Consider the following 54,700-nt stretch of genomic DNA (forward strand, 5'->3'; position numbering starts at 1 on the left):
CAACGGCACCAGTTTCGGGCCACGACGAGGAACTGACGCACCAGCAGTAGAAGTCACACACCAACTAACGATCAACTACTGGCGCAGGACACTAGTGGACCGAGAAGCCGCCGTCGACGAAGATCGCCTGGCCGGTGATGTAGCCGGCTGAGCGGCCGGCCAGGAACACCGCCGCTCCGGCGAAGTCGTCGGGCAGGCCGTTGCGTCCGGCCAGGGTGCGTGCGGCGAGCGCGGCCACCTTCTCCGGGTCGGACGACAACCGCGTGTTGAGCGGGGTCGGGACGAAGCCCGGGACCAGGGTGTTGCAGGTGACGCCGTACGGCGACCACTCCTCGGCCTGAGAGCGGGCCAGCGACTCCAGGGCACCCTTGGAGACCCCGTACGCGCCGCTTCGGACGAACGCCCGGTGCGCCTGCTGGGAGGTGATGTGGATGATCCGGCCGAAGCCCCGCTCCGCCATGCCGGGCCCGAAGCGCTGACCGAGGAGGAAGGGCGCGTCCAGGTTCACGGCCATCGTGGCGTCCCACACGTCCTCGCCCAGCTCGCTCATCGGCGGACGCAGATTGATCCCGGCGCTGTTGACGAGGATGTCGGGCTCGCCGAACGCCTCGACCGCCTGCTCCGTCGCCGCGCGCACGCCGGCTCTGGTGCTCAGGTCGCCGCTCACCCGGGCCGCCCGGCAGCCCTCCGCCGCCAGTTCGTCGACCGTGGCCGTCAGTTCCGCCTCCTTGCGGGCGACGATCACCACGCTCGCTCCCGCCCGTGCGAGGGCCCTGGCGATGGCCTTGCCGATCCCGGAGCTGCCGCCCGTGACCACGGCGACCCGGCCGTCCAGCGAGAACAGTTCGGAGAGGTAGCTGTTGGAGATCATTCCCGCACCCTAGAGGGCGAGTTGACGGGGCCGGCGCGCGGGGACCGCTGACGCCGTTGCCAGCCACACGCTGCGCGGGCCGGGTGCGTTGCGCCCGCGATGTCGGCGTGCGGTGAGTGACGAGGGGCGTAGTGACCGGTGTCGATGGTGGTCATGCACACGAGGTCGGCTTGGCAGCGGGTGCTCGGTGAGGAGGACGTCGGCCTCAAGGAGGGTTGCGCCGCGTCCACCAGGGGTGTTGTCGGGGTCCGGGAGCGGCCAAGGCAGAGTCGAGCGGCTGTCCTGTCTCAGCGAAGTTAGTCGTGCTCGTGCCGGTGACCTGCGTGGACTGGGATTGGATGAGACGCGTGGACTGGGTGCGTTGAGACAAAACGGCAGGTCTCGGGGTGTGACGGGTTTGCGGCGCCTATCCCGACGTTCTGATGGCGTGGTTGATCGCGGAGGCGACGTCCTCAGCGATGTGGGTGGGCTGGTAGGAGTCCTGGGTCCAGGCACGTCCGTCCGTCACCCACACGCTTCGAAGACCGAGCGTGTGGGCGCCCGCGATGTCGGCGCTGGGTGAATCGCCGATGACCCACGAGCCCGGGAGGGGGACACTGACGGCATCGGCTGCCGCTTGGAAGATCTCCGGTTCTGGTTTCTTGTGGCCGACTGCTTCGGAGACGACCCAGCCGTGGACGAGTTGGTCGAGTCCGGTTTTTCGGATCTTCGCTTCCTGCTGGGTGGTGCGCCCATTGGTGACGATGGCGCAAGTCCAGCCGTCCGCGGTGGCGTTGCCCAGCGCCTCGCGGGCCGAGTGAGCCAGGACGACGCGGTCAGCGGCGCCGTTGTCGAGAAGGGCGCGGATTGCGGCGGTTGGCACGACGTCGCCGTATCGGTCGGTGAGGGCTGCGGCGACTTCGTGACGCGCGGTGTAGCCGCTTGCGTCGATCGCCATCACCCTTGTGAGGTCGGTTGCGGGGAGGTTGTGCTCGGCAAGAAAGTGGGCGACGGCGGCGCGGAAGGCCGCATCCCGGTCGACAAGGGTGTTGTCGAGGTCCAGCAGCAACAACGGCATGACCGGGAGTAGATCATGGAACCTGGGGCGAGGCAGGTCAGTTTCCGGCTGGCATCGGCACGAGGTCGGCGAAGCGGATGTTGTGAATCGTCAAGGACGGACTTCTGCAGAGCTACTCAGCAGGGGTAGTAGGGGTGGAACGGGCTCCACCGTGTTTCGGCGTCGGCTTCAGAGGGCTGGCGTGGTGGCGGGTGCCCTGGTGCGAGAGCGCAACGCTGGCGCCGTTGCGTGATGCCGCTGGCCGACACCTGATGCCCAGCCGCTGTCATCTCGGCAGCCTTGGCCCGCTCGCGCTGGGGCCAGCGAGTGCCGCTTCGGGTCGAACTCCGGCCGCGGCTTGGCCCCTTCCGGAGCGTCTGGCGGCAGACCGTGCAGAACCTCCAGGATGTGCCTCCCTTACGAGCGGGCCTGTTCGGCGGCAGCTGCGGGGAACTCCGCGATCCGGGAGGTCTGCGGCACCCCGCTCTTGCCAGTCACCAGGCAACTCCGCTGGCCAAGTGCACGATTGTGCGAGGTCCCAGCAACTCGACCGTCATGTCCTCGGCGATCAGCACCTGAAGCCAGAGGACGTGGAACAACACCGGCAGCGTCGACAGCCGGTCCCCTGCCGCATCCGCCCCCGCCATCAGTGGCCCCGGGTTTGAGAAGACCTCCCGGAGCCTGGCCGCGGCCGGGTCGTGCAGACATCGGGGGTGCCGGTAGCGCGACAGCCACCGGATATTCGCCAGCAGCACCGCGTCCGGTATCCCCAGCCGGTCGAACCTCCACCCAGCCTGGGCACAGACCAGGCGCGTCACCTCGAATGCTTCGGCGTCCTTCGGCTCGATCCGCTCGTCCGCACGGACATCGACGACCACGGCGGAGCCGTCCGCGCGGCGGATGAAGTAGTCCGGGGCGTGCCGACGCTCCCGCTCGCCGTCATGCCAGTGCAGCCAGAACGGCTGCGAGCTGATCCCCACCACGCTCGGGTCGAAGTCCATGAGCAGCAGCCGGTCCCGCTCCAGCCACGACTCGAAGCCGACGTGCCGCCCGGTCGTCGCCGCCCAGTACCAGCCCGGGAAATGACGCTCACCGCGCGACCAGCGGAACGAACGTACCGGGTCGACATTCTAGAACCGGCCCGTCACGCAGTCCCGCAGCGGACACCGTCGACGCCCGTGTACCGCGTCGACGTACGACAACTCGATGCACGGCCCCGCCTGATCCACCCCAGCCGGTACAGCCATCCAGCACCATCAGCGCCCTCAGCGGCGCGACTAGGTTCGCTGAGACAGAAGCCCGAACGACTCGGTTCGTTGAGAGAACGACTCGATGACTGAGACAGGACACCTGGGTGCGCGGTGGGGGGTTGTCATGCGACAGGTTCCGATATATCGTTGAAGCATCGCGACAGATCAACGATGGAATGGAGTGATTGCCATGCGTTCCCATGGACAGGACTTCGGATTCGAGCGTGGGCACGGACGCCGTGGTGGGGACCACCCCCGCGGTCGAGGTGACGCCGAGGCGCTGCGCGCCGCTTTCGGGCCCTTCGGGCCGGGGCATGGTGGTCCCGGGCCGTTCGGACCCTTCGGTGGTGGCCCCTGGGGCGGGCGCGGGCGAGGCGGACCGAGGGGGAGGGCGCGGCGCGGTGATGTGCGCGCGTCGATCCTGGCCCTCCTCAAGGACCGGCCCATGCACGGCTACGAGATGATCCAGGAGATCGCTGAGCGCAGCGGCGGGGCGTGGAAGCCCAGCCCCGGCTCGGTGTACCCCACCCTCCAACTGCTGGAGGACGAGGGGCTGATCGCCAGCGCGACCGAGGGCGGCAAGAAGCTGTTCTCGCTCACCGAGGCCGGGCGCACCGCCGCCGACGACGGGCCCGAGGCTCCTTGGGAGGAGGCCGGGCGCGGGGTCGACTGGGAGGCGCTGAGCGAGATCCGGCAGGCCGGCTTCGGTCTGATGGAGGCGTTCGGCCAGGTCTGGAAGACCGGCGACAAGGACCAGCGCGACAAGGCGCTGGCGGTGATCAACGAGGCCCGCAAGAAGCTGTATCTGATCCTCGCCGACGAGGACTGACAGCGGGCGGTGAGTAACACCTGAGAGCGCCCCGCGGTGGTTTCCGCGGGGCGCTTTCGTGTGGCTGCGCGGGCTCGGGAGTTACTTCACCAGGGCGCCCAGCTTGCGGAGTGACTCGCTGAGGGCTGCCGTGGCGGAGTCCTTCAGCTTGCCCGCCATCAGGGAGACGGCCGCGCCGGTGAAGCGGCCGTCGACGCGGACCGTGGTGGTGTCTCCGTCGGGGGTGAGGGTGTAGCGGGTGGCGAGGTCCACGGCCATCGGGCCCTTGCCCTGGATGGCCAGGGTGCGGGCGGGTTCCAGTTCGGCGATGGTCCACTGGACCTCCGCGGGGAAGCCCATGAGCTTCAGGTTCTCCTGGAAGGTGCCGCCCACTTCGAGGGTCGCCGGGCCACCCTTGGGAAAGCCGGTGTGGGTCGTGTTCCACTCGCCGTAAGCGGACCAGTCGACGAGCCGGGCCCAGACCTGTTCGGCGGGTGCCTCGATGCGTGCCTCCGCGCTGACATCGGCCATGCGACAACCCCTTCGTCTCGGACGGTGGTGTCGCGGAACGTAGCCGTGGGGTTGGGAACATTCAATACTGATGAACCGTCAGGAAGTGTGGCACCAGGCCTTCCGGAACAGGTCGGCGGGGAGCGCGTCCTCGGGCACGTACACCCGGTACACATGTCTGCCGTCGATTGCCGGCAGGGCCACCAGCCAGCACCCGCTCTCCATGCGGTGGGGGCGAGCGCGGGTGCGATGTGGTTGCGTACGGGGCGCATGACAAGGCGGCGCACGCCCCTTACGTGAGGACGGCGGATCTCATCCGTAGGGAGGAGACGTGGCTCGTCCTTACACAACCCGCGTCGGACGCGAAGATGCTTCCTTTCGTGGATGACTCGGGCTGGTGGGGCTGATGGGGTAGAGGACGTGCGATCCCGTATCCCCCGGCAGTCCGCCGTAGCCCACGGTCCGAACCATGTGGAGATCGAGAGCAGGCTCACCGATGAGCTGGCCTCGGTGGTCGCCGGTGCGCGCAGACGGGCCCTGCGGGACGGGGACCGACAGATCGACACGGCCCATCTGCTGCACACGCTGCTGGAGTCCGACCCCGAGGTCCGCGCCGTTTTCGAGAGTCCGCAGGTCGCCCGGTTGCTCGGCTATCTCGTGCAGCGCAGCATCGGCTACGGGCTGCGCTGGCAGATCGGCATCGAGGACATCGGTGCCGTACCGGGAGCCCCGGGCACGCCCGGCTGGTCGCCGGTGGCGGCTCGGGCGATGGCGCAGGCGTACGACCGTGCCGTGCGGCGCGGTGAGCGGCTGGCCCATGGCGTCGACCTGCTCGCGGTGCTGGTCGCGGCCGCCGGGTCGCGGGCCGTGGAGGTGATGGGCGAGGTGGGTGTCGACGTGGGGGCGGTGGCTCGGCGGATCGCCTGGGCGGGTGAGGGCGAGGGGGACGTGGTGGAAGGGGGCCGTCGGGAGGCCTCGGCCTGACGTCCAGCCGTTGAGACAGGTGTCATCGGGGATGACGCTCCTGTCGTCGGCTGTCATCATGTGCCGGTGCATACGTCTCAGGGGAGTCAGACGCAGCGCGGGCGGGGCGCCGGGCTGTGGCTCGCGCTCGGGTCCGCGGTCGCCTTCGGTGGATCCGGTACGGCGGCCAAGCCGCTCATCGAGGCGGGGCTCGACCCGCTCCACGTGGTGTGGCTGCGGGTCGTGGGCGCCGCGCTGGTGATGTTGCCGCTGGCCGTGCGCCACCGGGATCTGGTGCGCCGGCGTCCCGCGCTGCTGGTCGGGTTCGGGCTGCTGGCCGTGGCCGGTGTGCAGGCCTTCTACTTCGCCTCGATCTCGCGCATCCCTGTCGGCGTCGCCCTCCTCGTGGAGTACCTCGGGCCGGCCCTCGTCCTCGGCTGGGTGCGGTTCGTGCAGCGGAGGCCGGTGACGCGGGCCGCGGCGGCCGGGGTCGTCCTCGCGGTCGGAGGCCTCGCCTGTGTCGTCGAGATCTGGTCGGGGTTGAGCTTCGACCCGCTGGGATTGCTGCTGGCGCTCGGGGCGGCCTGTTGTCAGGCCGGGTACTTCGTGCTGTCCGACCAAGGCAGTGACGCGGGGGCGGAGGCGCCGGACCCGCTCGGGGTCATCGCCTACGGGCTGCTCGTGGGCGCGGTGGTGCTCACGGTGGTGGCCCGGCCGTGGGGGATGGACTGGGCGGTGCTCGGGGGCGTCGCGTGGATGGACGGGACGGCTGTCCCGGCGTGGCTGCTGCTCGGGTGGGTCGTGCTGATCGCCACGGTGATCGCGTACGTCACCGGGGTGGTGGCCGTGCGGCGGTTGTCCCCGCAGGTGGCGGGGGTGGTGGCGTGTCTTGAGGCGGTCGTCGCGACTGTGCTCGCGTGGGTGTTGCTGGGGGAGCGGCTCTCGGCGCCGCAGATCGTGGGTGGGGTGGTGGTGTTGGCCGGGGCGTTCGTCGCGCAGCGGTCCACGCCTTCGAAGGGGGCGCGGCGGCAGGTTGTGGCCGGTGGGGGAGGGGTCGAGGCGGAGTTGTCGGTGAGGAGTGGCCGGTGACGCCGTTGGGATCTGCGGTCTGCGGTCTGCGGTCTGCGGTCTGCGGTCTGCGGTCTGCGGGCGGTGTGTGGTTGCTCGCGCAGTTCCCCGCGCCCCTTGAGGGGCGCGGTCGGTCGGCCGGTGACCACATGCCCCGTTGGCCCGGTTGGCGTCGGATCGCTGCGGCGTCGCCGGGGCCGCCCCCAGGCTGGACGTGGGGCGGTTCGCCGGGCACGCCGTTGACCGCGAGTCGGCCGAAGCCGTAAGCCGTGCAAGGGCGAGCCGGCGCTGCCGTTCCGTGTCGTCGCGTGGGGCGTCCCAGGGGTTGATCAGCGCGTCAGAGTCTTGAGGTACTCGGGGAGGTCGGTGCCGGGGGCCAGGACGGGGTCCGGGATCGGGGTGTCGTAGCCCTTGCGGAGGGGGACGACGCCGGCCCAGTGGGGGAGGGCGAGGTCCTCGGGCTCGTCGTTGACGCCGCCGGTGCGGGCCTTGGCGGAGACCTCCGTCAGGTCCAGGCGGATCACGGCGGTGGCCGCGAACTCCTTGGGGTTGGCGGGCCGGGAGTCCCGCGAGCGGCCCGGGACGGCGTGGTCGACGAGGGCGTCCAGGGCGATGCGCCGCTCCTCCGGGTCGGTGACCTGGTGGGCGATGCCGTGCACCACCACGGAGCGGTAGTTGATCGAGTGGTGGAAGCCGGAACGGGCCAGGATCAGGGCGTCCACGTGTGTGACTGTCAGGCACACCGGAAGGCCCGGGTCGGCCTGGCCCGTCATCCGCAGCGGGCGCGACCCGGTCGAACCGTGTACGTAGAGCGTCTCGCCGACCCGCCCGTACAGGGTGGGCAGGACCACCGGGGCGCCGTCACGGACGAAGCCGAGATGGCAGACGTACCCCTCGTCGAGTATCGAGTGCACCAGTTCCTTGTCGTACGAGGCCCGCTGTGGGGCCCGGGTGGGGACGGTGCGGTCGGTCGCGGTGTACGTGGCGGACTGCGGTGTCGTCGGCTGAGGCCCCGTCATTGCGCTCTCCATTGCACTAGTGCATAATCTGCTTTGTGCTAGGAGAATACATGATCACCGGGCGGCGCGCAGCGGAGATTGCGGCCGACGTCGAACAGGCGGTGGGGGCGGGCGACTTGGAGCCCGGCCAACTGCTGCCGCCCATGCGGGAGTTGGCGGAGCGGCTCGGGGTGAATCCGAACACCGTCGCGGCCGCCTACCGCACGCTGCGCGAGCGCGGGGTCATCGAGACCGCCGGGCGGCGAGGGAGCCGTGTGCGGCCTCGGCCGGCCACCACAGGGCGCGAGTACATCCGGGTGGAGGTGCCGGAGGGCGTGCGGGACCTCGCCGACGGCAATCCCGACACGACGTTGCTGCCGCGCCTCGCGGAGGTCTTCGCGGCGGCCGCCGAACAGGGTGACCGCGAGCCGGTGCTGTACGGATCGGGGGCCGTGGAGCCCGAGTTGACGCGCATCGCGCGGGCCGATCTGGACGCGGACGGGGTGCCGGACGGGCCGGTCACCGTCACCTCCGGGTCACTCGACGCCATCGAGCGGGTTCTCGCGGTCCACCTCAAGCCCGGGGACGCCGTCGCCGTGGAGGACCCGGGGTGGGGCAGTGTGCTCGACCTCGTGCCGGCGCTCGGGCTGCGGGTCGTCCCGGTCGGCGTCGACGACGAAGGGCCGCTCGCCGGCGACGTACGCAAGGCCCTGGAGGCCGGGGCGCGGGCCCTGATCGTCACCGACCGGGCGCAGAACCCGACCGGTGCGGCCGTGAGCGCCGCACGCGCGCGTGCCCTGCGGTCCGTGCTGAGGGGGCATCCGCAGACCCTGCTCATCGAGGACGATCACGGCTACCGGATCGTCGACCAGCCCCTCCATCCGCTGGCCGGTGTCACCCGCAGCTGGGCCTTCGTGCGGTCGGTCGCCAAGGCGTACGGCCCGGACCTGCGGCTCGCCGTGCTCACCGGGGACGCGGCCACCGTCGACCGGGTGCGGGGGCGGCAGCGCTTGGGGCCGGGCTGGGTGAGCCGGCTGGTGCAGCGGGCCGTCGTACGGCTGTGGTCGGGAGGCTCGGTGGACGCGTCGGCCGTGGCGGCGTCGTACGGGCGGCGGCGGGACGCGCTGATCGGAGCGCTCGCGGAGCGCGGGGTCGAGGCGCACGGGGTCAGCGGGATGAACGTGTGGATCCGGGTGCCCGACGAGACCGGTGCGGTCGCCCGGCTGCTGCACGCCGGCTGGGCCGTCGCGCCCGGCGCCCGCTTCCGGATGAACGCCCCGCAGGGAATCCGGATCACGGTCTCCAGGCTCACGGAGGAGGAGATCGCACGGGTGGCGGACGCGGTGGCGTCGGCGGTCGGGCCGGCGGCCGGCGGGGGGTATGTGTGACGTCGATCGAGTGGGCGGTCAGGTGCGCGGCTTGGCCTGTGTCAGGGCCGCGCCCGCCAGGACGATCGCCGCGCCGACCGGGGTCGACCACGTCAGGGGCTCGTCGAGGAGCGCGACACCGGCGGCCGTGGCGATGACCGGGATGAAGTAGGTGACCATCTGGGCGGTCGTCGGGCCGACCTCGGAGACGATGCCGTACTGGACGAGCATGGCGACGCCCGTGCCGAGGGTGCCCAGCGCGACCACCGCCAGCAGGGGCAGGACCGGGAAGCCGCTCGGCAGGGTGGTGAACAGCGGGGTGACGAAGGCCAGTTGGGCGGTGGCGAGCAGGAGTTGGGCGCCGGTGAGGGAGAGGTGCGACGTGGTGGTGCCGGCCAGGGTGCGGCGGATGTAGATCCAGCCGATCGGGTAGCTGAGGGAGGCGAGCAGGGCCATCGCGGTGCCTCTCGCGTCCAGGCCGCTGAAGCCCTGCCAGACGCCGAGCACGGTGAGCACGCCGAGGAAGCCGAGGCCGAGACCGGCGACCCGGACCCGCGTCGGACGGTCCTCGGACAGGGCGACCATTGAGAGGGCCATGCCCCACAGGGGCGAGGTCGCGTTGCAGATGCCCGCCAGTGTGGACGGGATCGTCAGTTCCGCGTAGGCGAAGAGCGAGAACGGCAGCGCGTTCAGGAAGAAGGCCGCCACCGCGAGATGCCCCCAGGTGCGGACGCCGCGCGGCAGTCGCTCCCGCTTGACCGCCATCGCCGCCGCGAGGACCAGCGTGCCGAACAGCAGTCGGCCGAAGGTGACTTGGAACGGCGCGTACGCCTCCGTACCCACCTTGATGAGGAGGAAGCTGAAGCCCCAGATGAGGGAGAGGAAAGCGAAGCGCAGCCGCCAGTCGAAGGTGGCGCGCCGGCGTTCGGGGGCGTGGGCGGAGGCTCGGGTGGGCGTGACGGTGGTCATGCCCACAACGATGGTGCCCGGCAATCTTGTAGCACAAGCGAGATTTGATGAGCTGAATCTCGTAGCATCGCTTACATGTTGAACCTGGAGCGCCTGCGCACCCTCGACGCCCTCGCCCGGCACGGCTCGGTCAGCGGGGCGGCCGACGGGCTGCATGTGACGACCTCGGCCGTCTCGCAGCAGATGGCCAAGCTGGAGCGGGAGGTGGGGCAGCGGCTCCTGGCCAAGAACGGGCGGGGCGTCCGCCTCACCGACGCGGGGCGGCTGCTCGCCGAGCATGCCGCGCGGATCCTGTCGCAGGTCGAACTGGCGCAGGCCGATCTGGAGGCGCAGCGGGGGCAGGTCGTCGGAGAGCTGCGGCTGGCCGCGTTCCCGACGGCCGTCCGAGGGCTGTTTCCCGCCGTCTTCCGCGCCCTGCGCGACGACCATCCGGCGCTGCGCGTGCGCTCGCGGGAGCTGGAACCCGAGCTCGCGATCAACGCGGTGATCCGGGGCGACGTCGACCTGGCCGTCGTCCTCGACTGGTACAACAAGCCGCTGCCCGTGCCCGAGGGGCTCGCCAGGGCCGCGATCCTCGACGACCCGGTGGAGGTGGCGCTGCCCGAGGACCACCCGCTCGCCGGCCGGGACGAGATCGCCCTGGAGGAACTGGCCGACGAACCGTGGGTCGCCTGGCCGGAGGGCGAGTTCTGCCACGAATGGCTGCTCTACACACTGCGCGCCAACGGCATCGAGCCCCACATCGCCCACCGGGCCGGCGAACACCACACCCAACTCGCCCTGGTGGCCGCCGGGTTGGGCGTCTGCATCGCGCCGCGGCTCGGCCGCGACCCGATGCCGGCCGGTATGCGGACCGTGCCGGTACGCCGTCGCGTCCACCGCAGCGTCTACGCGGTGTGGCGCGCGGACGCCGACCGGCGACCGTCGATCAGGGCGGCGGTGGAGGCGCTGAGGGCGGCAGGGGTCGCGTGCGGAGCGGGCTGATCTGTGGTGGTGGGGGTGCGGGACTGGGTGAGTGGGAAGAGCTGAACTACAGCGAACCCAGCTTGCGGAAGTCCCAGGACGCGATCGCCTCCGGTGTCAGGCGCAGCCAGGCGTGCCTTCCGTCGTGGGGCATCTCGTCGATGCCGAAGTTCTTGCGGGCGAACAGCCGCTCCACCTCGACGAGTTCGGGATTCGGCTCGCCCGTGCGCGGCACCTCGCCCACGAACTCGACGGCCCCGGACAGCTCGACGCCGCGCAGTTCCCCGTACTCCTCGCCCTCGTCCACCACCACGGCGACACGCGGATCGCGGCGCAGCGCGGCCCAGCGCCTGCTGCGGGTGATCGAGTACAGCCAGAGCGAGGTGCCGTCCCAGACGAACCAGAGCGGGCTGACGTGCGGCGCTCCGTCGGACGAAACCGTCGCGACCCGGCAGGTCCGCTGAGCGCCCAAGAACTCGTCCAGTTCGGCGGGCTCCATCATGATCTTCCGGCCTCGGCGCTGAGTGACGGTCATGGAATCCCCTCCGCTGAGTGGCGTCAGAAGAGCATCGGTCGTCTTCCGTCCATGTGCAAGGGACGTTACGCTCGCCCGCCCGATCGCCGACCACCAGGGGACGCCATGCCGTCGTACGCGAGTGAGTCGAAGAGGCAGCGGGAGCTGAGCGCGCTCCTCGATCCCGCCACCACCGTCCTGCTCACCGTCGAGTGCCAGCGCGGTGTCGTCGGCCCGGACGGCGCGCTGCCCGAGCTTGCCCGGGAGGCCCGGTCGTCGGGGGCACTCGCCAACGTGGCCCGACTGGTCGCGGCGGCCCACGAGAGCGGGGTGCAGGTCCTGCACGCCATCGCCGAGCGGCGGCCCGACGGGCGGGGCGCCAACCGCAACGCCCGCCTGTTCCGCGCTGCCGAACGGCTGCCCGTACAGCAGCTGACGGGCACGACGGCCGTCCGTGTCGCGCCGCCCATCGAGGTCGCCGAGGAGGACCTGATCGTACGGCGGCTGCATGGGCTGTCCCCGCTGGCCGGCACCGATGTGGACGCGCTGCTGCGCAATCTGGGGTGCCGCACGCTGATCGTCACCGGTGTCTCCGCCAATGTGGCCGTGCCGAACGCGGTGTTCGACGCGGTGAACCTCGGCTACGCGGTCGTCGTGCCCGGGGACGCCATCGCGGGGGTGCCTGCCGACTACACCCCCGCGATGATCCGCCACACCCTCGCCCTGGTCGCCACGGTCGCGACCACGGACGAGGTGCTGGCCTGTCTCGGACGGCCGGAACGGCGGGTTTCGGGTACCTGACGACCTCAGGCCAGCATGATCGACTCGCCGGAGACGCTGACCTCCTTGGTCGGCAGCGGCTTGGTCGCCGGGCCGCTCTTCACGCTGCCGTCGGCGATCGAGAAGTTGCTGTTGTGACAGGGGCAGTTGATCACGCCGTCGGAGATCGACTTCACGGCACACCCCTGGTGGGTGCACGCGGAGGAGAACGCCTTGTAGGTGCCCGCCTCCGGCTGGGTGATGACGACGCCCTCGCTCTCGAAGATCTTGCCGCCGCCCTCGGGGATGTCCGAGGTCTTGGCGATCTCGGTGCCGCCGGAGGTGTCGCCGCCCCCTGTGGTGCTGCTGCCGGCCTCGGCGGTCGGGTCACTGCTCGCGCTGCCGCCCGCGCCGGCGCCGGACGAGACCGAGGTGGAGGAGTCGTCCTCCGATCCGCACGCGGTCAGCGCGACGGCGAGGCCCGCCACGCCGGCTGCCGCCATGACGGTGCGACGGCCCGGAATCGAAGCGGGTTTGGTCGTTTCGCTGGTCATGCTGACGGTTCCTTCCGAGATGGCTTCGCACTTTCGCCCATGGATACGGCGGGCCCGTGCTTGAACGTTCAGACAGGGTGCACATCTTGGCCTGTCCGGGATCACGGTGGCGTCAAATGCAGCTGTCTGAATGCTGTCGTTCCACGGCGCCTTCGGAGAGGCCGGCTTCGCGGGCTTCACGCCAGTGACCTGGCCCCGGCGGCACTACCACGCTGCCGGGTCCGTGTTGCCGGGCGGACGCTCGCCAGGTCGGATACGCCGTTGATCTGTTCGTTGTCCGCCGCATAGGTTCCCCCACATGACGAACGTACGGATCGGTGTGATGTACGACCGCGACTGGGCCCCGGAGGGGTTGCCCGAGTTCGCGCGGCGGGCCGAGGCGCTCGGTGCGGATGACCTGTGGGTGGTGGAGGATCTCGGCTGGAACGGCGGCGTGTCGGCGGCGGCCGTGGCCCTGGGCGCGACACACCGCCTGCGGGTGGGCATCGGTATCACCCCGGCGCCGCTGCGCAGCCCGGCCCTGCTGGCGATGGAACTGGCCACGCTGGCCCGGGTGTTCCCCGGGCGGCTGGTGGCCGGCATCGGGCACGGCGTGCGGGAGTGGATGGTCCAGGTCGGTGCCGCGCCCCGCTCCCCGCTGGCCCTGCTGGAGGAGACGATCACTTCCGTGCGCGCGCTGTTGAGCGGTGAGCGCGTCGAGGTGGTGGGGCGTGAAGTGCGGCTGGACGGGGTCAAGTTGGTGCATCCGCCGACCGAGGTCCCGCCGGTCGTCGCGGGCGTGGTGCGCCCCCGCTCCCTCGAACTGTCCGGCCGGGTCGCCGACGGCACGCTGGTCGCCGAGGGCCATGGTCCGCGCGACCTGCGACACATCCGTGAGCTGACCGCCAAGGGCGGCGCCACTGCCGACCACACCCTGACCGTCTTCGCCTTCGCCTGCGTCGGCGACGACCCCGACGAGGTGGCCGGCACCCTCCACCCCCATACCGAGGGTCATGGCGCTTGGCTGGGCCGCCCCCAGGAGGAGGTCTTCACTGTGTCCGGCGACGCCGCCCGAGCCACCGACGGCATTCGTGAACTCGCGGCGGCCGGCGCGGACACGGTCGTCCTGCGCTTCGTGGGCGAGGATCCGCTCGGGCAGCTGGAGGCCGTGCTCGGAGCAGCAGGACGGTGACATCCGGGCCTGGCGTCGAGGACGGCTGCCTCGACGCCGGGCGGGACGTGGTCGGCGTCTACGTTCTCCCGGGGCCGGGGCCGGGGCCGGGGCCGGGGCCGGGGCCGGGGGTGGGGCGGGGGAGGTAGCGGCTCCACCATGACCTGAGCCGCCCCGATCACCGGGTCGCCCAGTGCCCCGGTGGACGCCACCGCGTCGGGGTGACGCCAGGGCGACGCTCGCCTTGGGTGTTCGTTTACCGCTCGCTGCTCGCTGCTCGCTGCTCGCTGCTCGCTGCTCGCTGCTCGCTGCTCGCTGCCCGCCGGGCGTGGGGCTGGTCAATGCAGCCGGATCACCGCGTACGTCTCTCCGTCCCTGGGCGGCCGGGTCCAGGAGCGGGTGACGAAGGTGTGCAGCCGCCCGTGCACGATGGCATGACGCGGCAGATGGGCACCGAATTCGCCGGCCACCGCTTCCAGCAGCGACCGTTCCGCCTCGGCGCCGTCCTGCAAATCGCCGAAGAACAGGCTCGGGTCCAGCGCTCGCGGTATCTCCCCGCTCTGCCGGACCTCTCCGTCCGCGTACGTGAACGCGTACTGCTCGACACCGTCTCGCGCCACCGAAAGGTGGAAGTACGGTTCGCCGTGCCATGCCCTCAGGCCGCTCCACACCACCACCGCGCGGGTGCCCGCACTGGCGGCCATGGCCGGGGAGACGAATCGCCGCCGGTCGAACGAGGCGGGATCGCCGTCGAAGGCGAAGCTCCAGTCGGTGCCGGCCCGGCCGATCGCCATGAGAGCCCTGTCGTCGTAGGACGAGAACTCTCTCTGGTCCTGCGTCGACCTGTGGCGCGCCTCCCACGGGGTCAGGGGCTCGTTCAGCAGGGAGCCGTCCCCGTCCTTATCGCCGTCCCCGTCCCCGTCCGCGAGGCGGCCGGGCAGCTCCTCCGGCTCCACCCCCTCCACCAGGACGAACCGGTACGACGTGCGGTTGTTGCCCGGGTCGGGATCCGCCAGCCACGCCAGGTCGCCCGGGTCGAGCCCGGCCGTCGGCCCCGGTGCCTCACCCGCTTGCCCGCCCCTTGGCGTGGAGAGCAGCTCGCGGCCCCGCTCCGGGGTCAGCAGCGGCCCGAGCAGAGGGTCGGCCACCCACCCCAGCGGCGCCAGGTGGGCCGGTCCCAGCGGCGCCCACAAAGGCACGGCGGTCCTCAGCGTTCGCCACGCCTCGTCGGTGTCTCCCCACCGTGCCAGCTCCCGCGCCCGCTCGACCGCCTCCCCGAACGGTCCGGCCGCCGTGTACCGGTACGTGCCGCTCCTCACCTGATCCAGCGTTGCGTAAGCCAGTGCCACCAGGTCCTCGTCGGCACCCCGCAGATGGAACGTCAGTGTGGAGTCGTCCCGGTACGAGTGCGCCGCGTGCTCGGCGACCAGCGACGGCAGCAGATCGGGCGCGTACGTCGGGTCCGTCACCAAGTCCTCGAAGTACACCCCGGAGGTCTGTCCGAGCAGGCGGCGTATCTGGTCGCCCAGCCCGGCGGCCCGCGGCCTGCCGTACTCCTTGGCACCGTCCAGCACCTTCACGGCCCGCTCCCAGCCGCCGCGCAGCGTCTCCAGCCGGGCCTCCTCCACCTGGACGTCCAGATGTCGCGTCGTGTCGTTGACGAACATCGGCTCTCCGTCGCTCCCGCCCGCCCGCAGGCTGTGGAACTCCCGGTACATCTCCCGCATGAACTCGAGGAAGCTGTCGTGCCGCTCGGGTGGCTCGGCCCGCCAGCTCGCCCAGGTGTACACGGCCCACTCGCCGTCCTCGTCGACGTCGTCGGGGTCCATGAGGACGTGGGTGATGTCGGACTCGACGTCGAGCTGCAGTCCGCGCCGCCAGAGGTCCGCCTCCCGCCGCTCCTCGGGCCCGGCGTCCTCGTCCAGGTACTCCTCGAAGAGGCTCGCGAGTCCCGACTCGTCGTTGTGCCAGCGCGCGTCCTCGGTCCCCGCCAGCAGCCACACGAACCCGCCCGCGTGCCGCCATCCGTCGCTGACCTTGAGGAACTCCCGGTACGACGGGGGCATCCGGCGGCCCAGGCGCTCCTCCATGGCCGCGATCCGCTCCTCGGACGCGGGCGGGAAACCCAGCCACCGGGCCCGCTGGGCGGTCTCGTCGTCCTCGCCCCGTGTCTCGCCGTCCGGCAGGGAATCCGCCCATTCCCCGCTCCACCGGAGCAGGAAGGGCTGCCAGTCGAATGCCGTGGTGTCCGTCATACGCCCGATGCTGCCACCCGCCACTGACAGGCCCCGCTGCTCGCCGCGGATGGGCTCGTCGCCCGGCAGCGCCCCGGATGGCCGCGGTCCCGCACCCGTACGGGACGCGTGGTCCACCACCGCTCCGGGAATCCACGGGCGATGAGTCTCGCCCTGGTAGTCAGTCTCTATCCCCAATCCCCCACCGGGGTCGACCGCACTCGAGGAGAGCACCATGGCCGCTACCTACACGTTCGACGTCTTCTCCAGTCTCGACGGCTTCGGTGCCGCCGGGGGCGACTGGACCGGTTACTGGGGCAAGCAGGGCCCCGAGCTCCTCGACCACCGTCTCGCCCTGTACCGCGAGGAGCAGCGGATGGTCTTCGGGGCCAACACATACCGGGCGTTCGCGCGGATGCTGGCATCGAGCACCGAGGGGTCCGACGTGCGTGACCCATGGGTCACACGGATGAGGAGCCTGCCGGCGACGGTCGTGTCGACCACCCTGGAAGGACCTCTCGACTGGCCGGATGCGAACGTCGAGAGCGGCGACGCCGTGGATGTCGTCGCTCGGCTCAAGGAGGAGTCCGAGGTGCCGCTGCGCTCGCACGGCAGCCTGTCGATGAACCGGGCGCTGATGGCCGCCGGTCTGGTCGACCGCGTCCAGGTGACGCTCTTCCCTGTGATCACCGGTCGGACCGGGCTGGACCCGATCTTCCAGGGTGCGGCCGACTTCGACCTCGAGCTGATCGAGCACCGGACGCTCGACGGCCACATCCAAGAGCTCATCTACCGGCCCACCCTGCATTTCTGAGTCCACACCGGAACCTCGAGGAGGTCCTCGTCGGTGATCACCCTCGGTTACTATGCTCCCTTCGTGCCGGAGGGGCGGAGGGTCGGAGGGAAATGCTGAGAGAGGTCGCCGCGACCCGCTACATCACGCCGCTGCGGGAGGGCGGGTCCCTGCCGGGGCTCGTCGAGGGCGACGACCTCGGCACGTACGTCCTGAAGTTCACCGGCGCGGGTCAGGGGCGCAAGACCCTCGTCGCGGAGGTCGTCTGCGGTGGGCTGGCCCGGCGGCTCGGACTGCGCGTCCCCGGTCTCGTGACCCTCGACCTCGACCCCGTCCTGGGGCTGGGTGAGCCCGACGAGCAGGTGCAGGAGCTGATCAAGTCAAGCGGCGGCCCCAACCTCGGTATGGACTTCCTGACCCGCGCGATCGGCTTCGACCCGCTCGCCTTCGAGGTCGACCCCGGGGAAGCAGGGCGGATCGTCTGGTTCGACGCGCTGATCAACAACGTGGACCGCTCCTGGCGCAACCCGAACCTGCTGATGTGGCACGGCGAGCTGTGGCTCATCGACCACGGCGCCACCATGATCTGGCACCACCACTGGCCCGGCGCCCGCACCTCCGCCGCCAAGCCGTACGACGCCGCCGACCACGCCCTCGCCCGCTTCGGCCCCGATGTCGCCGCGGCCGCCGCCGACCTCGCGCCCCTGGTCACCGAGGAACTGCTGGCCGAGGTCACCGCCGAGATCCCGGACGCCTGGCTGACGGACGAGCCCGGCTTCGAGACACCGGAGGCGCTGCGCCGGGCGTACGCGGAGCCGTTGCTCGCACGGGCCGCCGGAATTCACGAACGCATCGAGGGGATCAGGTGAGCGACCGTTTCCTGGGGACCGGTGCGACCGGGCAGGACGTCTACGAGTACGCGCTGCTGCGGGTCGTACCCCGGATCGAGCGTGGCGAGTGCTTCAACGCCGGCGTCCTCGTGTACAGCCGCTCCCGCGCCCTCGTGGCGGCCCGCACGTACCTCGACGAGGCCAAGCTGCTCGCCCTGGACCCCGGGGCGGACGTGGCGGGCGTACGCGCCGCGCTGCGCGCCGTGGAAGGCGTGTGCGCCGGGGGAGAGGCGGCCGGGCAGGCCGCCCGCGACGACGCCGGGCGGCGGTTCAGATGGCTTGTCGCGCCCCGTTCCACGGTCGTCCAGGCGGGACCCGTGCACACTGGGCTCACCACCGATCCGGCGGCGGAGGCCGAGCGGCTGCTCGATCTGCTCGTGAAGTGACGGACCGGCGTGTCACGGACCGTGTGTGGCATGCCCCGTGAGTGGCCGACGTAAGGGATCACACCTGGTGGAGCGTTGACACCGGGTGCCAGGACTTCTAGCGTCACGTGTGCTGAAGGTACTAAGCGGTCGCTCACCGAACGGGGGCGCCGCAGGAGCCGCATCCAAGGGCGAGGAGAACCAGCAATGTCCACCACTGAGCAGCGTGTCGCCGTGGTCACGGGTGGCGCGCGCGGCATCGGCGCCGCGACCGCCGTACGACTGGCCGCCGAGGGGCGTGCCGTCGCGGTGATCGACCTCGACGAGGCCGCGTGCAAGGACACCGTGGAGAAGATCACCGCCGCGGGCGGCAAGGCGCTCGCGGTCGGCTGCGACGTCTCCGACGAGGCCCAGGTCGAGGCCGCCGTCACCCGGATCGCCGAGGAACTGGGCGCCCCGACGATCCTGGTGAACAACGCGGGCGTGCTCCGCGACAACCTGCTGTTCAAGATGAGCGCGTCCGACTGGGACACGGTCATGAACGTGCACCTGCGCGGCGCCTTCCTGATGGCCAAGGCCGTCCAGAAGTACATGGTGGAGGCCAAGTTCGGCCGGATCGTGAACCTGTCCTCGTCGTCCGCGCTCGGCAACCGCGGCCAGGTCAACTACTCCGCCGCGAAGGCCGGTCTGCAGGGTTTCACCAAGACCCTGGCCATCGAGCTCGGCAAGTTCGGCGTCACCGCCAACGCCGTAGCGCCCGGCTTCATCGTCACCGACATGACCGCCGCCACCGCCGCCCGGGTCGGCATGGGCTTCGAGGAGTTCCAGGCCGCGGCCGCCACCCAGATCCCGGTCCAGCGCGTCGGCAAGCCGGAGGACATCGCGGGCGCCATCGCCTACTTCACTGGCGAAGACGCCGGATTCGTCTCCGGCCAGGTGCTCTACGTCGCCGGCGGACCGCTCAACTAAGGGATCCAGAACATGACTTCGGTGGAACTCCCCGAGCTTTCGGGCAAGGTCGCCCTGATCACCGGCGCCAGCCGCGGCATCGGCTACGGCATCGCCGAGGCCCTCGTCGCGCGCGGCGACCGGGTGTGCATCACGGGCCGGGGCGAGGACGCCCTCAAGGAGGCCGTCGAGCAGCTCGGCGCCGACCGCGTCATCGGTGTCGCGGGCAAGGCCCACGACGAGGCCCACCAGGCACTCGCCGTCGAGCGCACGATGGAGGCCTTCGGGCGCGTCGACTTCCTGGTCAACAACGCCGGTACGAACCCGGTGTTCGGCCCGATCTCCGACCTCGACCTGAACGTGGCCCGCAAGGTGTTCGAGACGAACGTCGTCTCGGCCCTCGGCTTCGCCCAGAAGACCTGGCACGCCTGGCAGAAGGACAACGGCGGCGCGATCGTCAACATCGCCTCCGTCGCCGGTGTCTCCGCGTCGCCGTTCATCGGCGCGTACGGCATCAGCAAGGCCGCCATGATCAACCTGACCCTCCAGCTGGCGCACGAGTACGCGCCCAAGGTGCGGGCCAACGCGATCGCGCCCGCCGTGGTGAAGACCAAGTTCGCCCAGGCCCTGTACGAGGGCCGCGAGGCCGAGGCAGCCGCTTCCTACCCGCTCGGCCGGCTCGGTGTGCCCTCCGACATTGGTGGCGCCGCCGCCTTCCTCACCTCCGAGCAGTCCGACTGGATCACCGGTCAGACCCTCGTGGTCGACGGCGGCATCTTCCTCAACGCCGGGGTCGGCTGACACAGTACGGCGGGCGTCGGTGCACGATTCACCGAATGTTTCCGGCGCCCGTCCGCACCCCTCACGGGGGCTCGACAACGCCGTCACAAGCGGACTGATCGCGGACTCTGCCAGCCGGGCGGCAGCGGCCCGGGGGGCCTGCGGTATCGTTCGGCCACTCTTGGTACGGCATTTCGAGGAGCATGCACGTGTTCAACCGGAACCGATACTTGCCGCCACTCGCGGTGATCGCGTCCATATCCATGGTGACCGGGTGTGGTGTGTTCTCCTCGGACGCCTCCGAAGACGCGGACCCCATCGTCGTGGGGACCACCAGTACGCCGAGCACCCTGGACCCGGCGGCGGCCTGGGACAGCTCCTGGGAGCTGATGCGGAACGTCTTCCAGCCGCTGCTGAACTACGCGCCCGGCGCGTCCGAGCCCGAGCCGGACGCCGCCGAGAGCTGCGAGTTCACCGACAGTTCCAGCACGGTCTACAGCTGCACGCTGCGCGAAGGCCTGAAGTTCTCCAACGGGCACACGCTGGACGCCAAGGCCGTCAAGTACTCGTTCGACCGGATCAAGAAGATCAACGTCAACGGAGGCCCCGCGGGCCTGCTGACCACCCTCTCCCGGGTGCAGACGAAGGGCGACCGTGAGGTCGTCTTCCACCTCAGCCAGCCCGACGCGACCTTCCCCCTGGTGCTCACCACGCCCGCCATGTCGATCGTGGACCCCGAGGACTACCCGGCGGACAAGCTCCGTGAGGGCACCGAGATCACCGGCTCGGGACCGTACAACCTCGCCTCCTACGACGAGGGCGAGAAGGCCGAGCTGGTCAAGAACGAGAACTACGAAGGCCTCGCTGACCTCAAGAACTCCGCCATCACCATCCAGTACTTCCAGCAGTCGGACGAGATGGTCACGGCCCTCAAGAACAAGGACATCTCGGTCATCTATCGCGGTCTCGGTGCCGCGGACATCGTGGACATCCAGGCCAAGCACGACGAGGAGGGACTCCAGATCGTGGAGAACCCCACCTCCGAGATCAGCTACCTGGTGTTCAACCCGAAGGACACCTGGGCCAAGAACCCGGCGGTCCGCAAGGCCGTCGCCCAGGTCCTCGACCGCCCGGCACTCGCCCACAACATCTACAAGGACACCGTCGAACCCCTGTACTCCATGATCCCCAGGGGTCTGGTGGGCCACACGACGGGCTTCTTCGACGACTACGGCAACCCCAGCGCGACCAAGGCGAAGGCCATCCTCACCGAGGCCGGCATCACCGAAACGGTTCCTCTCACCCTCTGGTACACGACCGACCGCTACGGCTCCCAGACGAAGCCGGCCTTCGAGGAGCTGAAGCGGCAGCTGGAGGGGTCCGGGCTGTTCAAGGTCACGCTGAAGAGCCGCCCCTGGAAGACCTATTCGGAGGGCTACCAGAAGGGCGAGTACCCGGTCTTCGGACGTGGTTGGAACCCCGACTTCAACGACGCCGACAACTTCATCGCCCCCTTCGTGGGCGAGCAGAACGCGCTCGGCACCCCGTACGACGCCCCCGAGATCACGGACAAGCTGCTCCCGGAGTCGCGCGCGGAGAGCGACCGGGGCGCCGTCGCCGAGCAGTTCGAGGAGGCCCAGCAGATCCTCGTGGACGACGCCCGGCTGATCCCGCTGTGGCAGGGCAAGTCCTACACGGCCGCCAACGAGGAGATCGCCGGCCTGGAGAACGTGATCGACCCGGCGACCATGATGATCATGTGGAACCTGTCCTGGAAGACCAGCTGGTAGTTCCGGCCGCCCGCCCCGATTGTCAGTGGGCGCCTGTAGGTTCTGTGCTCTGACGACGGCCGCGCCTGGCGCGGCCGTCCATGGCCGCATGTTCCGTGGCCGTGAAGTGAGCGCACACCGGAGGAAGTTGACGTGACCGACATCGCCATGCTGCCCGAGTCCTGGCGCGGGGTCCTGGGTGAGGAGCTGCAGCAGCCCTACTTCAAGGAACTCACCGAGTTCGTCGAGGAGGAGCGTGCCAGGGGTCCCGTCTATCCTCCGCGCGAGGAGGTCTTCGCCGCCCTCGACGCCACACCCTACGAGAGCGTGAAGGTCCTGATCCTCGGTCAGGACCCGTACCACGGCGAGGGCCAGGGCCACGGCCTGTGCTTCTCCGTGCGGCCGGGCGTGAAGACCCCGCCCTCCCTTCGGAACATCTACAAGGAGATGCAGGCCGAGCTGGGCACCCCCATCCCGGACAACGGCTATCTGATGCCATGGGCCCGGCAGGGCGTGCTGCTGCTCAACGCGGTCCTCACCGTCCGCTCCGGTGAGGCCAACTCGCACAAGGGCAAGGGCTGGGAGAAGTTCACCGACGCCGTGATCCGCGCCGTCGCCGAGCGCCCCGACCCGGCCGTCTTCGTGCTGTGGGGCAACTACGCGCAGAAGAAGCTCCCGCTGATCGACGAGGAGCGCCACGTGGTGGTCAAGGGCGCCCACCCCTCGCCGCTGTCCGCCAAGAAGTTCTTCGGCTCCCAGCCGTTCACGCAGATCAACGAGGCCGTCGCCCAGCAGGGCCACGAGCCGATCGACTGGACGATCCCCGACCTGGGCTGACCCGCCACCCGCCCCCCTTCCTCCGTCGGCCGGCTCGTCCGGCCGCTCGCCGTACGGCCGCCGGGGCGCCCCCGCGGCCGTACGGAGCCGCCTGACCGGGATTGCCGGTGCCTGCCGTTAGCGTCGGGAGGGACAGGCCGGGCAGGGGGGCGACGAATGCGGAGGACACGGTGGTGGAGCGACAGGAGCAGGCGGCGCCGGACGCCATGATGACCCGGATCGGGCAGGCGGTCATGCTGCACCACGGCGGTGACCGCGAGGAGGCCCGGGACCGTCTCCTGAAGCTGTGGGCGGAGATCGGTGAGGACGGCGACCCGCTCCACCGCTGCACGCTGGCGCACTACATGGCCGACACCCAGGACGACCCGGACGTCGAACTGGCCTGGGACCTCAGGGCGTTGTCGGCGGCCGACGAACTGTCCGACGGCCGGGTGGCGCGGCGCCACGACGAGGTCGCGGTGCGCGCCTTCTACCCCTCGCTCCACCTCAACCTCGCGGCCGACTACGCCAAGCTCGGCCGCCACGACGCGGCCCGCAGCCATCTGCGGCTGGCCCGGGTCGCGATGGCCACGCTGGGGGACGACGGTCACGGCGATGGCATCCGGGCCGCCGTGGCGCGACTGGAGGCCCGGCTCGACGAGGCGGGCCCTGCCGCCGGAGGGGAGACGCCGGGGCCGCCGAGACAGCGGCCCTGAGCGGCTACGGCGACCTGCGGCGCGGAAGGAGCGCGGGGAACCGCGCGACCAGCCACGACGGCGCCGCAGACGGTTCACGGCACCACACGGCACCACCGGCACAGCGCCTGGCGCCGGATCGCGTGCCCGCGCCGGATACGTGCTCGCGGCGAATCGCATGCCTGCGGCGCCTCGCATGCCTGCGGCGAATCGCATGCTCGCGGCCGGCCGCGGTAGATCTCAACGGCCGTACACGTCCTTGCAGATGACCGCCTGTGGGGTGTCCTTGCCCCAGCCGCCGTACTTGTGACCGAGTGCGCACACGTCGGAGTTCTTGGGCGGCTCCGTCGGGATGTCCTTGGGGAGGGGCGGCACCTCGACGTGGGGCCGGGAGCCGGGCGGCGGCACGTGCCGCTCACGGGGACCCTGCCGCTCGTCCTGGGGCGGCGGGGGCGCGGCGGGCGTGGGGGTGGTGGTGGCGGGGGGTGGCGGGGCTGGCTTCTGGGTCTTCGACGCGCTCGGCGTGGGCTTCCGGGGCGGGCCGATCAGCTCCAGCGCCTCCCGCGCCGGCGCCTGCACGATCTGCGTCTCGGTGGTGCCGTCCGGGCGGGGCTCGGACGGCCGGGACGGGACGGGGGGCACCTGGGGCGAGGGCGGGTGTTGCGGGGTCACGCAGCCGGTGAGAGCCGAGACGGCCACGGCGACCAGGAGCGTTGCGGTGGTGGTCGGTCGATGCACGCGCGCAACTCTGCTGTGTCCGGGCCGCTTTGGGGAGGAGACCGGTGCAGGATGCCCCCACACGGGTGACGCCCGGGACCGCCTGCGACGCCGCCCGGCCGGCCTGCGGCCCTCGGCACGCGGGCGCGGTACGTCGTTCGCCGTCTCCGCTCAGTACCCGGTGGCCCCGTCGATCCGCTCCCGGATGAGGTCCGCGTGCCCGTTGTGCCGCGCGTACTCCTCGATCATGTGGGTGTAGATCCACCGCAGGCTCGGCGCCCGGCCCGCCCGTCGGTGCACGGCCTTGCCGATGTCGTCCAGGGCGAAGCCCGCCGCGTTGCGCCGGGCGACCGCGATCTCCTCCTGCCAGGTGCCGTACGCCTCCTCCCAGGTGTCCGACTCGGTCAGATGGAACTCCCCGTCCGGGTCCTCCTCGCTGAAGTAGATCGGTCCCTGGTCGTCGTTTACCAGCACCTTGCGGAACCAGATGCGCTCGACCTCCGCCATGTGCCGGACGAGCCCCAGCAGGGACAGCTCCGAGGGCGGGACCGACGCGGTCCGCAACTGGGCGTCGTCCAGGCCCTGGCACTTGATCGCGAGGGTCTCGCGGTGGTGGTCGAGCCAGCCTTCGAGCATGGTCCGTTCGTCGGCGGTGACGGAGGGTTCGGTGCGCTGGGTGGTCATGCCGGCCATCCTCGCAGTCCCCGTATGCTGCCGACGAGGCATTTTCGACGGCACACCGTGGACGGGAGACCCCCTGTGAAGGTCGGCTGCATCGGACTCGGCGACATCGCGCAGAAGGCCTATCTGCCGGTGCTCGGCACCCGACCGGGGCTCGAACTCCATCTGCAGACGCGGACACCCGCCACCCTCACCCGCGTCGCCGACAGCCTCCATCTCCCCCAGGGACAGCGGCACACCGATCTCGACGCGCTGCTCGCCCAGGACCTCGACGCCGCCTTCGTACACGCCCCCACCGGGGCCCACCCCAAGATCGTCCAGCGGCTCCTGGAGGCGGGTGTGCCGACGTACGTCGACAAGCCGCTCGCGTACGAACTCGCCGAGTCCGAACGGCTCGTACGGCTCGCGGAGGAGCGGAACGTCGGCCTCGCCGTGGGCTTCAACCGGCGGTACGCGCCCGGGTACGCCCAGTGCGCCGACCATCCGCGCGAGCTGATCCTGATGCAGAAGAACCGCATCGGCCTGCCCGAGCTGCCGCGCACGATGATCCTCGACGACTTCATCCATGTCGTGGACACCTTGCGGTTCCTGGTGCCGGGTGAGGTCGAGGACATGACCGTGCGGGCCCGGACCGAGGGCGGGCTGCTGCACCACGTCGTCCTGCAGCTCTCCGGGGCCGGTTTCACCGCGCTCGGTGTCATGAACCGGCTCAGCGGCTCGGCGGAGGAGATCCTGGAGGTCTCCGGGCAGGACACCAAGCGGCAGGTGGTGAACCTCGCCGAGATCGTGGACCACAAGGGGCAGCCGTCGGTGCGGCGGCGCGGCGACTGGGTGCCGGTGGCCCGTCAGCGCGGCATCGAGCAGGCGGTGCTGGCCTTCCTCGACGCCGTGCGCGCGGGCAAGGTGCTCAGCGCGCGGGACGCGCTGGCGACTCATGAGATGTGCGAGCGGGTGGTGCGGGCGGTGGAGGACCGCTCCGCCGCCTGAGCCGCACGGCCCCCACACCCTCGAACGCGCCCCACGCCAGCAGCACCAGCAGGGCCGTGTGCACCGGCCAGTCGCCGAAGCGCGCGTACGGCGTCGTACCGCTCGCCAGCGGCACGTCGTAGACCGCCGTCGTGCTCTCGTCCGTACCGAGCCAGGAGCCGACACGCTCGCCGTCCGGGCCGTACACCGCCGAGACACCGGTGAGCGTCGCGTGGGCCATGGGGCGGCCGGTCTCGGCGGCGCGCAGCGCGGCCAGCGACGCGTGCTGCTCGGGCGCCCAGCTCTCCTGGAACGTCGAGGTCGCCGACTGCGCGAGCAGCAACTCGGCACCGTCCTCGACGAGATGACGGCTCATGTCCGGGAACGCGGACTCGAAACAGACCATCGGGCCGATTCGCAGCCCCTCGCCGGAGTCGAAGACGACCTGCTCGGTGCCGCGCCTGCGGTCCTCGCCGGCCGCTTCCCCGACCGAGGTGGCCCAGCCGAGGAGCGAACGCATCGGGATGTACTCGCCGAAGGGGACGAGGCGCATCTTGTCGTAGCGGTCGCCGGTGGGACCGTCGGGGCCGACGAGCACGGAACTCTTGTAGATGCCGGGGCGGTCGGAGCGGCGGGCGTCGACGTTCACCAGGATGTTCGTCTTCGTCTCGCGGGCCAGCGTGGCGATCCGGTCGGCGAGGTCGGGCCGGTCGGCCAGGTCGTGGCCGACGCTGCTCTCGCCCCACACGATCAGGTCGAGGTCCTGCCCGGCCAGCCGTCGGGTGAGTGCCTCCTCACGGGCGAACCGGTTGTCGGGGCCGTCGGTGACACCGGGCTGTACGACGGCGATCCGCGCCTCGCCCCGCACCCCGGGTCGCGGCGACCACAGCGACACCGCCGAGGTCGCGATGGCCGCCGCGACGAGACCGGCGAGCGCCGGTGCCCGGGACCGGCGTACCGAGACCAGCACGGTGACCGCGACATTGACGGCCACCACGAGGAAGCTGATCAGCCAGACCCCGCCGACCGAGGCCAGTCGCAACGCGGGTTCCACCTGCCACTGACTGGACCCCAGCAGGCCCCATGGCCCGCCGAGGCCCTGCCAGGAGCGGACGAGTTCGATCGCCAGCCAGCCCGACGGCACGACCAGCAGCGCGGCGGCGACCCGGGCGGGGGAGGGCGTACCGGACAGGAACCGGCGCACCAGCCATGCCCAGGGCGCCCACAGCGCGCCCAGCAGCCCGGCTATCACGAAGGTGAACACATGCAAATTCGGCAGCAGCCAGTGGTGCATGGCCAGCATGAACGCGAAGCCGCCGAGCCAGCCGTCGTACACCGCCCGGCGGCCGGTCGGGGCCGTGCGGACCAGCAGCATCCACGGCATCAGCGCCACGTACGCGAACCACCACAGGCCCGGCGCCGGGAACGCGAGCACGGGCAGAGCACCGGCCACGACGACGGCCACCCGCCGCCGCCACGGGGAGCCGACCCAGTCCGGCGTCCTCATACAGCGCCTCCTCCCCAGCGGTGCGTCTCTCCAGTGTGCGCGCCGGGGACGATCTCCGACAGGGGGCGTGGGAGGGGCGGGGTGGTGCGCGGGCCGGGGGAGGCACGGAGTGCTCGGCGCCGGGCAGCCGGGGTCGGTCGAAAAGCGCTCAGGCCGGGGTGGGGTGGGGGTCGGGGGTCAGGCCCTCGGGGGCGCGGCGCCATTTCTCGTGGACGACGACCTCGCTCAGGCGCCAGCCGTCGGGGGTGCGGATCAGGGCGAAGGCGTAGCGGCCGCCGCAGACGAAGTCGGGGGCGGTGGATCCGCCGTCGTGTCCGGCGTAGCGCATCGGGTTGATGTAGTCCGCCTGGACCTGGGCGGTGTCGCCCGTGTCCTGCTCCAGGTAGCCGAACCGCACCCGCCGGTTGACGATCAGATGCTGCCGCATCGGGAAGAGCCGCATGCTCCGGGCCAGCCACCCGGCGACCTGGCCGGCGTCCCCCTCGATGCCGCCGGCCGAGCGGTAGTCCGCGCGGCCGTCCGGTGCGAACAGTTCCTGGTACGCCGTCCAGTCGCCGTCGTCCACCGTCACCGCGTAGTCGGTGATCAGGCCGTCGACGGCGAGTCGGTCCATCACGGTCGCGAGCTCCACGCGCTGCGTCATCGGCTCAGTGTTGGGGCAGGGGACGCGTCACGCCAAGGGGCGTGCAGGCAGATGGGGGATATGTCAGGGATCACGGGAGGGCCGGGCGCAGGGCCACGGGACGGACCGGCGGGCCACCGGTCGCGGCAACACGGCCGTCGATATTCGGTGGCCCGCCGTGCGGCGATGATCGAACCTGGTCCTCGTGAGCGAGAACGAACGCCGGTCAGCGACCGCGCCCAAGTTCCAGGTCCGTGCCCGTCACACGGCGGACACGGTGACCGTCTACCAGGCGTACCGCCCGGAGATAGGCGGCCCGGCCGCACGCGACGGCCGTTTCCCGGCCGTGTGGAAGCGGGACCGGATGACCTGGATCAAGCCGTCCTTCCTGTGGATGATGTACCGCTGCGGCTGGGGCCTGAAGGAGGGCCAGGAGACGGTACTGGCCGTCGAGATCAGCCGCGACGGCTTCGAGTGGGCACTGGGCAACTCCTGCCTCTCGCACTACGTGCCCGAGCTGCACGAGAGCCGGACCGCCTGGCAGCGGGACCTGCGGCGATCGCCCGCCCGGGTGCAGTGGGACCCGGAGCGCGACCTGCGGCTGAACCCGCTGCCGTACCGCTCGCTGCAGCTGGGGCTGGCGGGCGAGGCGGCGGCCCGGTACGCGGACGAGTGGATCGTCGGCATCGAGGACGTGACGCCGCTCGCCCGGGAGGTCCACGGCCTCGTACGGGCGCGTGACCTGGACACGGCGACCGGGCTGCTGCCCGAGGAGCGGCCGTATCCGGTCGCGGACGCACTGCTGGCCCATCTGTGCCGCTGACGCCCGCGTCCGGCGCGGTCGGGCCCGGCACCCCGTGGGCCGCCCGCCGCTCTGCCGGGCCCGGTCAGCCCTGGCGTCGGCCGAGCAGTGTGCAGACCGCGTTCTCCTCGATCGTGCGGAGCCTTTCCACGAGGTCGGGCTCGAGTGTCCTGTTCACCTGGGTGGTGAGGGAGAAGGTGAGGGACTTCCGGCCGTCGGGGGTCGCGGCGATCAGCTGGGTGTATCCGGGGAAGTTCCCGGTGTGCCCGAGCACCACCCCGCACCGGGTCTCGTAGCGGAAGATGGCGAGTCCCGCGGAGTTGCGGCCGGGGCCGGCCGGTTCGGACGCCCCCTCGATCCAGCGGCGCTGCTCGCGCAGCACCTCTCTCGACGTCAGTCTTCCCGCCGCGTAGGCGCGGATGAACCGCGTCATGTCACGCGGCGTGGAGACGATTCCGCCCGAGGCCCACACACCGGACGCGCTGATCAACTCGCTGACGTCCTCCGGCGGCGCGGGCGGCTCGACGTCGTACCCGTGCATGTACGGCTCCGGTATCTCATGACCCAGGGGAAGGCTGGTGTCGCGCAGGCCGAGCGGTCGGTAGACGATCCGGCTCAGCAACTCCTCGTAGCGCGTGCGGGTCACCGCCTCCGCCATCAGCGCGACGGCGATGTTGTCGGAGTTGGAGTACTGGTACCGGGAGCCCGGGGGGAAGCGCAGCGGTTCGTCCGCGACGAAGTCCAGCAGTCGGCGGGGGTCGAAGACGCGGCGCGGGTCCGCCAGGAGCAGTTCCAGGAACTCCGGGTCCTCGGAGTAGTCGGGCAGTCCGCTGGTGTGGTTGAGCAGCTGGCGCAGGGTGACCGAGTGCCAGGCGGGCGGCAGCTGGGGCAGGGTGCGGCCGATGGTGCTGTCGAGGCTGAGCGTCCTCTGCTGCACCAGACGCAGTGCGACGGCCCCGCTGAACGCCTTCGCCGTACTGGCGATCCGCATGTGGTCGGTGGGTTCGATCGGGCGACCCGTCGCCAGGTCGGCGACACCGGCGCGCAGGACTCGCTGCCTGTCACCCCGTTGCAGTACGACGATCACACCCGGCGGCCCTCCGGGTGTGCTGACCAGCTCTTCGAGCTGCCGTTGCAGGGCACGCTCGCTCCCGCCGTCGGAACCGCTGTCGGCAGCGGCGCCGGCCGCCGGGGCGAGGAGCAGGCCGCCGAGGCAGGAGGCGCCGAGCAGGGCGACGAGGGAGAGGCGGAGGCGGGCAAGAGGTCGAGTGCGCGTGCTGGTGTGGGTGTGGATGTGGCTTCGCGGGTGAGAGGTGGGCGTGGGTGGCATGAGGGTCCCCGGATGGTCGGTGGGGCAGGGGCACCCTCAGCATTGGCCGGACCGCGGTGACGCGCTCGCGCGCTTGCTCTGTCCGGCCGATCGGCAACACGATCCGCATCCGGCCGATCGGGATCACGAGCCGCCTCCGGTGGAGGCGGCTCGGTGGCGTGGGCAGTATGTGGTCGGTGGCCTGGTCGGTGTGCGGTCAGTGTGCGGCGAACTGGACCCTGGTCGGTTGCACGACGTCGGGCCGCACCGCGATCCCGTCGACGGTCAGCTGCTCCCCGTAGATGTCGGTGATCCGGATGGCGCCGCCGCACCCGCCGCCCTGCTCGGAGAGGAAGTAGTTGTACTCGGTGCGGGGCAGCTTGGTCCAGCCGCCGCCGTCGCGGACCTCAAGTCTCGCGACCGGGTTCCGGTGGCCGATCACCTGGAGGCCGCACCAGTACTGGCTGGACCCGGTCTTGTAGCGGATCGAGAGCTTGTCGGAGGTGTCGGGGCTCAGCAGGCTCCAGGTGATCGGAATCTCACCGCGTGAAGGGGCGGCGAGCTTGGCGAAGGCCTGGGCGCTGAGGTCGAGTTGACCGGGCTTGCAGGGCGACGGACATTCGTTGGTGATCCGGACCGTGACGGAGGCGCCGCCCGCCGCGCGGACCCGTACGTACGCTCCGCAGGCCTGGGAGACCTCGTAGTCGGTGGTGTTCATCGCCGCGGTCAGCACGTCGTCGGTCGGGCCGAACGAGCAGGCGCCGCCCTCGCCCGTTCCGGCGTCGTAGAACGTGGCGACTCCTTCGTAGTCGACGCCGGGCCGGATCCGTCCCGCCAACTGCGCCGAGGAGGACCCCGCCTGACGGGTGGCGACGGGCGACGGCTCGGTGGCGGGAGCGGTGGTCGGGGTCGCCGCCGGGGTGGTCGTGGGCGCAGAGGCGGTCGGGGACTTCGGCGCCGTGGAGGGCTTCCGCTCCGGTGTCGCGGGGGGCTCGGTCGGCCGGGGGGCGGTCGCCACGGGTGGGGACCCTGCCGTCCCGACTGCCTCGGCGTCGGTCTCGCGGTCGGGGCCGAAGGCCATGGCGAGGGACGCGGCGAGCCCGACGGCTGCCACGGCGGCGACGGATATGAGGGCGGTGCGCCGCTTGGGCTCGGGCCGGCGGGAGGAGCGGTGGGAACGGGCTGCCACGGTCAAGTCCTTAGGTCCGTGCGTGGTTCGGAGAAGGCGGTTCGGGAGGAACCTGGTTCGGGACAAAGGTGGTTCGGGAAATAGGTGGTTCATGTGGGGCTCGTGTGAAAGGAGCTTCCCACTCACTGGTTGCCGCTGGGGCCGGAATGGTTGCCCCGTCTGGGAGGTTGGGATGAAACGTCCGGTCACCGTGGTCACGGGTGGGAGCCGGGGGATCGGTGCCGCGACCTGCCTGCGGCTCGCGGCCGACGGCCACGACGTGGTCGTGGGGTATGTGAACGACGGGGCGGCCGCCGAGTGGATCGCGACCGGAGTACGGGCCAACGGGGCGCGCTGTGTCACGGTCAAGGCGGACACCTCGGTGGAGGCCGACGTGGACCGGCTGTTCGAGACGGCGGCGGACCGGCTCGGGCCGGTGACGGGGCTGGTCAACAACGCCGGGGTGACGGGCCCGTTCGGGAGGCTGGCGGACACCGAGACGGATGTGCTGCGGCGGGTGGTGGAGGTCAACCTCCTCGGCGTGCTGCTGTGTTCGCGCCGGGCGGCCAAGGTGATGGCGGCCTGGGGGAGCGGCGTCATCGTGAACGTGTCCTCGGCGGCGGCCACGCTGGGCAGCCCGGGTGAGTACGTCCACTACGCGGCGACCAAGGCCGCGGTCGACACGCTGACGACGGGGCTGGCGAAGGAGGTCGGGCCGGACGGCATCCGGGTCAACGCGGTCGCTCCCGGGGTGATCGACACCGAGATCCACGCGAGGATGGGGGACCCGGAACGGCCCGACCGCATCGCCGCCTCCGTCCCCCTCCGCCGCCCCGGCCGCGCCGACGAGATCGCCTCGGCCATCGCCTGGCTCATGTCCCCGGAGGCCTCGTACACCACGGGAGCGGTACTCCGAGTGGCAGGCGGCCGCTGACCCTCATCCCGGCCTTGTGCCGACCAGTCGCTGGAAGGCGGTCGGCGTGGGCCGGTCGGTCAGGAACTCCTTGATGCGCAGCGCACATGGGAGTGGATCGGCCTGGCTCGTGTCGCACTCGATGTCGTAGAGCCCGTGCGCATGCACCTGCCCCAACTGCCGTGCGGCCAGGCCCGAAGGCCGGTCGCCCCGCTCGCGCTCACGTCGTTCGAGCTCGGGGCGGGGGCAGTGCACGCCGACGAACACGACGTCGTGCGGCACGAAGAGGTCGAGACAGTCCCGCAGCCGCCATTCCTCGCTCAGGACGTGGTCCATGACGACGTTGTTGCCCCCCGCGGCCATGCCGGCGATCGCGCGGTGGTAGCCCCGCCAGGTGTTGTGCAGCACGGTGGTGAGCCGGTCCGGCGGCATCTCCTGGCGCGTACGCATGGCGTGGAACGCGTCGACCGGGATGTGGAAGTACGGCTCGTCGAGGATGCGGAGCAGTTCCTTGGCGATACTCGACTTTCCCGAACTGGATGTGCCGTTCAGGAGGATGATCAGCCCGCCGGAGGTGCGGTTCTGGTCGTGGGGGCCCTGCCCGGGGCGGGTCACGCGGCCTCGATCACGTCTCCACGGATCGCCGCCGCCCACTCCACGACCAGCAGCTCGTACTCCGCGCGCTCCTGTGTCGACAGGGACCCGCCTGCACGCCGCCACAGCGCTCGGATCTGGTCGTTCAAGTCGGCGGCAGACCGCACGGAACCACGGGTGATGGAATCGGGGGACATGCGGACAAGAGTAGGCGCCAGGACTGACAGTGCGCTACTGGGCGGCTACGGATGCCGTATGTGCTTGGTCACTGAAGGGAGTTGGGCGGCGCGGGCCGTCCGGCCCGCGCCCCGTTCAGCCGCCCGACTCGCCCGCGTGCGGGCTCAGCGTGCCCATGGAGACCAGGACGATGATGACGATGCCGAGAGCGATGCGGTACCAGACGAAGGGCATGAAGCTCTTGGTGGAAATGAATTTCATGAACCAGGCGATGACCGCGTAGCCGACGAAGAAGGCGATGACCGTGGCGAAGATCGTCGGGCCCCAGGAGACGTGGCCGCCCTCCATCGCGTCCTTGAGTTCGTAGCCGCCCGAGGCGATCACGGCCGGGATGGCGAGGAGGAAGGAGTAGCGGGCCGCGGCCTCGCGCTTGTAGCCCATGAGCAGGCCGCCGCTGATCGTGGCGCCGGAGCGGGAGACGCCGGGGACGAGGGCCATGGCCTGGCAGAGGCCGAAGATGAGACCGTCCTTGATGCTGAGCTGTTCGAGGCTCTTGCGCTCCTTGATGGCGCGGTGCTTGCCGCCGGTCTCGTCGCGCGCGGCCAGGCGGTCCGCGACGCCCAGGACGATGCCCATGACGATCAGCATGGTCGCCGTGATGCGCAGATCGCGGAACGGGCCCTCGATCTGGTCCTTGAGGGTCACACCGAGCACGCCGATAGGGATGGAGCCGACGATGACCAGCCAGCCCATCTGCGCGTCGTGGTCGCTGCGCATCTCCTTGTTGAACAGGGAGCGGGACCACGCCGAGATGATGTTGGCGATGTCCTTGCGGAAGTAGATCAGCACGGCGGCCTCGGTGCCGATCTGGGTGATCGCGGTGAAGGCCGCTCCCGGGTCCTCCCAGCCGGAGAAGGCCGCCGTCAGGCGCAGGTGCGCGCTGGAGGAGATGGGGAGGAATTCGGTCAGCCCCTGGACGAGTCCGAGGATGAGGGATTCAAACCAAGACATGAAGTTACGTGGTCCAAGCGCTGATCGTGGAGGGCCGACGGAAGACGTGCCGCGCCGCGGGGCGGGTGATCACAGGTGCTGGAGGCAGCCTAGCGCCCCTTGGGGACAGCGCTGTCACAGGGGTTTCGCAGGACCGGACGGGGGACGCGTCGAGGAGAGGCGCGCAGGCCGTTCCGAGGCGTGGAACGGCCGGATCCGTGGTGTTGACCAGTCACTATGTCCGCACATACGTTGCTGGCGAGGGAAAGCGCTTGCCGTTGCGAGGGTCGCCGTTCCGCCGGAGCCCCCGCCACCAGGCGTTGGCCAACGTCCGACGTCACGTTCGATGGAGTGCTGATCACGTCCATGCCCACACCCAGCAGCGACCCGAGCCCGACTCCGGACCACCTGCCGAACCGTGCCCCGGCCCCCCTGGCCGGCCGCCGCGTCCGCGCCGCGATCATCGGCATCGGCGCCATCGGCGGCGGCTCCCACCTGCCCGCGCTCGCGCGGCTCGCCGAGGAGGGCGAGACCGAGGTCGTCGCGGCGGTCGACATCGACGCCGACGCGGTGGCGAAGTTCTGCGCCGAGCACGGCATCCCCCACGCCTACACCGACCTGGACCGCATGCTGGCGGAGCAGCGGCCCGACCTGGTCAGCGTCTGCACCCCGCCCACCCTGCACCGCGACCAGACGATCGCCGCGCTGCGGGCCGGCGCCTGGGTGTGGTGCGAGAAGCCCCCGGTACCCACGCTCGCCGACTTCGACGCCGTCGAGGCGGAGGAGGGCGCGGAGACCGGGGGGCCGTACGCCTCGATCGTCTTCCAGCACCGTTTCGGTTCCGGCTCGCGGCATGTACGGCGGCTGATCGCCGAGCAGGGTCTCGGACGTCCGCTCGTGGCGCACTGCCAGACCACCTGGTACCGGGACACCGCCTACTACGCCGTGCCCTGGCGCGGACGGTGGCAGACCGAGGGCGGCGGGCCCGCCATGGGACACGGCATCCACCAGATGGATCTGCTGCTCGATCTGCTCGGCCCGTGGAGCGAGGTCCGGGCGATGGCCGGCCGCCTGGTCCACGACGTGGAGACCGAGGACGTCTCGACGGCCCTCGTCCGCTTCGAGAGCGGCGCCCTGGCCACCGTCGTCAACAGCGTCCTCAGCCCCGACGAGGTCAGCCGCATCCGCATCGACTGCGAGCGCGCCACCGTCGAACTGACCCATCTGTACGGCCACTCCAACGCCAACTGGTCCATCACCCCCGCCCCGGGCACCCCGGACGCGGACGCGGCGGCCTGGCGGGACTTCGGCGAGGACGTGCCCAGCTCGCACCTGGCGCAGCTGCGCGAGCTCGTGGCGAGCATGCGCGCGGGTGAGCGGCCGCGCAGCAGCGGCGCCGACGGGCGTACGAGCCTGGAGCTGATCGCCGCCCTGTACAAGTCGGCGTTCACGGACACGACCGTACGGCGTGGGGAGATCGGGCCCGGGGACCCGTACTACGCGGCCATGCACGGGGGCGCCCCCGGCTGGGCGCCCGCACCCACCCAGGCATCCGCCGACGCGACCGAGGAGATCACCGCATGACCTTCCACGACGGGCTGCGCGTGGTCCACGCCCACGGTGACCGGATCACGGTCACCGAGGCCACCACCGGCGTCGAGCTGTTGAGCTACGTCTACCGGCCGGAGGCCGCCTGGGAGGCCCCGAAGCCCTATCTGCACCCCATCCGGACGCTGGCCGGGGACGTCGTCACCGACTACCGGCCCAACGACCACCGCTGGCACAAGGGGCTGCAGCTGACGGCGTCGCACCTGTCGGGGCAGAACCTGTGGGGCGGCAACTCGTATGTGCACGGCGAGGGTTATCTGCCGATCCCGGAGCGGGTCGGCTCGATGGCGCATGCCGGCTTCGACGTCGTCGAGTCGGACGGGGAGCGGGTCCTCATCGCCGAGCGTCTGACCTGGCACCCGTACACCGGGGAGCTGTGGGCCGACGAGGAGCGCCGGATCGAGATCCACGACGTGGACACGCAGTCGGGCTCCTGGGCGCTGACCTGGACGAGCGCGATCACCAACCGCCGGGAGGAGCCGCTGCTGTTCGGCAGCCCCACCACCGCCGGACGGGAGATGGCCGGCTACACGGGCCTGTTCTGGCGCGGTCCGCGTGCCTTCCGGGACGGGCGGATCATCGGGCCCGACGCCGAGGGGCCGGAGCTGATGGGCGAGCAGGCGCCCTGGCTGGCGTACTCGGGCGAGCACGACGGGACCGACGGGCACGCCACGCTCGTCTTCGCGCACGCGCCCGAGAACGACCACGCGGGAGCCGGCGGCACCCACCCCGCCCACTGGTTCGTCCGCAACGAGCCGTTCGCCGCCGTCGCCCCCTCCTGGGCGTTCTTCGAGGAGCTCGCGCTGGCTCCCGGGGACACGCTCACCCGTCGCTACCGGGTCGTCGTGGCGGACGGGGTCTGGGAGCGGGAGGAGATCGGCAAGTACCTGGAGGCGCACCCGTGGTGAGCGGCTACGAGGGGCTGCCGGGCGGGGTCGCCGTCTCGCACCTGTCCGTGTACGACTGGCCCGCCGTGGACGGGGTCTGCGGCGGAACCCCCCATATGCATCTGACCTGTTCGGAGGCGTACGTCGTCACCGCGGGGCGCGGCGCGGTGCAGACGCTGACGACCTCCGGGTTCGAGGTCACGCCGCTGGCGCCCGGAACGGTCGCCTGGTTCACGCCCGGCACCATCCACCGGCTGGTCAACGAGGACGACCTGCGCATCACCGTCCTGATGCAGAACAGCGGGCTGCCGGAGGCGGGCGACGCCGTCCTCACGCTGCCCCCCGAGTACCTGACCGACCCGGAGACCTACGCCGCCGCCACCCGCATCCCGGTGGACGCGCCGGAGGAGGAGCAGGAGCGCGTCGCCCGGGCCCGGCGGGACCTCGCGCTGGAGGGCTACCGGGCGCTGCGCGACGCGTCCGGCCCCGAGCCGCTCGCCGCCTTCCACCGGGCCGCCGCGGCGCTCGTACGGCCCCGGCTGGCGGAGTGGCGGGCGCGGTGGGAGCGAGGGGCGTCGGCGGCCGCCGCCGCGACCGGGGAGCAACTGGGGCGGTTGGAGCGGGGGGACGTGTCTCACCTGGCCGACGCCGTGGTGCGGGTCGAAGAGCCCTCGGCGTACGGGAAGTTCGGGATGTGTGGGCGGTTGGACGTCTACAAGGGAGACTGAGGCCGGGGCGCGAGGGGCGCCTCGGAGCCCGGGAGGACCTGCGGTGGGGCGGCTGCGGGTCGTGTGCGGCTGGTCGCGTGGTTCCCCGCGCCCCTGACGGGGCTTAACCCGTCGGGCCCTTCACCGACCAGCCGGGGGACTGCGGGTGGGCCATGAGGTTTTCGTGGCGGACCTCGCCGCCGCAGGTCGTGCAGGTGACCGTCGGGATCAGTTCGTTGCCGCAGATGTGCTCGATCACCATGGGGCGATCGTCGTCTTCACGGAGATGGCGGTCGCCCCACGCCATGAGCGTCATCAGGACCGGCTCCAGTTCGAGGCCCGCCTGCGTCGGCCGGTACTCGAAGCGCTGCGGGCGCTCGCTGTAGACCTGCTTGTCCAGGACGCCCGCGTCCACCAGCCGCTTGAGGCGCGTCGCCAGTACGTCGCGCGGTGCCCCGATGTTGCGGACCAGCTGGTCGAAGCGGCCGTTGCCGAGGCAGACCTCGCGCAGGACCAGCAGGGAGTACTTCTCGCCGACGATCGCCAGGGTGTCGGCGATGGAACAGGGGCGCGGATCTCCGGAGGCGGGCATGTGCCCAGTCTAGGGGAGGGTTTGCTTTTCCAACTCACCGAGCTATGGTGAGTTTGATTTTCCTACTCACTGGTAGTCGTGGAGGTCGGCCCCATGCGTGACGCCGTGATCGTCGAAGCCGTACGCACCCCCATCGGCAAGGGCAAGCCCGGCGGAGCCCTCGCCCATGTCCACCCCGTCGAACTCCTCGCCCACACCCTGCGCACCCTCGTCAACCGCACGGGCATCGACCCGGCGCTCGTCGACGACGTCATCGGCGGCACCGTCGACCAGGTCGGCGAGCAGGCCATGAACACCACCCGCTACGCCGTCCTCTCGGCGGGCTTCCCGGAGACGGTGCCCGCGACCACGGTCGACCGGCAGTGCGGCTCCTCGCAGCAGGCCGTGCACTTCGCGGCCCAGGGCGTCATGGCCGGGGCGTACGACCTGGTCGTCGCCTGCGGGGTCGAGTCGATGAGCCGGGTGCCGATGTGGTCCAACGTGCCGCCGGGCAAGGACCCGTTCGGCCCGGGTGTCGCCGCCCGCTACCCCGAGGGGCTCGTGCCGCAGGGCATCAGCGCCGAGCTGATCGCCGCGAAGTGGTCGATCGGACGCGAGCGGATGGACGCCTTCGCGGTGTCGTCCCATCGGAAGGCCGCGGCGGCCTGGGACGGCGGCCTCTTCGACGCCGAGGTCGCGCCTTTGGACGGGGTGTCGCGGGACGAGTGCGTACGGCCCGGCAGCACGCCCGAGATCCTCGCCGGGCTCAAGCCCGCCTACTTCGACCCCGGCTTCGCCGAGCGGTTCCCGCAGATCGAGTGGAACGTCACCGCGGGCAACGCGAGCCCGATCAACGACGGTGCCTCGGCCGTGCTCATCGCCTCCGGGGAGACCGCCGACCGGCTCGGGCTGCGCCCGCTCGCCCGACTGCACAGCTTCGCCGTCACCGGCTCCGACCCGCTGCTCATGCTCACGGGTGTGGTGCCGGCCACCGAGAAGGTGCTGCGCCGGGCGGGGCTGGGGCTCGACGACATCGATCTCTTCGAGGTCAACGAGGCGTTCTCCAGTGTCGTTCTCGCCTGGCAGCAGGAGACGGGGGCCGATCTGGGCAAGGTCAACGTCCATGGGGGTGCCATCGCCCTGGGGCATCCGCTGGGTGCGAGTGGGGTGCGGCTGACGACGACGCTGGTGCACGCCATGCGGGAGCGTGGCGCTCGCTATGGGTTGCAGACGATGTGTGAGGCGGGTGGGCTGGCGAACGCGATGGTGTTGGAAGCGGTGTGAGGTGGGGCGGGGGAGGTCGTGGGTGGGGAGGTCGTGGGTCGGGTGCGGGTGGGTGGGGGCTTGTCGCGCAGTTCCCCGCGCCCCTGGGGGACGGCCCTGCGGGCCTGTCCCCCGTGAGGCTGTTGCCCCCGTGAGGCCGCCGCGCCCGTGGGTCCGTCGCCCCCGTCGGTCCGTCGCCCCCGTGAGGCCGCCGTGTCCGTGAGTCCGTCACCCCCGTGAGGCCGTCACCGCCGTGAGGCCGTTGCCCCCGTGAGGCCGTCGCCCCCGTGGGTCGGTCGTCGCCATCAGGCCGTCGTGCCCATCGGCTCGTCTTCCCGTAAGTGTGGAGGGCCCTCTGGCTCAGCGGGCTCGCAGGTGGTGGCGTTTGCGCCAGGCGATTGTCGCGCCGATCAAGGCCGGGATCGCGATGCAGGCCATGGCGATCAGGAAGGCCGGGGAGGTCGGGGACGAGGCCTGGGCGCCGGCCACGGCGTAGGCGGCGGTGTTGGGGATCGAGCCGAGGGCGGTGGCCAGGAGGAAGGGGAGGTAGCCCATGCGGGAGACGGACGCGCAGTAGTTGGCCGCCCAGAAGGGCACTCCCGGGAACAGGCGGGCCGCCAGCATCGAGCGGAAGCCGTGGCGGCTGAGCTGGCCGTCCGCCGACTTGAGCCAGCGGTGGCGGAGGAGGGGGCGCAGGGCGTCCTGCCCGAGCATCCGGCCCAGGCCGAAGGCGATACCGGCGCCGAGGACCGTGCCCGCGAGCGCCGAGGCCAGGCCCAGTTGGGAGCCGAAGAGGGCGCCCGCCGCGAGGTTCAGGATCGGCCGGGGGACGAAGGCGACCGTGCACAGCCCGTAGGCCACCGTGAACACCAGCGCCGCCGCCGCGCCGCTCAGCTGGGGCGGCCAGCCGTCCGCCAGCAGCCGCTGCGGCTCGAACAACAGCATCGTCGACACGGCGCCCACCAGCAGCGCGACGAGCAGCGAGAAGCGCGCCCATGGCGAGAACAGCACTCTGCCCCAGCGGCCGGCACGCCCCAGCGGCACGGCTGGAACGGCGACTGGTGCGGCGACGGCGAGCTCCGTGGCGGGGGTCCGGGGAAGGACCGTGGCGGTGCCCCCAGAGCGGGTGGTGGCATCGAGCATTCGACGACGGTAACCGACCCATGTATGTGTATGCCGTACGGAACGTCTCACGGGGGTCACAGCAAGCGGAACAGCGGGCTCGTCGGGCACAGTGTGCTCGGGGCCCCGACGAGCGCCGCGAGCCGTGCTGCCTGCGTCTTCGGGAACACGCACAGCGTCGCCTGACCGTTCATCCCACACACCTCCCTGTGAAGCATCTCTCTTCGGCCTCACCTCCGAACTCGCCCGTACCGAAAACCATTCGACGCGGGCCGACCCGTCGACGATGATCGACGTCATGTTCCGGCACGCCTTCGTTCTCGCCGCATCCGCGACAGTCGCGGATGCCCCGAAGGCTGCCCTTCTGATCGTCGTGGCCGCCGCAGACGGCGCCCGAAGCTGACCCTTCCCGGACATTCCGGCGGACCCCGCAGGGGGAGGGTCGGCAAGACCTCGGGGTCCCCGTCCCGGCCGCGCCCGTAGTCGCGCCGGGGCCATCACTGAAGTACCGCTGAAGAGACTTCGAGGTACCCCCATGTCCAAGACGGCTTACGTCCGCACGAAACCGCATCTCAACATCGGCACGATGGGCCATGTCGACCACGGCAAGACCACCCTGACCGCCGCCATCACCAAGGTCCTCGCCGAGCGCGGGGCGGGCACGTTCGTGCCGTTCGACCGTATCGACCGCGCCCCCGAGGAGGCGGCGCGCGGCATCACCATCAACATCGCGCACGTGGAGTACGAGACCGACACCCGGCACTACGCGCACGTCGACATGCCCGGTCACGCCGACTACGTCAAGAACATGGTCACCGGGGCCGCGCAGCTCGACGGGGCGATCCTCGTCGTCTCCGCGCTCGACGGGATCATGCCGCAGACCGCCGAGCACGTGCTTCTGGCCCGGCAGGTCGGGGTCGACCACATCGTGGTCGCCCTCAACAAGGCCGACGCGGGCGACGAGGAGCTCATCGACCTCGTCGAGCTGGAGGTCCGCGAGCTGCTCACCGAGCACGGCTACGGAGGCGACTCCGTACCCGTCGTACGGGTCTCCGGGCTCAAGGCGCTCGAAGGGGACCCGCGGTGGACGGCGTCGGTCGACGCGCTGCTCGACGCGGTGGACACCTACGTCCCGATGCCGGAGCGGTATCTGGACGCGCCGTTCCTGTTGTCCGTGGAGAACGTCCTCACCATCACCGGTCGGGGGACCGTCGTCACGGGTGCCGTCGAGCGGGGGACCGTCCATGTGGGCGACCGGGTCGAGGTGCTCGGCGCCGATGTGGAGACCGTGGTCACCGGGCTGGAGACCTTCGGCAAGCCCATGTCGGAGGCGCAGGCCGGGGACAACGTGGCGCTGCTGCTGCGCGGGGTGCCGAGGGACTCCGTCCGGCGCGGGCATGTCGTGGCGGCGCCCGGCAGTGTGGAGCCCCGGCGGCGGTTCACGGCGCGGGTGTATGTGCTGTCGGCGCGGGAGGGCGGTCGGACGACCGCTGTGTCGAGTGGCTACCGTCCGCAGTTCTACATCCGTACGGCGGATGTGGTCGGGGACATCGACCTCGGTGAGGCCGCGGTGGCCAGGCCGGGGGAGACGGTCACCATGGCGGTCGAGCTGGGTCGTGACGTGCCGTTGGAGGCGGGTCTCGGGTTCGCGATCCGTGAGGGCGGTCGGACCGTGGGAGCGGGGACCGTGACGGCCGTTCAGTAGGGGGTGCGGTGTGCGGGGGACTGCGGGCCGGTTCGTGGCCGGTCGCGCGGTCCCCCGCGCTCCTCTCGGGGCGCCGCACCGCTCCATGGCCAAGCGGTTCACCCGGCACAATGGGGCCGTGAACGACGCCATACCCGTGTCCCGGGCCATCGACCAGGGGACCGCCAAGCTCATGCCCGATGTCGATCGGGAGCGGGCCTGGCTGTTGACCGTGGACGGGGCGCCGCAGTCGTACGTCGATCTGGACGAGCCCACACATCTGGAGTTCGAGTACGCGCGGCGGCTCGGGCATGTGCTGGACACGGTGGCGGAGCCCGGGCGGGCGCTGGACGTACTGCATCTCGGTGGGGGCGCGCTCACGCTGCCCAGGTATGTGGCCGCCACCCGGCCGGGGTCCCGACAGGACGTCGTCGAGTACGACCGGGGGCTGTCGGACCTGGTCGTCGAGCAGTTGCCGCTGCCTAGTGACGCGGGGATCGCGGTGCACGGCGCGGACGCCAGGGAATGGCTGGAAGCGGCCCCGGCGGACTCCGCCGACGTGCTCGTCGGGGACGTGTTCGGCGGCTCGCGCGTTCCGGCGCATCTGACGACCGTGGGATACGCGCGGGCCGTCGAGCGGGTGCTGCGCGCGGACGGGGTGTATCTGGCGAATCTGGCCGATGCCGCCCCGTTCGCGTTCCTGCGGTCCCAACTGGCCACGCTCGCCACGGTGTTCGAGGAACTGGTGCTGATCGCCGAGCCGGGGGTGCTGCGCGGCCGGCGGTTCGGCAACGCCGTTCTCGTCGCCGCCCATCAGCCGCCCGACGTCGCCGTGCTGGCCCGGCGTACCGCCGCCGATGCCTTCCCCGCACGGGTCGAACACGGGGCGGCGCTGCGCGACTTCATCGGCGGCGCGTCACCCGTGCGCGAGGAGGACGCCGTACCGTCACCCGAGCCGCCCGACGGGGCCTTCGGCATCGGCTGAGCCGGGCTCGGCGTCGGGCTCGGCGCCGGTCTTGGCCAGGGCAACCGGCTTGCTGTGCCGGGTCAGGTTCCGTACGTCCCGTACGCACAGCACCGCCGCCGTGGCCACCACGCACAGCGCGGCGCAGCCCCACAGGGCCGCCGTACGCCCGAAGGCGCTCTCCGCCGGGCCCGCCAGCGCGGCGGCGAGCGGCACCATCGCCACCGAGCCGAACCAGTCGTACGCGGAGACCCTGGACAGCTTGTCCTCCGGGATCTCCTGGTGCAGCGCGGTCATCCAGGAGACGCCGAACACCTCGATCGACAGGCCGCTGACGAACATGGCGAGGCACAGCACGGCGATCGGCACCGGCACGGCGAGCGCGGCGGAGGGCAGGGCGAACGGGAAGACGCACAGGACGCCCACGAGGAGGAGGCGGCGCGGCTTCCAGCGGGCCATGAGCAGCGCCCCGACGGCGTTGCCGGCCCCGTAGAGGCCCAGCGCCAGGCCCCAGGGGCCGGCTCCGCCGAGGCTGTCGCGGGCGACCTGGGGGCCGTAGACCGCGTCGGCGGCGACGATGACCGCGTTCACGAGGGAGAACTGGACCACGATCGCCCACAGCCAGGTGCGTCCGGTGAACTCCCGCCAGCCGTCGCGGAGATCGGCGAGCAAGCCGCCACCCGGGACGCGCTCCGGTATGTGGCTCACGTCGAGGAAGGCGCGCACGGCGCCGGCGAGGGCGAACGCGGCCGCGTCCACCGCGAGCACCCAGCCCGGGCCGATCAGCGCGACGAGCACCCCGCCGAGGGCCGCGCCGCTCATCGTCGCGCCCTGCGACGCGAAGCGGAACAGCGCGAAGGCCCGACCCGCCTGCTCGGCCGTGACCGAGGACAGGAGCATGCCCTCGGCGGCCGGGTTGAAGAACGCCTGGCCGGTGCCGCCGAGCGCGGAGAGCAGCATCATCTGCCACAGGTGGGCCTCGCCGGTGAGCACGAGCATCGCGAAGACGGCCTGGGACAGGCAGTTGAGGGCGTTCGCCGCGACCATCACGTGGTGCCGGGGCAGCCGGTCCGCGACGGCGCCGCCGATCAGCAGGAACAGCACGAGCGGCAGAGTCCGTGCCGCCGCGACCAGACCGACGTCCCCGCCGTCGCCGCCCGTCTCCAGGACCGCGAACGCGGCCGCGATCAGGGCGCCGTGGCTGCCCAGGTTGGTGACGACCGCGGCCGTCGTCAGCAGGGTGTAGTTGCGGCCTGCCCAGGCGGGGCGGCGGAAGGCGGCGGGAGTCGTCACCTGCCGACTATCGCCGCCCCCGGCCCTCCTGCCAAACCGTTTCCTCCGGGCATACGGCCAGATCGGGCCAAGAGGACACGGTCCCGGGCGGACCGTGGCCGGGGGCCACCGACGTCACGCCCGGACGCCACCGGGGGACCGAGGCGGAGGGCCGTGGAACGGGCGGCTCCCTCACCCGCCCGGCCCCGGCCCCGCCCCCGCACCCGGTACGCTCAGCCGCCGGTCGGGTCGCCGTAGAGGCGTACCGTGCTGAGGATCTTCTTCACCGTCGCGTCCGGGACCTCGTCCTTGACGTCCTTGGCGCCGTGGAAGGTCCAGGAGACGAAGTCACCGGCCGAGTTCTTGAAGGCGAAGGTCGTGGCCTTGCCGTCGGTGTCGCACTTGTTCTTCTGGGCGACGCCCGTCGAGTACGTGGTCGCGACACTGCCCTCGACGCCCGACGCCGTCGTGTACGGCTCGGGCTTGCCGACGGTCATCTTCTTCTTGGACGCGTCCTTCTGGTCGGTGTAGCCACCGAAGACCCACCACGCCGAGTCGTTGCGGGCGATGTCGTCGGCGCCCTTCGCGCCCTGCTGGCCCTTGGTGCCCACGGCGGCGAGGGAACTCGACTCCTCGTTGCCGTCCTTGTTGTCGTCGGACGTGCACCAGTTCTCCTTGAGGACGGCGGGCGCCGACATGCCGATGAGGACCGACCCGTCGCCCTTCTCACTGTCCTCGAAGCCGATGAAGGTGTCGGGCGACTGGACCTCCCACTCGGCGGGCACGTCGAAGGCCGTGCCCCACTTCGGGTTGACGACGACCTTCCAGCCCTCGATGGTCGGCTTCGCCCCGGCCTCCTCACCGCGCGGGTTGTCCTCGGTGCTCTCGGACGCGGTCGGCGACGAGGAGACCGACGGCGCGGACTGGGTCTCCTTCTTGTCCTTGTCCCCGTCGCCGCCGAGGACCAGGAAGCCCGTCACACCGGCCGCCACGACGACGGCCGTGGCCGCCACGATCGCGACCAGCTTCGTCCGGTTGCCGCCGCCTCCGCCCGACGTAACCGGCGGACCTGCGGGGGCCGGCGCGCCCCACTGCGGTTGCTGCCCGTACTGGGCCTGCTGGCCCGTCGACTGGTATCCGGGCTGCTGGTAGGGGTTGGGTTGCTGGTACCCCGGTTGCTGGTATCCCGGCTGTCCCGACTGGTCGTACCCCGGCTGCTGGTACGGGTTCGGCTGCTGCGGATGGTGCTCGCCCCCGGGCGGCTGCTGCTGTCCTGGCCACATGGCTCGTAACCATAGATGTGCCAGGGGGCGGGGTGCCACGGGAGTTTAGGAAGCAACTTTGCGGTCGGGACGAACGGCTCCAAAACACCCCGGGGCGACGACTTTTGACCCGCCGTCCCGTGCGTCCCCTGGCCTGGCCGTATGGGTGGTCGCGATACGACGATCACACCGCTGTCCCTGGTCAGAAATGGCTACTCGTGGGTAACCTCCGGGTATGAGCGCAGACCAGATGTCGATCGGCGAGATGCTCGCCGCCACGGTGCCGATGGCCAGGACCCTGAACCTGGAGTTCCTGGAGACCACGCCGGAGAAGGCCGTGGTGGCGCTGCCGGACCAGGGCCAGTTCCACAACCATGTCGGCGGGCCGCACGCCGGGGCGATGTTCACGCTGGGCGAGTCGGCGAGCGGGGCGATCGTGCTCGCCGCGTTCGGGGACCAGCTCTCCCGCGCCGTGCCGCTCGCGGTCAGCGCGGAGATCGCGTACAAGAAGCTCGCGATGGGCCCGGTCACGGCCACCGCCACGCTCGGTCGCCCCGTGGCCGAGGTCGTCGCCGAACTCGACGCCGGACAGCGCCCCGAGTTCCCCGTGGCCATCGCCCTCCAGCGCGCCGACGGAGCCGTGACCGGCGAGATGACCGTCGTCTGGACCCTGCGCCCCAACGCCTGAACCGAGCCCGCTCTCCGGCCCTCGTCGCCTCCTCTCCCCCAGGGGTGCGACGAGGGCCATCCGTTCACCTCATTGACACGAGTCACTCGAGGTCCTAGTTTCCGCGCCGACACGCGCACCCGTGGTTCACCACGACGGCCTGCACGAAGGAGTGACGGCTCATGTCAGAAACCGTGTCCCGGCGTTTCGGCGCCACCCTCCCCAGGCGCCTGGGCTTAGCGGCGACCGCCTTCGCCGCCGCCTTCGCCACAGCCCTGGCGGCCCCCGCACCCGCGCGGGCCGCCACCCCCGCCGCCCCGCAGCCCACCCTCGTCCGCACCGACGTCGGCTGGGTCCGCGGTGAAACCACCGCCGAGGGGCGGCAGTTCCTCGGTATCCCCTACGCCCAGCCGCCGGTCGGCGAGCTCCGCTGGACCGCACCTCGGCCGGCCCGACCCTGGCAAGGGGTGCGCGAGGCCCGAGAGTTCGGCGACAGATGTGTGCAGACGGCGAGTTGGGACCCCGGCTACGAGCAGCCGAGCCACACCGAGGACTGCCTGGACCTCAACGTCTACTCCCCGCAGGGCAGCGCACGCCGCCCGGTCATGGTCTGGCTGCACGGCGGCGGGCTCACCGCGGGCGCCGGCGAGGACATCGTGCCGGACACCTTCGCCCGCCGCACCGGCACCGTCGTCGTGACCGTCAACTACCGCCTCGGCGCCATGGGCTTCCTCGCCACGGCCGGCCTCGACGCCGAGACACGCGACGGCGTCTCCGGCAACTTCGGGATGCTCGACCAGCAAGCGGCCCTCCGCTGGGTACGGTCCAACATCGGCCGCTTCGGCGGCGATCCGGGCCGGGTCACCATCGCGGGCGAGTCCGCGGGCGGCCGCTCGGTCTGCACCCAGATGGCCTCACCGACCGCGAAGGGCCTCTTCCGCGCCGGGATCGTGCAGAGCGGCGCGTACGGCGACTGCGCCGCCCGCACCCATGAGGCGGCGGTCGAGCAGGGCGAGACGTTCCTGGCCAGGCTCGACTGCGCGGACGTGGCATGCCTGCGCGGCAAGCCGGCCGAGGAGATCCTCGCCGCCCAGGCCGGACTGCCCTGGGGCCCCGTCGCCGGCGGCGGCTTCCTGCCCGTACAGCCGTCGCGGGCGTACGCCGCGGGCGCGGCGGCCGGGGTGCCCGTCCTCAACGGCGCCAACCAGGACGAGGGCCGTCTGTTCGCCTTCGCCCGCTTCGACGGGACCGGCGCCCCGCTCACGGCCCAGCGGTACCCGGACGTCATGCGGACCGACTTCGGCGACCGCGCCCTCGCCCGCTACCCGCTGTCCGACCACCCCTCGCCGACGCTCGCGTACGCCACCGCCCAGGGCGACCAGCGCTTCGCCTGCCCCGCGCTGCGGCTGAACCGGACCCTCGCCGGCCGCGGACCGGTGTACGCGTACGAGTTCGCCGACCGCACCTCCCCGCCCTTCGCCTCCCTCCGGAACCTGGACACCGACTTCGACTTCGGCGCCACCCACGTCAACGAGGTGCAGTACCTCTTCCGGCACTTCGGCCTGGAGGCACCGCTGAACGGCGAGCAGCGCGCACTGTCCCGCCAGATGACCGAATACTGGGGCTCCTTCATCCGTGACGGCGTGCCGCGGGCGGCCGGCCAGCCCGCGATCCCGGCCGGGGGTGGCAAAGTGCTCACCCTCCGGACCGCCACGCAGGGCGGCAACGCGCTGAGCACGGCCGTGCACGGTGAGCACCGGTGTGACCTGTGGGACAACCTGGAGAACTCCGTCGCCGTCCGAGTAAGCGGGTAGGCTGCCCCGGCGCGCGCTCCGTCGTGAGCGCGCGCCGGGGGCCAAGATCCGGCTACAGGGAAGGAACCGGCGTTGCACGTCCAGGAGTGGCTCGAAACAGTGCCTCCGCTCGCCATCTACCTGCTGGTGGGTGTGGTCATCGGCCTGGAGAGCCTGGGCATCCCGCTGCCGGGCGAGATCATCCTGGTCTCCTCCGCGCTGCTCGCCTCCCAGCACGGGGAGATCGACCCGTTCGTCCTCGGCGCCTGCGCCACCGCCGGCGCGATCATCGGCGACTCGATCGGCTACGCCATCGGCCGCAAGGGCGGACGCCCGCTGCTGGCCAAGCTCAACCGAAGGTTCCCCAAACACTTCAGTGAGAGCAACATCGCCGTCGCCGAGCGCTCCTTCGACCGCTGGGGCATGTGGGCCGTCTTCTTCGGCCGCTTCATCGCCCTCCTCCGCATCTTCGCGGGCCCCCTCGCCGGCGTGCTCCAGATGCCCTACTGGCGCTTCCTCGTCGCCAACGTCCTCGGCGGCATCCTCTGGGCCGGCGGCACCACCGCCGTCATCTACTACGTCGGCGTCGTCGCCGAGGCCTGGCTCAAGCGCTTCTCCTGGCTGGGCCTGGTCCTCGCGGTCCTGATCGGCGTCGCCTCGATGCTGGTGATCAAGCGCAAGGCGAAGAAGGCGGCGGAGAAGGCGGAGGAGGCGGAGGGCGACCTGGTGACCGCCGGGGAGGCCTGACAGGAGCGCGGGGCCGTATCGAGGTGCGGCTCCGCCGCGTGGGCAGGACCAGCCGCATCAGGCTTGACGACGGCCCGGGGACGGACGGGGGGGCGGCCCTGGGACGGCCCGGGGACGGTCTACACGCCGTACTCCTCCTGCGCTTCCCGGTGCGCCTTCGCCAACTCCGCGTAGTGCGTCCCGTTCAAGGTCACCATCTCCCGCTCCTCATCGGTGAGGGGCCGCTTCACCTTCGCCGGCACCCCCGCCACCAGCGACCCGGGCGGTACCCGCATCCCCTGCGGCACCAGCGCCTGCGCGGCCACGAGCGAGCCGGCACCGATCACCGCGCCGTTCAGAACGGTCGCCCCCATCCCGATCAGACAGTCGTCCTCGACGGTCGCCCCGTGCACCACCGCGTTGTGCCCGATCGACACCCGCTCGCCGATCGAGACCGGGAAACCGGGGTCGACGTGCAGCGTGCAGTTGTCCTGGACGTTGGCGTCCGCGCCGATGACGATCGGCTCGAACTCGGCCCGCAGCACCGCCCCGTACCAGACGCTCGCGCCGGGTCGCAGTGTCACGTCGCCGATCACCACCGAGGTGGGGGAGACGAACGCGGCCTCCTCCACGTCCGGCTTCTTGCCGCCGAATGTCGTGATCAGGGCCCGCTGCCGGTTCATCGCCGCCTCCTGGTGGTGGCCTCGGTGGCCGTGGTGGATCAGTTCTCCCCCGCACCGTAAGCCATGGGGAGGGCGTCGCGTGGGGTGAAGATCACAGCCGTACGGCGTCATGGGGTGCCGCGCGGTGAGTACGGTGAGCGGGTGCCGAAGAGCAGGAACACGTTCTCGTCCTGGCAGCGCCGCCTGGCGCAGCGCGCCGTCCACGCGGGCTGGGCGTGGCTGCAGCGCACGGGGTCGGTGACGGCCGAGCGTCCCGGCCGCTTCCGCTTCGGCGCGATGGGAACCGGTACCAGACTGGCCTTCCCGCTGGGCACGGTCTTCGGTGAGCCGTGGATCCATCTGGGCTCCCACTGCATCATCGGCGAACAGGTCACGCTGACCGCCGGATTGATGCCCGACCTCGATCTCGGCGCCGAACCGATTCTCCGGATCGGTGACGGGGTCGTCCTCGGGCGGGGCAGCCATGTCATCGCCGACACCACCGTGACCATCGGCAGCGACTGCTACTTCGGGCCGTATGTGTACGTGACGTCCACGAACCACTCGTACGACGACCCGCACGAGCCCATCGGCAAGCAGTGGCCGCGTATGGACCCGGTGTCGATCGGGCCGGGGTGCTGGATCGGTACGGGGGCCGTGATCCTGCCGGGCGCGCGGGTCGGGCGGAATGTGGTGGTGGCCGCGGGGGCGGTGGTGCGGGGGGTGGTCCCGGATCACTCGGTGGTGGCCGGTGCGCCTGCGCGGGTCGTGCGGCGGTGGGATCCGGTGGAGGGGTGGCAGCCGCCGATTCGGACGCCCGCGCCCGTTCCGATACCTGACGGGGTCACGTCGGAGCAGTTGTCGGCGTTGGCCGAGTGGGATGCGGAGGGGGCCGGGGGGTCCGCGTAAGCGCTCGGGGGTCGGGTTGTTCGTCGGGTGCGGAATCGTGCTCTCAGCCTGTCGCCAGGAGGACTGTGCCGACCAGGGCCAAGCCCGCGCCGGCCGCCTGGGCCGTGCGGAGGCGTTCGCCGAGCATGCCCCGGGCGGCGAGGGCGGTGATCACCGGGTAGAGCGAGGCGAGGACGACGGCGACGGTGACCGGGCCCCGCTGGGCGGCGGGCGCGTACGTGCCGTTGGCGGCGACGTCCGCGAGGCCGACGAAGGCGAAGGCCGGGAGGGAGCGGTACGGGAAGCCCTCTGGCGGCAGGGTGGGGGTGCCGCGCCGCATGGTGGCGCAGAGCGCGGTGCCGCCCGCCACGACGTTCGTGACGCGTTGGACGAACAGGGCGAGGAACAGGCCGGTGAGCGTGGTGGACGCCTCGGCGATCAGGGCCATCACCGCGCCGAAGCCGAAGGCGGCGAGGAGGGTGAGGAGCAGGGCCTGGCGCTGGACGGGGGCACCCTTGACCTGCGGGCCGCCCGCGAGGACGACCCCGGCGACCGCCACCAGGATCCCGACGAACTGGAGCAGTCCCGGGCGCTCGCCGAGGACGAGTCCCACGTCGGCCGGGACCGCCACGCCCAGGGAGCCGAGCAGGGAGACGACGCCCATGGGGCCCAGGGCGAGCGCCCTGTAGAAGGCGAGCATCGTGACCGGGCCCACCAGACCGGCGGCCACGGCGAACCACAGCTGAGGGCCCGCCTCGCTCCAGCCGCCGGTCGCGACGACCAGTGCGCCCGGCACCACCGTGGCGATCGACTGGGAGACGACGACGACCGTCAGTGCGGGGACACGCCGGGTGAGCAGTCCGCCGCCGAAGTCGGCCAGACCCCACAACAGGCTGGTGGCCAGCGCGAGGGTCGGGTCATCGAGCGGCCTCGCAGTACAGTTCGGTGAACGATGGGTGCACCACACCGTAGTTCATTGCATTGCACTCTGCCATTCGGAATATTGGACGGAATGTGTCGGATCTCGACCTGCTGACCCAGTCCCTGGCGCGGAACGTCAAGCGCTGGCGCACCGAGCGCGGCTTCACCCTGGACACCCTCGCCGCCCGCGCCGGAGTCAGCCGCGGCATGCTCATCCAGATCGAGCAGGCCCGCACCAACCCCAGCCTCGGCACCGTCGTCAAGATCGGCGACGCCCTGGGGGTGAGCATCACCACGCTGCTCGACTACGAGCAGGGCCCCAAGGTCCGGGTCGTGCCGGCCGAGCAGGTGGTCCGGCTGTGGCACACCGACGCGGGCAGCTACAGCAGGCTCCTCGCCGGAACCGAGGCGCCCGGCCCGCTGGAGATGTGGGAGTGGCGGCTGATGCCGGGGGAGGGCAGCCGGTCGGACCCGCACCCGGCCGGCACCGTCGAGATCGCCCATGTCATGGCGGGTGAGCTGACCCTCACCGTCGAGGGCGCGGAGTACCGCGTCCCGGCCGGTGCGAGCGTCACCTTCGAGGCCAACGCGGCGCACGAGTACGGCAATCAGGGTGACGTGCCGACCGAGATGGTGCTGACGGTGTCGGTGCCGCCCGTGCACTGAGATGCCGACTCGGCCGACCGCGGGGCTTTGTTAGCGTGCGGCCCATGCGCGCACCCATCGGAGACTTCGACCACGCCACCCCCGCCCCGGACTGCCTCGCCGACCTCGTCGGCCCGGTCGCCGACGCCGTACGCGGCTGGAGCGGCAGCGTGTCCGCCGACGAGATCCTCTACGTCGAGACGGACCCGCGGTGGGCCGACACCGCGGTGTTCGTCCAGCACTACGGGCAGGAACTGCTCGAACAGTCCGCGAACTGCGTGGTCGTCGCGGGCAAGCGGGGCGGCGAGTCGACGCTGGCCGCGTGTGTCGTGCTGTCCACCACCCGCGTCGACGTCAACGGTGTGGTCCGTCGCCAACTCGGCGCGCGCAAGGCCTCGTTCGCGTCGATGGACACCGCCACGGGGGAGACCGGGATGGAGTACGGCGGCATCACGCCCGTCGGGCTGCCCGGGGCATGGCCGGTCCTGGTGGACGCGGCCGTCGTCGAGCTGCCGTACGTCCTGGTCGGCAGCGGGCGGCGGCGCGGCAAGCTGCTGGTGCCGGGGAAGGCGTTCGTGGAGCTGCCGAACGCGGTGGTGCTGGAGGGGCTGGGGGTCGCCTGACCGGCCGACCCCGGTGTCGGAACGCCGTCACCGGGCCCCGGGCATGTGGCCCGGAACCCGGCGAGGTGCGGCGAGGGGTCGGGCTCAGGCGGCGGCGGTGTCCGCCTGGGCGGTGAGCTGCTCCAGGACCTGGGTCAGACCGGTGACGACCTCGGCGTCGTCGGCCGGGTGGGTCTCGGCGAAGCGGACGACGGAGCCGGGGATGGAGAGCTTGGCGTCCTCCAGGACCGTGCCACCGGCGATGCCGACGGACTTGCGGGTCTCGTCCTGCGCCCACACACCGCCGAACTGGCCGAACGCGGTGCCCACCACGGCGACCGGCTTGCCGGTGAAGGAGCCGGCGCCGTACGGACGGGACAGCCAGTCGATGGCGTTCTTCAGGACGGCCGGGATGGTGCCGTTGTACTCGGGGGAGAAGAACAGGAAGCCGTCGGCCTGGCCGGCCGCCTCGCGCAGTCGCGCGGCGGTGGCCGGGAGGGCGGCCTCGGTGTCGATGTCCTCGTTGTAGAACGGGACGTCGGCCAGGCCTTCGTACAGCTCGATCTCGACGCCCTCGGGGGCGTGCTTCACGGCGGCCTCGGCGAGCTGGCGGTTGTGCGAACCGGCGCGAAGGCTGCCGACGAGCGCGAGGATGCGTACGGACATGAGCTGACTCCTAGCGAGGGTGAGCGGGGAAAGCTAAACGGACCGGGGTCCGTTGAAATTTGTAGCACCTATCCGGACCGGGGTCCACTTGTCTGTGGTGAGCGTTACGCTCTTTTCATGAAAGAGACGCTGCCGCCCTTCCCGGCGCCTCAGGAACCCGACCCCCTCGATGGACTGCTGAGTCTCGCCCCGACCACCGCTGACCAGCCCCGACTGCGCGCGGACGCGGCCCGCAACCGCACCCGCCTGCTGGAGGTCGCCGCCCGGCTCGCGGCGGAGTGCGGGGCCGCCAACCTGACCATGGAGGCCGTGGCGACCGCCGCCGAGGTGGGCAAGGGCACCGTCTTCCGGCGGTTCGGCGACCGGTTCGGGCTCATGCTGGCGCTCCTCGACCACCAGGAGCGGGAGCTGCAGGCCGCGTTCCTGACCGGCCCGCCTCCCCTCGGCCCCGACGCGCCGCCCGTCGAGCGGCTCCGGGCCTTCGGCGCGGCCGTCATCCGCCACGAGTACGCCCACCGCGACCTCTATCTCGCCGCCCGCGCCGACGTCCCCCGCCGCCACACCAGCCCGGCCAACCAGCTCCGCCTCGGCCATCTGTGCATGCTGCTGCGCCTCGCCGGGACGCCGGGCGACATCGAACTGCTGGCGCAGACCCTGCTGGGCTATCTGGACATCCACCTCGTGGACCATCTCGTCGGACGCCGGGGGATGCCCCTCGACCGGCTGGAGCGTGGATGGGCGGCGCTGGTGGAGCGGCTGGTCGTGGCGGCATGACTCCGGAGGGCCCGAGACAGCAAAAGCGACTGCTTGGTAACTTGAGGGTGGGTGTCGGGGAGCGGCCTCGCACGCCGCGCGAGGGGGAGTGGGCATGACCGACGAGACCGCTGAGACAGACGCGATCGCCGAGACCACTGGGATCGCTGGGATGGCTGGGATGGCCGCGATCGCCGAGACCACTCGGATCGCTGGGAACGCCGCCATCACCGAGACCGTCGAGAACGGTCGGGCGGAAGTCGTCGGCACCGGCTTCTTCTCCTCCGTGGACGACGTTTCCGCCCGGCTCGCCGAAGCGGGTTACCTGGCCTCCACGGCCGTCGCCACCACCGTCTTCCTGGCCGACCGACTGGGCAAGCCCCTGCTGGTGGAGGGCCCGGCGGGCGTCGGCAAGACCGAGCTGGCCAAGGCCGTCGCCCGGGTCGGCGACGCCCGTCTGGTCCGGCTCCAGTGCTACGAGGGCATCGACGAGTCCCGCGCGCTGTACGAGTGGAACCACGCCAAGCAACTGCTGCGTATCACCGCCGGACGCGACGAGGCCTGGGACGAGACCCGCACCGACATCTTCAGCGACGAGTTCCTGCTCACCCGGCCCCTGCTGACCGCCATCCGGGGCGACGAGCCGACCGTGCTCCTCATCGACGAGACCGACAAGGCGGACGTCGAGGTCGAGGGGCTCCTGCTGGAGGTACTGAGCGACTTCCAGGTCACCGTCCCCGAACTGGGCACGATCACCGCCACCCGGCGCCCCTTCACCGTCCTCACCTCGAACGCCACCCGGGAGCTGTCCGAGGCGCTCCGCCGCCGCTGCCTCTTCCTCCATCTCGACTTCCCCGAGGCCGAGTTGGAACAGCGGATCGTACGGCTCCGGGTCCCCGGCCTGGACGCCACACTCGCCGACTCCCTGGTCCGTGTCGTCGGCGCGCTGCGCGAGATGGAACTGCGCAAGGCGCCCTCCGTGGCCGAGACCATCGACTGGGCCCGCACCCTTCTCGCCCTCGGCGCCGACACCCTCGACGAGACCGTCGTACGCGACAGCCTCGGCGTGATCCTCAAGCACCAGGACGACATCGAGAAGGCCGCGCGGAAGCTGACGCTGGTATGACCGCCGGGGCCCAGGACGCGAGCGCCGCTCCGGGCTCGCCGTTGGCCGGTCGACTGACCGCGTTCGTACGGGCGTTGCGCGGCCATGGGATACGGATCGGGCCCGGCGAGACCGTGGACGCGGCGGCCGTGCTGGAGGTGCTGGGTCTTGCCGACCGGGAGCGGATCCGGGAAGGGCTGGCGGCGGCGTTGCTGCGAGCCGATCGTCAGCGTGCCGTGTTCGACGCAACCTTCGAGCTGTACTTCCCGCTCGGCGTAGGGGAGTTGACCGGCGCGCGGGTCACGGCGGCTGGGGACCGGGACGAACTGCGCGACCGGCTCGCCGAGGCGCTCGCCGCGAACGACACGGCCGCGCTCACGCGACTCGCCGGGGAGGCCGTGGACCTGCTGGGCCGC

57 protein-coding genes and 1 pseudogene (1 of these 58 cut by a window edge) are annotated in these 54,700 nt (G+C 71.4%); 33 read left to right on the top strand and 25 right to left on the bottom strand.

From position 1 onward, the window contains the following. Positions 1–91 precede the first annotated feature (91 nt). From ACWD26_RS37405 to ACWD26_RS37415, 3 genes and pseudogenes are all read right to left on the bottom strand, one after another. Positions 92–871 carry an SDR family NAD(P)-dependent oxidoreductase gene (locus ACWD26_RS37405; RefSeq protein ID WP_451277044.1) on the bottom strand — a complete coding sequence of 260 codons (780 nt, stop codon included), beginning with the start codon at positions 869–871 and terminating at the stop codon, positions 92–94. A gap of 406 nt (positions 872–1,277) precedes the next feature. Further along, positions 1,278–1,928: an HAD family hydrolase gene (locus ACWD26_RS37410; protein ID WP_451277046.1), complete on the bottom strand. Its 651-nt coding sequence runs from the start codon at positions 1,926–1,928 to the stop codon at positions 1,278–1,280. 473 nt (positions 1,929–2,401) lie between these two features. After that, a pseudogene (locus tag ACWD26_RS37415) lies at positions 2,402–3,022 on the bottom strand (TnsA-like heteromeric transposase endonuclease subunit); the annotation flags it as partial. 325 nt (positions 3,023–3,347) lie between these two features. On the opposite strand from ACWD26_RS37415, the gene ACWD26_RS37420 reads away from it, so the two are divergent. After that, complete coding sequence (locus ACWD26_RS37420; protein ID WP_451277048.1) at positions 3,348–3,986, top strand: PadR family transcriptional regulator; 639 nt, start codon at positions 3,348–3,350, stop codon at positions 3,984–3,986. An 81-nt stretch (positions 3,987–4,067) separates the two neighbouring features. On the opposite strand, the gene ACWD26_RS37425 is transcribed toward ACWD26_RS37420, so the two are convergent. Further along, positions 4,068–4,496: a type II toxin-antitoxin system Rv0910 family toxin gene (locus ACWD26_RS37425; protein WP_451277050.1), complete on the bottom strand. Its 429-nt coding sequence runs from the start codon at positions 4,494–4,496 to the stop codon at positions 4,068–4,070. 399 nt (positions 4,497–4,895) lie between these two features. Between ACWD26_RS37425 and ACWD26_RS37430 the strand changes: the two genes are divergently transcribed. Continuing rightward, positions 4,896–5,459 carry a Clp protease N-terminal domain-containing protein gene (locus tag ACWD26_RS37430; protein ID WP_451277052.1) on the top strand — a complete coding sequence of 188 codons (564 nt, stop codon included), beginning with the start codon at positions 4,896–4,898 and terminating at the stop codon, positions 5,457–5,459. Between the two features lie 60 nt (positions 5,460–5,519). Further along, positions 5,520–6,527 (top strand): EamA family transporter, encoded by a 1,008-nt coding sequence (locus ACWD26_RS37435; RefSeq protein WP_451277053.1) that lies wholly within the window; start codon positions 5,520–5,522, stop codon positions 6,525–6,527. Between the two features lie 308 nt (positions 6,528–6,835). On the opposite strand, the gene ACWD26_RS37440 is transcribed toward ACWD26_RS37435, so the two are convergent. Next, positions 6,836–7,525 carry a pyridoxamine 5'-phosphate oxidase family protein gene (locus ACWD26_RS37440; protein WP_451277055.1) on the bottom strand — a complete coding sequence of 230 codons (690 nt, stop codon included), beginning with the start codon at positions 7,523–7,525 and terminating at the stop codon, positions 6,836–6,838. Between the two features lie 35 nt (positions 7,526–7,560). Here ACWD26_RS37440 and ACWD26_RS37445 point away from each other — a divergent pair, with 35 nt between their 5' ends. Further along, a complete protein-coding gene (locus tag ACWD26_RS37445) occupies positions 7,561–8,892 on the top strand; it encodes an aminotransferase class I/II-fold pyridoxal phosphate-dependent enzyme (protein ID WP_451277057.1) in 1,332 nt (443 codons plus the stop codon). An 18-nt stretch (positions 8,893–8,910) separates the two neighbouring features. Here the strand turns inward: ACWD26_RS37445 and ACWD26_RS37450 are convergent, their stop codons facing one another. Beyond that, positions 8,911–9,840, bottom strand: a complete 930-nt coding sequence (locus ACWD26_RS37450; RefSeq protein ID WP_451277059.1) for a DMT family transporter — start codon at positions 9,838–9,840, stop codon at positions 8,911–8,913. 75 nt (positions 9,841–9,915) lie between these two features. Between ACWD26_RS37450 and ACWD26_RS37455 the strand changes: the two genes are divergently transcribed. After that, positions 9,916–10,824, top strand: a complete 909-nt coding sequence (locus tag ACWD26_RS37455; RefSeq protein WP_451277061.1) for a LysR family transcriptional regulator — start codon at positions 9,916–9,918, stop codon at positions 10,822–10,824. 46 nt (positions 10,825–10,870) lie between these two features. On the opposite strand, the gene ACWD26_RS37460 is transcribed toward ACWD26_RS37455, so the two are convergent. Beyond that, positions 10,871–11,338, bottom strand: coding sequence for a pyridoxamine 5'-phosphate oxidase family protein (locus tag ACWD26_RS37460; protein ID WP_451277062.1), 468 nt, complete (start codon positions 11,336–11,338; stop codon positions 10,871–10,873). 105 nt (positions 11,339–11,443) lie between these two features. Here ACWD26_RS37460 and ACWD26_RS37465 point away from each other — a divergent pair, with 105 nt between their 5' ends. Continuing rightward, positions 11,444–12,118, top strand: coding sequence for a cysteine hydrolase (locus ACWD26_RS37465; protein ID WP_451277064.1), 675 nt, complete (start codon positions 11,444–11,446; stop codon positions 12,116–12,118). 5 nt (positions 12,119–12,123) lie between these two features. Here the strand turns inward: ACWD26_RS37465 and ACWD26_RS37470 are convergent, their stop codons facing one another. After that, positions 12,124–12,630 (bottom strand): Rieske (2Fe-2S) protein, encoded by a 507-nt coding sequence (locus ACWD26_RS37470; protein ID WP_451277066.1) that lies wholly within the window; start codon positions 12,628–12,630, stop codon positions 12,124–12,126. A gap of 298 nt (positions 12,631–12,928) precedes the next feature. Between ACWD26_RS37470 and ACWD26_RS37475 the strand changes: the two genes are divergently transcribed. Next, positions 12,929–13,801 carry an LLM class flavin-dependent oxidoreductase gene (locus ACWD26_RS37475; protein WP_451277068.1) on the top strand — a complete coding sequence of 291 codons (873 nt, stop codon included), beginning with the start codon at positions 12,929–12,931 and terminating at the stop codon, positions 13,799–13,801. 317 nt (positions 13,802–14,118) lie between these two features. Here ACWD26_RS37475 and ACWD26_RS37480 read toward each other — a convergent pair whose 3' ends face one another. Then, entirely contained in the window at positions 14,119–16,035 is a 1,917-nt protein-coding gene (locus ACWD26_RS37480) for an SMI1/KNR4 family protein (protein ID WP_451277070.1), read from the bottom strand. Positions 16,036–16,249: 214 nt separating this feature from the next. On the opposite strand from ACWD26_RS37480, the gene ACWD26_RS37485 reads away from it, so the two are divergent. From ACWD26_RS37485 to ACWD26_RS37520, 8 genes are all read left to right on the top strand, one after another. Beyond that, positions 16,250–16,828: a dihydrofolate reductase family protein gene (locus ACWD26_RS37485; RefSeq protein ID WP_451277072.1), complete on the top strand. Its 579-nt coding sequence runs from the start codon at positions 16,250–16,252 to the stop codon at positions 16,826–16,828. Between the two features lie 92 nt (positions 16,829–16,920). Then, entirely contained in the window at positions 16,921–17,676 is a 756-nt protein-coding gene (locus ACWD26_RS37490; RefSeq protein ID WP_451277074.1) for a HipA family kinase, read from the top strand. Next, on the top strand, positions 17,673–18,083 hold the full coding sequence (locus tag ACWD26_RS37495) for a DUF3037 domain-containing protein (protein WP_451277076.1): 411 nt from the start codon (positions 17,673–17,675) through the stop codon (positions 18,081–18,083). Before ACWD26_RS37490 ends, ACWD26_RS37495 begins: the two co-directional genes overlap by 4 nt. A 186-nt stretch (positions 18,084–18,269) precedes the next feature. After that, positions 18,270–19,031: a 3-oxoacyl-ACP reductase FabG gene (gene fabG / locus ACWD26_RS37500; RefSeq protein WP_451277078.1), complete on the top strand. Its 762-nt coding sequence runs from the start codon at positions 18,270–18,272 to the stop codon at positions 19,029–19,031. 12 nt (positions 19,032–19,043) lie between these two features. Continuing rightward, on the top strand, positions 19,044–19,811 hold the full coding sequence (locus tag ACWD26_RS37505) for an SDR family oxidoreductase (RefSeq protein WP_451277080.1): 768 nt from the start codon (positions 19,044–19,046) through the stop codon (positions 19,809–19,811). Positions 19,812–19,999: 188 nt separating this feature from the next. Continuing rightward, on the top strand, positions 20,000–21,580 hold the full coding sequence (locus tag ACWD26_RS37510) for an ABC transporter substrate-binding protein (RefSeq protein ID WP_451277082.1): 1,581 nt from the start codon (positions 20,000–20,002) through the stop codon (positions 21,578–21,580). A gap of 132 nt (positions 21,581–21,712) precedes the next feature. After that, positions 21,713–22,396, top strand: coding sequence for a uracil-DNA glycosylase (locus ACWD26_RS37515; RefSeq protein ID WP_451277083.1), 684 nt, complete (start codon positions 21,713–21,715; stop codon positions 22,394–22,396). A gap of 170 nt (positions 22,397–22,566) precedes the next feature. After that, entirely contained in the window at positions 22,567–23,091 is a 525-nt protein-coding gene (locus ACWD26_RS37520; protein ID WP_451277085.1) for a hypothetical protein, read from the top strand. Positions 23,092–23,310: 219 nt separating this feature from the next. Here ACWD26_RS37520 and ACWD26_RS37525 read toward each other — a convergent pair whose 3' ends face one another. Both ACWD26_RS37525 and ACWD26_RS37530 read right to left on the bottom strand, forming a co-directional pair. Then, on the bottom strand, positions 23,311–23,808 hold the full coding sequence (locus ACWD26_RS37525; protein WP_451277087.1) for a hypothetical protein: 498 nt from the start codon (positions 23,806–23,808) through the stop codon (positions 23,311–23,313). 150 nt (positions 23,809–23,958) lie between these two features. Then, positions 23,959–24,471: a DinB family protein gene (locus ACWD26_RS37530; protein ID WP_451277089.1), complete on the bottom strand. Its 513-nt coding sequence runs from the start codon at positions 24,469–24,471 to the stop codon at positions 23,959–23,961. A gap of 75 nt (positions 24,472–24,546) precedes the next feature. On the opposite strand from ACWD26_RS37530, the gene ACWD26_RS37535 reads away from it, so the two are divergent. Next, a complete protein-coding gene (locus ACWD26_RS37535; RefSeq protein WP_451277091.1) occupies positions 24,547–25,455 on the top strand; it encodes a Gfo/Idh/MocA family protein in 909 nt (302 codons plus the stop codon). On the opposite strand, the gene lnt is transcribed toward ACWD26_RS37535, so the two are convergent. Both lnt and ACWD26_RS37545 read right to left on the bottom strand, forming a co-directional pair. Next, positions 25,376–26,941 (bottom strand): apolipoprotein N-acyltransferase, encoded by a 1,566-nt coding sequence (lnt, locus tag ACWD26_RS37540; RefSeq protein ID WP_451277093.1) that lies wholly within the window; start codon positions 26,939–26,941, stop codon positions 25,376–25,378. The two genes, ACWD26_RS37535 and lnt, sit on opposite strands and share 80 nt — an antisense overlap. 148 nt (positions 26,942–27,089) lie before the next feature. Further along, positions 27,090–27,584, bottom strand: coding sequence for a nuclear transport factor 2 family protein (locus tag ACWD26_RS37545; RefSeq protein WP_451277095.1), 495 nt, complete (start codon positions 27,582–27,584; stop codon positions 27,090–27,092). Between the two features lie 184 nt (positions 27,585–27,768). Here ACWD26_RS37545 and ACWD26_RS37550 point away from each other — a divergent pair, with 184 nt between their 5' ends. After that, the gene (locus ACWD26_RS37550) at positions 27,769–28,386 is read left to right on the top strand and encodes a DUF4291 domain-containing protein (protein WP_451277097.1); all 618 of its coding nucleotides are present in this window, start codon (positions 27,769–27,771) and stop codon (positions 28,384–28,386) included. A 64-nt stretch (positions 28,387–28,450) separates the two neighbouring features. Here ACWD26_RS37550 and ACWD26_RS37555 read toward each other — a convergent pair whose 3' ends face one another. Together ACWD26_RS37555 and ACWD26_RS37560 are read right to left on the bottom strand one after the other, a co-directional pair. After that, complete coding sequence (locus ACWD26_RS37555; RefSeq protein WP_451277098.1) at positions 28,451–29,695, bottom strand: serine hydrolase domain-containing protein; 1,245 nt, start codon at positions 29,693–29,695, stop codon at positions 28,451–28,453. A gap of 196 nt (positions 29,696–29,891) precedes the next feature. Beyond that, positions 29,892–30,863, bottom strand: coding sequence for an expansin EXLX1 family cellulose-binding protein (locus ACWD26_RS37560; RefSeq protein WP_451277100.1), 972 nt, complete (start codon positions 30,861–30,863; stop codon positions 29,892–29,894). A gap of 172 nt (positions 30,864–31,035) precedes the next feature. Between ACWD26_RS37560 and ACWD26_RS37565 the strand changes: the two genes are divergently transcribed. After that, positions 31,036–31,776, top strand: coding sequence for an SDR family NAD(P)-dependent oxidoreductase (locus tag ACWD26_RS37565; RefSeq protein WP_451277102.1), 741 nt, complete (start codon positions 31,036–31,038; stop codon positions 31,774–31,776). A 3-nt stretch (positions 31,777–31,779) separates the two neighbouring features. Here ACWD26_RS37565 and ACWD26_RS37570 read toward each other — a convergent pair whose 3' ends face one another. From ACWD26_RS37570 to ACWD26_RS37580, 3 genes are all read right to left on the bottom strand, one after another. Further along, positions 31,780–32,370, bottom strand: coding sequence for a chloramphenicol phosphotransferase CPT family protein (locus ACWD26_RS37570; RefSeq protein ID WP_451277104.1), 591 nt, complete (start codon positions 32,368–32,370; stop codon positions 31,780–31,782). After that, a complete protein-coding gene (locus tag ACWD26_RS37575; protein WP_451277105.1) occupies positions 32,367–32,546 on the bottom strand; it encodes a hypothetical protein in 180 nt (59 codons plus the stop codon). The genes ACWD26_RS37570 and ACWD26_RS37575 overlap by 4 nt, the downstream gene beginning before the upstream one ends. A 115-nt stretch (positions 32,547–32,661) precedes the next feature. Then, positions 32,662–33,537 carry an undecaprenyl-diphosphate phosphatase gene (locus tag ACWD26_RS37580; protein WP_451277107.1) on the bottom strand — a complete coding sequence of 292 codons (876 nt, stop codon included), beginning with the start codon at positions 33,535–33,537 and terminating at the stop codon, positions 32,662–32,664. A 345-nt stretch (positions 33,538–33,882) separates the two neighbouring features. Here ACWD26_RS37580 and ACWD26_RS37585 point away from each other — a divergent pair, with 345 nt between their 5' ends. The 3 genes from ACWD26_RS37585 to ACWD26_RS37595 are packed head-to-tail and all read left to right on the top strand — an operon-like array spanning position 33,883 to position 36,739. Then, positions 33,883–35,100 (top strand): Gfo/Idh/MocA family protein, encoded by a 1,218-nt coding sequence (locus ACWD26_RS37585; protein WP_451277109.1) that lies wholly within the window; start codon positions 33,883–33,885, stop codon positions 35,098–35,100. Next, positions 35,097–36,032, top strand: a complete 936-nt coding sequence (locus ACWD26_RS37590; RefSeq protein WP_451277111.1) for a DUF6807 domain-containing protein — start codon at positions 35,097–35,099, stop codon at positions 36,030–36,032. Before ACWD26_RS37585 ends, ACWD26_RS37590 begins: the two co-directional genes overlap by 4 nt. Next, positions 36,026–36,739, top strand: coding sequence for a cupin domain-containing protein (locus ACWD26_RS37595; protein ID WP_451277113.1), 714 nt, complete (start codon positions 36,026–36,028; stop codon positions 36,737–36,739). The genes ACWD26_RS37590 and ACWD26_RS37595 overlap by 7 nt, the downstream gene beginning before the upstream one ends. Positions 36,740–36,842: 103 nt before the next feature. Here the strand turns inward: ACWD26_RS37595 and ACWD26_RS37600 are convergent, their stop codons facing one another. Continuing rightward, positions 36,843–37,310 carry a winged helix-turn-helix transcriptional regulator gene (locus tag ACWD26_RS37600; protein ID WP_451277115.1) on the bottom strand — a complete coding sequence of 156 codons (468 nt, stop codon included), beginning with the start codon at positions 37,308–37,310 and terminating at the stop codon, positions 36,843–36,845. A 93-nt stretch (positions 37,311–37,403) separates the two neighbouring features. Between ACWD26_RS37600 and ACWD26_RS37605 the strand changes: the two genes are divergently transcribed. Beyond that, on the top strand, positions 37,404–38,573 hold the full coding sequence (locus tag ACWD26_RS37605) for a thiolase family protein (RefSeq protein ID WP_451277117.1): 1,170 nt from the start codon (positions 37,404–37,406) through the stop codon (positions 38,571–38,573). Between the two features lie 339 nt (positions 38,574–38,912). Here ACWD26_RS37605 and ACWD26_RS37610 read toward each other — a convergent pair whose 3' ends face one another. Continuing rightward, complete coding sequence (locus ACWD26_RS37610; protein ID WP_451277119.1) at positions 38,913–39,695, bottom strand: TVP38/TMEM64 family protein; 783 nt, start codon at positions 39,693–39,695, stop codon at positions 38,913–38,915. A 514-nt stretch (positions 39,696–40,209) separates the two neighbouring features. Between ACWD26_RS37610 and tuf the strand changes: the two genes are divergently transcribed. Together tuf and ACWD26_RS37620 are read left to right on the top strand one after the other, a co-directional pair. After that, positions 40,210–41,379, top strand: a complete 1,170-nt coding sequence (tuf, locus tag ACWD26_RS37615) for an elongation factor Tu (protein WP_451277121.1) — start codon at positions 40,210–40,212, stop codon at positions 41,377–41,379. Between the two features lie 118 nt (positions 41,380–41,497). Beyond that, positions 41,498–42,343 carry a spermidine synthase gene (locus tag ACWD26_RS37620; RefSeq protein WP_451277123.1) on the top strand — a complete coding sequence of 282 codons (846 nt, stop codon included), beginning with the start codon at positions 41,498–41,500 and terminating at the stop codon, positions 42,341–42,343. On the opposite strand, the gene ACWD26_RS37625 is transcribed toward ACWD26_RS37620, so the two are convergent. Further along, positions 42,305–43,615, bottom strand: a complete 1,311-nt coding sequence (locus ACWD26_RS37625) for an MFS transporter (protein ID WP_451277125.1) — start codon at positions 43,613–43,615, stop codon at positions 42,305–42,307. The two genes, ACWD26_RS37620 and ACWD26_RS37625, sit on opposite strands and share 39 nt — an antisense overlap. A 212-nt stretch (positions 43,616–43,827) precedes the next feature. Next, entirely contained in the window at positions 43,828–44,877 is a 1,050-nt protein-coding gene (locus ACWD26_RS37630) for a hypothetical protein (protein ID WP_451277127.1), read from the bottom strand. A 214-nt stretch (positions 44,878–45,091) separates the two neighbouring features. Here ACWD26_RS37630 and ACWD26_RS37635 point away from each other — a divergent pair, with 214 nt between their 5' ends. The 3 genes from ACWD26_RS37635 to ACWD26_RS37645 all read left to right on the top strand — a co-directional run bounded on the left by ACWD26_RS37635 (position 45,092) and on the right by ACWD26_RS37645 (position 48,063). Continuing rightward, positions 45,092–45,544: a DUF4442 domain-containing protein gene (locus ACWD26_RS37635; RefSeq protein ID WP_451277129.1), complete on the top strand. Its 453-nt coding sequence runs from the start codon at positions 45,092–45,094 to the stop codon at positions 45,542–45,544. Between the two features lie 161 nt (positions 45,545–45,705). Beyond that, on the top strand, positions 45,706–47,337 hold the full coding sequence (locus ACWD26_RS37640) for a carboxylesterase/lipase family protein (RefSeq protein WP_451277131.1): 1,632 nt from the start codon (positions 45,706–45,708) through the stop codon (positions 47,335–47,337). 72 nt (positions 47,338–47,409) lie between these two features. Beyond that, positions 47,410–48,063 (top strand): DedA family protein, encoded by a 654-nt coding sequence (locus ACWD26_RS37645; RefSeq protein ID WP_451277133.1) that lies wholly within the window; start codon positions 47,410–47,412, stop codon positions 48,061–48,063. A gap of 119 nt (positions 48,064–48,182) precedes the next feature. Here the strand turns inward: ACWD26_RS37645 and ACWD26_RS37650 are convergent, their stop codons facing one another. Next, entirely contained in the window at positions 48,183–48,725 is a 543-nt protein-coding gene (locus ACWD26_RS37650; protein WP_451277135.1) for a gamma carbonic anhydrase family protein, read from the bottom strand. A 141-nt stretch (positions 48,726–48,866) separates the two neighbouring features. On the opposite strand from ACWD26_RS37650, the gene ACWD26_RS37655 reads away from it, so the two are divergent. After that, positions 48,867–49,613, top strand: coding sequence for an acyltransferase (locus tag ACWD26_RS37655; RefSeq protein ID WP_451277137.1), 747 nt, complete (start codon positions 48,867–48,869; stop codon positions 49,611–49,613). A 43-nt stretch (positions 49,614–49,656) separates the two neighbouring features. On the opposite strand, the gene ACWD26_RS37660 is transcribed toward ACWD26_RS37655, so the two are convergent. Then, positions 49,657–50,559, bottom strand: coding sequence for an EamA family transporter (locus tag ACWD26_RS37660; protein WP_451277139.1), 903 nt, complete (start codon positions 50,557–50,559; stop codon positions 49,657–49,659). 47 nt (positions 50,560–50,606) lie between these two features. Here ACWD26_RS37660 and ACWD26_RS37665 point away from each other — a divergent pair, with 47 nt between their 5' ends. Together ACWD26_RS37665 and ACWD26_RS37670 are read left to right on the top strand one after the other, a co-directional pair. Beyond that, on the top strand, positions 50,607–51,179 hold the full coding sequence (locus ACWD26_RS37665; RefSeq protein ID WP_451277141.1) for a helix-turn-helix domain-containing protein: 573 nt from the start codon (positions 50,607–50,609) through the stop codon (positions 51,177–51,179). 44 nt (positions 51,180–51,223) lie between these two features. After that, the gene (locus ACWD26_RS37670; protein WP_451277143.1) at positions 51,224–51,781 is read left to right on the top strand and encodes a YbaK/EbsC family protein; all 558 of its coding nucleotides are present in this window, start codon (positions 51,224–51,226) and stop codon (positions 51,779–51,781) included. An 84-nt stretch (positions 51,782–51,865) separates the two neighbouring features. Here ACWD26_RS37670 and ACWD26_RS37675 read toward each other — a convergent pair whose 3' ends face one another. Further along, the gene (locus ACWD26_RS37675; RefSeq protein WP_451277145.1) at positions 51,866–52,426 is read right to left on the bottom strand and encodes an NAD(P)H-dependent oxidoreductase; all 561 of its coding nucleotides are present in this window, start codon (positions 52,424–52,426) and stop codon (positions 51,866–51,868) included. 117 nt (positions 52,427–52,543) lie between these two features. Between ACWD26_RS37675 and ACWD26_RS37680 the strand changes: the two genes are divergently transcribed. The 3 genes from ACWD26_RS37680 to ACWD26_RS37690 all read left to right on the top strand — a co-directional run. Further along, on the top strand, positions 52,544–53,200 hold the full coding sequence (locus ACWD26_RS37680) for a TetR/AcrR family transcriptional regulator (RefSeq protein ID WP_451277147.1): 657 nt from the start codon (positions 52,544–52,546) through the stop codon (positions 53,198–53,200). A gap of 94 nt (positions 53,201–53,294) precedes the next feature. After that, the gene (locus ACWD26_RS37685) at positions 53,295–54,305 is read left to right on the top strand and encodes an AAA family ATPase (protein WP_451277149.1); all 1,011 of its coding nucleotides are present in this window, start codon (positions 53,295–53,297) and stop codon (positions 54,303–54,305) included. After that, positions 54,302–54,700: the beginning of a VWA domain-containing protein gene (locus ACWD26_RS37690; protein WP_451277151.1), read on the top strand. It continues 1,140 nt past the right edge of the window; only the first 399 of its 1,539 coding nucleotides appear in the window; the start codon lies at positions 54,302–54,304; its stop codon lies off the right edge, out of view. Before ACWD26_RS37685 ends, ACWD26_RS37690 begins: the two co-directional genes overlap by 4 nt.

The organism is Streptomyces sp. NPDC002787, assembly GCF_053592095.1.

Bases quoted from the DNA above. Each gene is read 5' to 3' on its own strand.
- ACWD26_RS37405 (WP_451277044.1), bottom strand. From the start codon at position 871: ATGATCTCCAACAGCTACCTCTCCGAACTGTTCTCGCTGGACGGCCGG.
- ACWD26_RS37410 (WP_451277046.1), bottom strand. From the start codon at position 1,928: ATGCCGTTGTTGCTGCTGGACCTCGACAACACCCTTGTCGACCGGGAT.
- ACWD26_RS37420 (WP_451277048.1), top strand. From the start codon at position 3,348: ATGCGTTCCCATGGACAGGACTTCGGATTCGAGCGTGGGCACGGACGC.
- ACWD26_RS37425 (WP_451277050.1), bottom strand. From the start codon at position 4,496: ATGGCCGATGTCAGCGCGGAGGCACGCATCGAGGCACCCGCCGAACAG.
- ACWD26_RS37440 (WP_451277055.1), bottom strand. From the start codon at position 7,525: ATGACGGGGCCTCAGCCGACGACACCGCAGTCCGCCACGTACACCGCG.
- ACWD26_RS37450 (WP_451277059.1), bottom strand. From the start codon at position 9,840: ATGACCACCGTCACGCCCACCCGAGCCTCCGCCCACGCCCCCGAACGC.
- ACWD26_RS37455 (WP_451277061.1), top strand. From the start codon at position 9,916: ATGTTGAACCTGGAGCGCCTGCGCACCCTCGACGCCCTCGCCCGGCAC.
- ACWD26_RS37460 (WP_451277062.1), bottom strand. From the start codon at position 11,338: ATGACCGTCACTCAGCGCCGAGGCCGGAAGATCATGATGGAGCCCGCC.
- ACWD26_RS37465 (WP_451277064.1), top strand. From the start codon at position 11,444: ATGCCGTCGTACGCGAGTGAGTCGAAGAGGCAGCGGGAGCTGAGCGCG.
- ACWD26_RS37470 (WP_451277066.1), bottom strand. From the start codon at position 12,630: ATGACCAGCGAAACGACCAAACCCGCTTCGATTCCGGGCCGTCGCACC.
- ACWD26_RS37475 (WP_451277068.1), top strand. From the start codon at position 12,929: ATGACGAACGTACGGATCGGTGTGATGTACGACCGCGACTGGGCCCCG.
- ACWD26_RS37480 (WP_451277070.1), bottom strand. From the start codon at position 16,035: ATGACGGACACCACGGCATTCGACTGGCAGCCCTTCCTGCTCCGGTGG.
- ACWD26_RS37485 (WP_451277072.1), top strand. From the start codon at position 16,250: ATGGCCGCTACCTACACGTTCGACGTCTTCTCCAGTCTCGACGGCTTC.
- ACWD26_RS37490 (WP_451277074.1), top strand. From the start codon at position 16,921: ATGCTGAGAGAGGTCGCCGCGACCCGCTACATCACGCCGCTGCGGGAG.
- fabG (WP_451277078.1), top strand. From the start codon at position 18,270: ATGTCCACCACTGAGCAGCGTGTCGCCGTGGTCACGGGTGGCGCGCGC.
- ACWD26_RS37505 (WP_451277080.1), top strand. From the start codon at position 19,044: ATGACTTCGGTGGAACTCCCCGAGCTTTCGGGCAAGGTCGCCCTGATC.
- ACWD26_RS37530 (WP_451277089.1), bottom strand. From the start codon at position 24,471: ATGACCACCCAGCGCACCGAACCCTCCGTCACCGCCGACGAACGGACC.
- lnt (WP_451277093.1), bottom strand. From the start codon at position 26,941: ATGAGGACGCCGGACTGGGTCGGCTCCCCGTGGCGGCGGCGGGTGGCC.
- ACWD26_RS37545 (WP_451277095.1), bottom strand. From the start codon at position 27,584: ATGACGCAGCGCGTGGAGCTCGCGACCGTGATGGACCGACTCGCCGTC.
- ACWD26_RS37555 (WP_451277098.1), bottom strand. From the start codon at position 29,695: ATGCCACCCACGCCCACCTCTCACCCGCGAAGCCACATCCACACCCAC.
- ACWD26_RS37565 (WP_451277102.1), top strand. From the start codon at position 31,036: ATGAAACGTCCGGTCACCGTGGTCACGGGTGGGAGCCGGGGGATCGGT.
- ACWD26_RS37575 (WP_451277105.1), bottom strand. From the start codon at position 32,546: ATGTCCCCCGATTCCATCACCCGTGGTTCCGTGCGGTCTGCCGCCGAC.
- ACWD26_RS37580 (WP_451277107.1), bottom strand. From the start codon at position 33,537: ATGTCTTGGTTTGAATCCCTCATCCTCGGACTCGTCCAGGGGCTGACC.
- ACWD26_RS37585 (WP_451277109.1), top strand. From the start codon at position 33,883: ATGCCCACACCCAGCAGCGACCCGAGCCCGACTCCGGACCACCTGCCG.
- ACWD26_RS37590 (WP_451277111.1), top strand. From the start codon at position 35,097: ATGACCTTCCACGACGGGCTGCGCGTGGTCCACGCCCACGGTGACCGG.
- ACWD26_RS37600 (WP_451277115.1), bottom strand. From the start codon at position 37,310: ATGCCCGCCTCCGGAGATCCGCGCCCCTGTTCCATCGCCGACACCCTG.
- ACWD26_RS37605 (WP_451277117.1), top strand. From the start codon at position 37,404: ATGCGTGACGCCGTGATCGTCGAAGCCGTACGCACCCCCATCGGCAAG.
- ACWD26_RS37610 (WP_451277119.1), bottom strand. From the start codon at position 39,695: ATGCTCGATGCCACCACCCGCTCTGGGGGCACCGCCACGGTCCTTCCC.
- tuf (WP_451277121.1), top strand. From the start codon at position 40,210: ATGTCCAAGACGGCTTACGTCCGCACGAAACCGCATCTCAACATCGGC.
- ACWD26_RS37630 (WP_451277127.1), bottom strand. From the start codon at position 44,877: ATGTGGCCAGGACAGCAGCAGCCGCCCGGGGGCGAGCACCATCCGCAG.
- ACWD26_RS37635 (WP_451277129.1), top strand. From the start codon at position 45,092: ATGAGCGCAGACCAGATGTCGATCGGCGAGATGCTCGCCGCCACGGTG.
- ACWD26_RS37640 (WP_451277131.1), top strand. From the start codon at position 45,706: ATGTCAGAAACCGTGTCCCGGCGTTTCGGCGCCACCCTCCCCAGGCGC.
- ACWD26_RS37650 (WP_451277135.1), bottom strand. From the start codon at position 48,725: ATGAACCGGCAGCGGGCCCTGATCACGACATTCGGCGGCAAGAAGCCG.
- ACWD26_RS37670 (WP_451277143.1), top strand. From the start codon at position 51,224: ATGCGCGCACCCATCGGAGACTTCGACCACGCCACCCCCGCCCCGGAC.
- ACWD26_RS37675 (WP_451277145.1), bottom strand. From the start codon at position 52,426: ATGTCCGTACGCATCCTCGCGCTCGTCGGCAGCCTTCGCGCCGGTTCG.
- ACWD26_RS37680 (WP_451277147.1), top strand. From the start codon at position 52,544: ATGAAAGAGACGCTGCCGCCCTTCCCGGCGCCTCAGGAACCCGACCCC.
- ACWD26_RS37685 (WP_451277149.1), top strand. From the start codon at position 53,295: ATGACCGACGAGACCGCTGAGACAGACGCGATCGCCGAGACCACTGGG.